The 57,671-nt window shown below is 41.4% G+C and carries 47 protein-coding genes (3 of these 47 running past the window's edge); 21 read left to right on the top strand and 26 right to left on the bottom strand.

Annotated features, from left to right (window positions below; genetic code table 11):
* A protein-coding gene (locus tag KO530_RS20985) for a LysR substrate-binding domain-containing protein (protein ID WP_216050402.1) crosses the window boundary here: on the bottom strand, window positions 1-199 show its 5' portion. The gene continues 668 nt to the left of window position 1, outside the view; only the first 199 of its 867 coding nucleotides appear in the window; it begins with the start codon at window positions 197-199; the stop codon falls past the left edge of the window.
* A 119-nt stretch (window positions 200-318) separates the two neighbouring features.
* Between KO530_RS20985 and KO530_RS20980 the strand changes: the two genes are divergently transcribed.
* Both KO530_RS20980 and fghA read left to right on the top strand, forming a co-directional pair.
* Window positions 319-1,449, top strand: coding sequence for an S-(hydroxymethyl)glutathione dehydrogenase/class III alcohol dehydrogenase (locus tag KO530_RS20980; RefSeq protein WP_252729383.1), 1,131 nt, complete (start codon window positions 319-321; stop codon window positions 1,447-1,449).
* Window positions 1,450-1,506: 57 nt separating this feature from the next.
* The gene (fghA, locus tag KO530_RS20975; protein ID WP_216050401.1) at window positions 1,507-2,346 is read left to right on the top strand and encodes an S-formylglutathione hydrolase; all 840 of its coding nucleotides are present in this window, start codon (window positions 1,507-1,509) and stop codon (window positions 2,344-2,346) included.
* Between the two features lie 263 nt (window positions 2,347-2,609).
* Here the strand turns inward: fghA and KO530_RS20970 are convergent, their stop codons facing one another.
* On the bottom strand, window positions 2,610-3,110 hold the full coding sequence (locus KO530_RS20970) for an Lrp/AsnC family transcriptional regulator (protein ID WP_216050400.1): 501 nt from the start codon (window positions 3,108-3,110) through the stop codon (window positions 2,610-2,612).
* A gap of 172 nt (window positions 3,111-3,282) precedes the next feature.
* Between KO530_RS20970 and KO530_RS20965 the strand changes: the two genes are divergently transcribed.
* From KO530_RS20965 to KO530_RS20950, 4 genes are all read left to right on the top strand, one after another.
* A complete protein-coding gene (locus KO530_RS20965; RefSeq protein ID WP_216050399.1) occupies window positions 3,283-5,460 on the top strand; it encodes a TonB-dependent receptor in 2,178 nt (725 codons plus the stop codon).
* A 72-nt stretch (window positions 5,461-5,532) separates the two neighbouring features.
* Window positions 5,533-6,819, top strand: coding sequence for a purine-cytosine permease family protein (locus KO530_RS20960; RefSeq protein ID WP_216050398.1), 1,287 nt, complete (start codon window positions 5,533-5,535; stop codon window positions 6,817-6,819).
* Between the two features lie 11 nt (window positions 6,820-6,830).
* Entirely contained in the window at window positions 6,831-8,411 is a 1,581-nt protein-coding gene (locus tag KO530_RS20955) for a hydantoinase/oxoprolinase family protein (protein ID WP_216050397.1), read from the top strand.
* Window positions 8,408-9,496 carry a DUF917 domain-containing protein gene (locus tag KO530_RS20950; RefSeq protein ID WP_216050396.1) on the top strand — a complete coding sequence of 363 codons (1,089 nt, stop codon included), beginning with the start codon at window positions 8,408-8,410 and terminating at the stop codon, window positions 9,494-9,496. Before KO530_RS20955 ends, KO530_RS20950 begins: the two co-directional genes overlap by 4 nt.
* A gap of 119 nt (window positions 9,497-9,615) precedes the next feature.
* On the opposite strand, the gene KO530_RS20945 is transcribed toward KO530_RS20950, so the two are convergent.
* The 14 genes from KO530_RS20945 to KO530_RS20880 form a co-directional block, all read right to left on the bottom strand.
* Entirely contained in the window at window positions 9,616-11,247 is a 1,632-nt protein-coding gene (locus KO530_RS20945) for a thiamine pyrophosphate-dependent enzyme (protein ID WP_216050395.1), read from the bottom strand.
* Between the two features lie 156 nt (window positions 11,248-11,403).
* Entirely contained in the window at window positions 11,404-12,657 is a 1,254-nt protein-coding gene (locus tag KO530_RS20940; protein WP_216050394.1) for an NRAMP family divalent metal transporter, read from the bottom strand.
* Between the two features lie 124 nt (window positions 12,658-12,781).
* Entirely contained in the window at window positions 12,782-13,714 is a 933-nt protein-coding gene (locus KO530_RS20935) for a flavin reductase (protein ID WP_216050393.1), read from the bottom strand.
* Between the two features lie 33 nt (window positions 13,715-13,747).
* Window positions 13,748-13,939, bottom strand: coding sequence for a 2-hydroxymuconate tautomerase (locus tag KO530_RS20930; RefSeq protein WP_216050392.1), 192 nt, complete (start codon window positions 13,937-13,939; stop codon window positions 13,748-13,750).
* A gap of 96 nt (window positions 13,940-14,035) precedes the next feature.
* On the bottom strand, window positions 14,036-14,992 hold the full coding sequence (locus tag KO530_RS22075; RefSeq protein ID WP_216050391.1) for a PDR/VanB family oxidoreductase: 957 nt from the start codon (window positions 14,990-14,992) through the stop codon (window positions 14,036-14,038).
* Between the two features lie 19 nt (window positions 14,993-15,011).
* Window positions 15,012-15,764 (bottom strand): SDR family NAD(P)-dependent oxidoreductase, encoded by a 753-nt coding sequence (locus KO530_RS20920; RefSeq protein WP_216050390.1) that lies wholly within the window; start codon window positions 15,762-15,764, stop codon window positions 15,012-15,014.
* A gap of 9 nt (window positions 15,765-15,773) precedes the next feature.
* Window positions 15,774-16,256 carry an aromatic-ring-hydroxylating dioxygenase subunit beta gene (locus KO530_RS20915; RefSeq protein WP_216050389.1) on the bottom strand — a complete coding sequence of 161 codons (483 nt, stop codon included), beginning with the start codon at window positions 16,254-16,256 and terminating at the stop codon, window positions 15,774-15,776.
* 11 nt (window positions 16,257-16,267) lie between these two features.
* Window positions 16,268-17,554 (bottom strand): aromatic ring-hydroxylating oxygenase subunit alpha, encoded by a 1,287-nt coding sequence (locus KO530_RS20910; protein WP_216050388.1) that lies wholly within the window; start codon window positions 17,552-17,554, stop codon window positions 16,268-16,270.
* Window positions 17,555-17,562: 8 nt separating this feature from the next.
* A complete protein-coding gene (locus KO530_RS20905) occupies window positions 17,563-18,084 on the bottom strand; it encodes a nuclear transport factor 2 family protein (protein ID WP_216050387.1) in 522 nt (173 codons plus the stop codon).
* An 18-nt stretch (window positions 18,085-18,102) separates the two neighbouring features.
* Window positions 18,103-18,462 (bottom strand): IacB protein, encoded by a 360-nt coding sequence (locus KO530_RS20900; RefSeq protein ID WP_216050386.1) that lies wholly within the window; start codon window positions 18,460-18,462, stop codon window positions 18,103-18,105.
* Between the two features lie 59 nt (window positions 18,463-18,521).
* On the bottom strand, window positions 18,522-19,670 hold the full coding sequence (locus tag KO530_RS20895) for an acyl-CoA dehydrogenase family protein (RefSeq protein WP_216050385.1): 1,149 nt from the start codon (window positions 19,668-19,670) through the stop codon (window positions 18,522-18,524).
* Complete coding sequence (locus KO530_RS20890) at window positions 19,663-20,808, bottom strand: amidase (RefSeq protein ID WP_216050384.1); 1,146 nt, start codon at window positions 20,806-20,808, stop codon at window positions 19,663-19,665. The genes KO530_RS20895 and KO530_RS20890 overlap by 8 nt, the downstream gene beginning before the upstream one ends.
* Before the next feature lie 207 nt (window positions 20,809-21,015).
* Entirely contained in the window at window positions 21,016-22,323 is a 1,308-nt protein-coding gene (locus KO530_RS20885; protein ID WP_216050383.1) for an MFS transporter, read from the bottom strand.
* 156 nt (window positions 22,324-22,479) lie between these two features.
* Window positions 22,480-24,783, bottom strand: coding sequence for a TonB-dependent receptor (locus tag KO530_RS20880; protein ID WP_216050382.1), 2,304 nt, complete (start codon window positions 24,781-24,783; stop codon window positions 22,480-22,482).
* A gap of 207 nt (window positions 24,784-24,990) precedes the next feature.
* Between KO530_RS20880 and KO530_RS20875 the strand changes: the two genes are divergently transcribed.
* Entirely contained in the window at window positions 24,991-25,467 is a 477-nt protein-coding gene (locus tag KO530_RS20875; RefSeq protein ID WP_216050381.1) for a MarR family winged helix-turn-helix transcriptional regulator, read from the top strand.
* 87 nt (window positions 25,468-25,554) lie between these two features.
* On the opposite strand, the gene KO530_RS20870 is transcribed toward KO530_RS20875, so the two are convergent.
* On the bottom strand, window positions 25,555-27,723 hold the full coding sequence (locus KO530_RS20870) for a PQQ-dependent dehydrogenase, methanol/ethanol family (protein ID WP_252729382.1): 2,169 nt from the start codon (window positions 27,721-27,723) through the stop codon (window positions 25,555-25,557).
* A gap of 163 nt (window positions 27,724-27,886) precedes the next feature.
* Between KO530_RS20870 and KO530_RS20865 the strand changes: the two genes are divergently transcribed.
* Window positions 27,887-28,870, top strand: coding sequence for an AraC family transcriptional regulator (locus KO530_RS20865; RefSeq protein WP_216050380.1), 984 nt, complete (start codon window positions 27,887-27,889; stop codon window positions 28,868-28,870).
* Between the two features lie 138 nt (window positions 28,871-29,008).
* On the opposite strand, the gene KO530_RS20860 is transcribed toward KO530_RS20865, so the two are convergent.
* Window positions 29,009-30,433 carry an aldehyde dehydrogenase family protein gene (locus KO530_RS20860; RefSeq protein WP_216050379.1) on the bottom strand — a complete coding sequence of 475 codons (1,425 nt, stop codon included), beginning with the start codon at window positions 30,431-30,433 and terminating at the stop codon, window positions 29,009-29,011.
* A 535-nt stretch (window positions 30,434-30,968) separates the two neighbouring features.
* Here KO530_RS20860 and KO530_RS20855 point away from each other — a divergent pair.
* Window positions 30,969-31,406, top strand: a complete 438-nt coding sequence (locus KO530_RS20855) for an OsmC family protein (protein ID WP_216050378.1) — start codon at window positions 30,969-30,971, stop codon at window positions 31,404-31,406.
* 49 nt (window positions 31,407-31,455) lie between these two features.
* Here the strand turns inward: KO530_RS20855 and KO530_RS20850 are convergent, their stop codons facing one another.
* A complete protein-coding gene (locus KO530_RS20850; RefSeq protein WP_216050377.1) occupies window positions 31,456-32,136 on the bottom strand; it encodes an SDR family oxidoreductase in 681 nt (226 codons plus the stop codon).
* A gap of 27 nt (window positions 32,137-32,163) precedes the next feature.
* Window positions 32,164-32,718 (bottom strand): DJ-1/PfpI/YhbO family deglycase/protease, encoded by a 555-nt coding sequence (locus KO530_RS20845; RefSeq protein WP_216050376.1) that lies wholly within the window; start codon window positions 32,716-32,718, stop codon window positions 32,164-32,166.
* A gap of 397 nt (window positions 32,719-33,115) precedes the next feature.
* Here KO530_RS20845 and KO530_RS20840 point away from each other — a divergent pair, with 397 nt between their 5' ends.
* Window positions 33,116-33,718, top strand: coding sequence for a TetR/AcrR family transcriptional regulator (locus tag KO530_RS20840; RefSeq protein ID WP_216050375.1), 603 nt, complete (start codon window positions 33,116-33,118; stop codon window positions 33,716-33,718).
* A gap of 1,189 nt (window positions 33,719-34,907) precedes the next feature.
* On the opposite strand, the gene KO530_RS20835 is transcribed toward KO530_RS20840, so the two are convergent.
* From KO530_RS20835 to KO530_RS20825, 3 genes are all read right to left on the bottom strand, one after another.
* Entirely contained in the window at window positions 34,908-35,444 is a 537-nt protein-coding gene (locus KO530_RS20835) for a PEP-CTERM sorting domain-containing protein (RefSeq protein WP_216050374.1), read from the bottom strand.
* 617 nt (window positions 35,445-36,061) lie between these two features.
* The gene (locus KO530_RS20830) at window positions 36,062-36,811 is read right to left on the bottom strand and encodes a hypothetical protein (protein WP_216050373.1); all 750 of its coding nucleotides are present in this window, start codon (window positions 36,809-36,811) and stop codon (window positions 36,062-36,064) included.
* Between the two features lie 489 nt (window positions 36,812-37,300).
* Complete coding sequence (locus KO530_RS20825; protein ID WP_216050372.1) at window positions 37,301-37,966, bottom strand: haloacid dehalogenase type II; 666 nt, start codon at window positions 37,964-37,966, stop codon at window positions 37,301-37,303.
* Between the two features lie 254 nt (window positions 37,967-38,220).
* On the opposite strand from KO530_RS20825, the gene KO530_RS20820 reads away from it, so the two are divergent.
* The 3 genes from KO530_RS20820 (at window position 38,221) to KO530_RS20810 (ending at window position 40,833) form a co-directional block, all read left to right on the top strand.
* Entirely contained in the window at window positions 38,221-38,775 is a 555-nt protein-coding gene (locus KO530_RS20820; RefSeq protein WP_216050371.1) for a carboxymuconolactone decarboxylase family protein, read from the top strand.
* 36 nt (window positions 38,776-38,811) lie between these two features.
* Complete coding sequence (gene yghU / locus KO530_RS20815) at window positions 38,812-39,669, top strand: glutathione-dependent disulfide-bond oxidoreductase (RefSeq protein WP_216050370.1); 858 nt, start codon at window positions 38,812-38,814, stop codon at window positions 39,667-39,669.
* A 342-nt stretch (window positions 39,670-40,011) separates the two neighbouring features.
* Window positions 40,012-40,833, top strand: coding sequence for a zinc-dependent peptidase (locus KO530_RS20810; RefSeq protein WP_216050369.1), 822 nt, complete (start codon window positions 40,012-40,014; stop codon window positions 40,831-40,833).
* A gap of 86 nt (window positions 40,834-40,919) precedes the next feature.
* Here the strand turns inward: KO530_RS20810 and KO530_RS20805 are convergent, their stop codons facing one another.
* Entirely contained in the window at window positions 40,920-41,972 is a 1,053-nt protein-coding gene (locus KO530_RS20805) for a DUF21 domain-containing protein (protein WP_216050368.1), read from the bottom strand.
* 245 nt (window positions 41,973-42,217) lie between these two features.
* Between KO530_RS20805 and KO530_RS20800 the strand changes: the two genes are divergently transcribed.
* Window positions 42,218-43,270, top strand: coding sequence for a class I SAM-dependent methyltransferase (locus tag KO530_RS20800; RefSeq protein WP_216050367.1), 1,053 nt, complete (start codon window positions 42,218-42,220; stop codon window positions 43,268-43,270).
* 9 nt (window positions 43,271-43,279) lie between these two features.
* Window positions 43,280-44,065 carry an alpha/beta fold hydrolase gene (locus tag KO530_RS20795; protein WP_216050366.1) on the top strand — a complete coding sequence of 262 codons (786 nt, stop codon included), beginning with the start codon at window positions 43,280-43,282 and terminating at the stop codon, window positions 44,063-44,065.
* A gap of 4 nt (window positions 44,066-44,069) precedes the next feature.
* On the opposite strand, the gene KO530_RS20790 is transcribed toward KO530_RS20795, so the two are convergent.
* Entirely contained in the window at window positions 44,070-45,638 is a 1,569-nt protein-coding gene (locus KO530_RS20790; RefSeq protein ID WP_216050365.1) for a winged helix-turn-helix domain-containing tetratricopeptide repeat protein, read from the bottom strand.
* A gap of 365 nt (window positions 45,639-46,003) precedes the next feature.
* On the opposite strand from KO530_RS20790, the gene KO530_RS20785 reads away from it, so the two are divergent.
* Window positions 46,004-48,487, top strand: coding sequence for a DUF7453 family protein (locus KO530_RS20785; protein ID WP_216050364.1), 2,484 nt, complete (start codon window positions 46,004-46,006; stop codon window positions 48,485-48,487).
* A gap of 539 nt (window positions 48,488-49,026) precedes the next feature.
* Complete coding sequence (locus KO530_RS20780; RefSeq protein ID WP_216050363.1) at window positions 49,027-50,838, top strand: sensor domain-containing diguanylate cyclase; 1,812 nt, start codon at window positions 49,027-49,029, stop codon at window positions 50,836-50,838.
* A gap of 459 nt (window positions 50,839-51,297) precedes the next feature.
* Here KO530_RS20780 and KO530_RS20775 read toward each other — a convergent pair whose 3' ends face one another.
* The gene (locus KO530_RS20775) at window positions 51,298-51,720 is read right to left on the bottom strand and encodes a hypothetical protein (protein ID WP_216050362.1); all 423 of its coding nucleotides are present in this window, start codon (window positions 51,718-51,720) and stop codon (window positions 51,298-51,300) included.
* 409 nt (window positions 51,721-52,129) lie between these two features.
* Between KO530_RS20775 and KO530_RS20770 the strand changes: the two genes are divergently transcribed.
* Entirely contained in the window at window positions 52,130-54,475 is a 2,346-nt protein-coding gene (locus KO530_RS20770) for a TonB-dependent receptor (RefSeq protein ID WP_216050361.1), read from the top strand.
* 7 nt (window positions 54,476-54,482) lie between these two features.
* The gene (locus KO530_RS20765) at window positions 54,483-56,624 is read left to right on the top strand and encodes an FAD-dependent oxidoreductase (protein WP_216050360.1); all 2,142 of its coding nucleotides are present in this window, start codon (window positions 54,483-54,485) and stop codon (window positions 56,622-56,624) included.
* 178 nt (window positions 56,625-56,802) lie between these two features.
* Window positions 56,803-57,671: the 5' portion of a DUF547 domain-containing protein gene (locus tag KO530_RS20760; RefSeq protein WP_216050359.1), read on the top strand. The gene runs 10 nt beyond the window's last position; only the first 869 of its 879 coding nucleotides appear in the window; it begins with the start codon at window positions 56,803-56,805; its stop codon lies beyond the right edge, outside the window.
* Window positions 57,662-57,671, top strand: the start of a protein-coding gene (locus KO530_RS20755; protein ID WP_216050358.1) for an ABC transporter substrate-binding protein. 1,223 nt of this gene lie beyond the right edge of the window; 10 of the gene's 1,233 nt are visible here — the first part of the coding sequence; it begins with the start codon at window positions 57,662-57,664; its stop codon lies beyond the right edge, outside the window. Before KO530_RS20760 ends, KO530_RS20755 begins: the two co-directional genes overlap by 20 nt.

Below are 57,671 nucleotides of genomic sequence, written 5' to 3'. Positions count from 1 at the left end.
GTTGATAAAAAACTCGCCCTTCTTCCGTTAGGGACACTTTGCGTGTCGTACGATACAACAATTTTATACTCAGTCGCTTTTCCAATGCGCTTATTTGTCGGCTTACTTGGGCAGTAGAAATAGCCATTTTTTTTGACGCTTGGGTAAAGCTCTCGCTTTCCGCAACGTAGACGAACTCGCTAATCCCTTCCCACTGCATAATTATTACCACCTAGTAAAAGTGAATTCATAAATCAGCATATTATCATCTTATAAGGAATAACTATAATAACCTCATAACCTACATACTGGGTGAACAACCACAAAGTGAGAATAAATATGTCAGATAAATTTATTAAGTCCAAAGCCGCCGTTGCTTGGGAGCCAAATCAGCCATTATCCATCGAAGAGGTGGATGTCATGCTGCCACGCAAAGGAGAAGTACTCATCAGGGTTATCGCGTCTGGCGTCTGCCATACCGATGCATTTACCTTATCAGGTGATGATCCAGAGGGTATTTTCCCCGCAATTTTAGGTCACGAAGGTGGCGGTATTGTAGAGCAAGTGGGTGAAGGGGTAACCAGTGTAGAAGTGGGAGACCATGTTATCCCCCTTTACACACCGGAGTGTGGGGAGTGTAAATTCTGTCTGTCCGGAAAAACAAACCTATGTCAAAAAATTCGTGAAACCCAAGGTAAAGGTTTGATGCCCGATGGCACCACTCGCTTTTACAAAGATGGCAATCCAATTTTCCATTACATGGGCTGCTCAACGTTTTCTGAATACACGGTATTACCCGAAATATCTTTGGCAAAAGTCAACAAAAACGCGCCCTTAGATGAAGTTTGCTTACTAGGTTGTGGGGTGACAACTGGTATCGGGGCAGTCATGAACACAGCTAAAGTTGAAGAAGGGGCAACTGTTGCCATCTTTGGTCTAGGGGGGATTGGACTGTCGGCGGTCATTGGCGCTAGTATGGCAAAAGCGGGTTGCATTATTGCCATTGATATTAACGAAAGTAAGTTTGAACTAGCGAAAAAACTAGGCGCAACAGATTGTATTAATCCAAAAAACTACGACAAACCTATTCAAGATATCATTGTAGAACTAACCGATGGTGGTGTGGATTACTCATTTGAGTGTGTTGGTAACGTGAACTTAATGCGCTCTGCTTTAGAGTGTTGCCACAAAGGTTGGGGTGAATCGGTAGTCATTGGTGTGGCCGGTGCAGGACAAGAGATATCCACTCGCCCATTCCAACTTGTGACTGGACGTGTTTGGCGAGGATCTGCTTTTGGTGGAGTTAAAGGTCGCTCTGAATTACCTGACTACGTTGAACGTTATCTAGCGGGTGAGTTTAAATTGAGTGACTTTATTACCCACACTATGCCTCTGGAGAACATCAATGACGCATTTGACTTGATGCATCAAGGCAAGAGTATTCGAACCGTCATTCTTTTCGATCAGTAAACCCCATTCTATTGCCCAAAATCACATTGATTTTGGGCCGTCCATATAGGTATTCCAATGACAATAGAAAATATAAGTGCCAATAAAAGCTTTGGTGGTTGGCACAAACAATATAGTCACCAATCGCAGGCATTAAATTGCACTATGCGATTTGCTATCTACTTACCACCACAAGTATCAACCGGACACAAAGTACCGGTATTATATTGGCTATCGGGCTTAACCTGCACCGATGAGAATTTTATGCAAAAGTCCGGTGTTCAGCGTATCGCTGCCGAATTAGGTATCGCTATTGTTGCTCCCGATACCAGTCCTCGCGGTGAAGAAGTGGCTGATGATAAACATTATGATTTGGGACAAGGCGCTGGTTTTTATGTCAATGCTACGCAAGCCCCATGGAGCCGTCATTATCAGATGTACGATTACGTGGTTAAAGAATTACCGAACCTGATTGAAGAGACCTTTCCTGTATCAGATAAGCGCGCAATTAGTGGCCATTCGATGGGTGGCCATGGCGCACTGACCATAGCCATGTTAAACCCGACACGTTACAGCTCAATGTCAGCGTTTAGCCCTATTTGTAATCCTATGGCAACGCCTTGGGGACAAAAAGCCTTTGCGGCTTACTTGGGTAAGGATAAAAACAGCTGGAAAAATCATGATGCTAGTGAATTGATGCGACAAGCAGTTCAATTTGTCCCGGCAAGAGTTGATCAAGGCCGCGCTGATGAATTTCTGAAGGAGCAGTTGAAGACTGAAATATTAGCAGCATCCGCGAAGGTTAATGATTATCCGCTGGATTTGAGACTTCATGATGGTTATGACCATAGCTATTACTTTATCTCAAGTTTCATTGAAGAGCACCTGCGCTTTCATGCAACCTATTTAAATACATAGTCTTTGTTGTGTGATTAGCCCACACTGCTATCGATTGTTAGCAGTAAGTTGTGCCTTAAAAACGACTTAGCGCTTATTATAATTGTTGATAACAAGCCTGCTGTATTGTGTTATCGAAGACAATTAACTCTTTGGATAGCGACGAAAACGTGAGGGGAAATCTATCCCCCCTCTCCTACTGAACTATCAAATTGTCATATAGAATATAGTTTTACGGGTTGGTTAAGAGCAAAAATCTTTTCACACCTAAAGTGGATTGGGGGTTATTCCAACCACTCTAACTTCTGCAATGGATAACCTAAATACCACTTTGCGCGCTCTAAAATAATACTTGTTTTGAGTTTTTGTATGCCCAATTTGGGGTTGCCATTCACCGTATCGCATATCTCATTCAATTTTTGAGTATCAGAGCAGCAAGTAAAACAGATGTAATCTATGTCCCCGGTTATTCGTAGGCAATCCATAAATTCGGGTATCTCGTTAATGGCCTCTTCAAACCTTTGTCTGGCCTTAGGATTATTAGATTCTAAGGTGAATTCAATATAAGCCAATACGTTTTTAGCAATGCGATTTAAATCCAAATCAGTATAAAAGCCATTAAAGTATCCTGCTTCCTTAAGTGCTTTGGTGCGCTGAAAACAGGCGCTGTTCGACAACCCCACACGCTCACTGAGCTCTTGATTAGAAATATCCGCCTGCGTGTGAACAATCGTTATTATTTTTCTATTGATCTGATCTAGCTTGATGCTTTTCTTACTGCTCATTGGTAGCCCATATTAAGTTAAAAAAACGATTGTTTTGTGAAAACGGCCTTATGCTAAAGATTATCCGCTTGTGTGCTGTGTCTTCAACAGAAAATTTTCATCGTTAAGTAATATACTATGAATTCAAATAAATAAGAAAATTGCCAACCGAAGCATAATGGGAATCAACAACATGTCTAAGCGCACAACTACTGAGTTTGTAAAAAATACCCCCGTCAATAATCACCGTCTAAGTAAAATTGCAGCCGCTATAATGTTGCCAAGCTCCTTGATGCTTTCAATGTCTTCCTCTGTTGTTACAGCGCAAGAACAAGAAATGCTTGAAACCGATATCGAAAAAATGGTTGTTACCGCCCGTGGGCGTGTTGAAAACATCCAAAATATCCCTGAATCCATTACCTCATTTAATGCGGAACAAATTGAGCGGGCTGGCATAAAGAACTTTCGTGATGTTGCCGATCTCACTCCAAACCTTAGCCAGCTAGACAATTTTCGTCCGGGTTTGGCACGCATTCAAATTCGAGGATTAATTACTCCCCAGGTCGGTGATGCCCCGTTAGCTTTTGTTGTTGATGGTATTACCGCCTCTGATTTAGAGTTTATGAATCAACAACTTTTTGATATTGAACGAATCGAAGTACTGCGCGGCGCCCAAGGTGCACTCTATGGACGAGGTGCGATTGGCGGTGCAGTTAACATTACCACTCGCAGACCAACCAACGATTTTGAGGCGAAAGTCACTACATCCATCGCCAGCGGTAACGATTTCCGCGTTTCTGGTGTTGCATCGGGAGCCGTAGTCGAAGATCAAGTTTACTATAGAGTCGGCGCTTACAGACGAGATTATGATGGACAACTAGACAATACTTTCTTGAACCAAAAGGTGGATTTTCATGAAGAGAACTCCGTTTTTGGTAAATTGAGCATCGATATTTCTGACGACTCCATTTTAGATTTAAATGCACGAGTGACAAATACAGAATCCGGTTTGGGTTACTATCAAGCAGTAGATGCCGACACAGTGGAAGATTTTTCAATACAGGTTGAACACAATGTGCCCGGCTTAGATACCCGTGATTTGGCTGAGTTTAGCGCGCGCTTTTCACATGAATTTGAAGCATCAACCCTTGAATTAGTTGCCGGTTATAGTGAATCGGATCAAAACGGATTTTCTGATGGCGATTATTCAAATAAAGAAAGTGATTTTGACGGCTTTTACTATGCCGGCGCCCAAGAAAATATATTGAAAGTAGAATCAACTACATTTGAAGCACGTCTAAAATCTAATGGTGACACCCGACTGCGTTGGGCTGTAGCCGCGTTTGCCCAAGAGCGCACCCGCAACAGCGAATTTAATAGCTATGACGATTTAGCCGGCAATCAACCACAAACCCGCGCAGATTTTGACGAGAGTCTAATCGTTTTTAGTATTTTAGATGATAACACCAGTAGCGCTTGGGCTTTATCTACCCAGTTAAATTACGATTTAACCGATAAGTTGGAATTAACAGCGGCAATGCGTTATGACACCGACGACAGAGAATCCTTTGATCCTCGCTACGTTGAAGATACCTTCGAGAAAAAAACCTTTTCTGAGCTGCAACCAAAATTCTCTGCAGCCTACCAAATGACCCCTGATACCCTTCTTTATGGTGGTTACTCACGGGGCTTTCGTAGTGGCGGTTTTAACGAACCCCATCCTGATATTAGCCGTACATTCGATAAAGAAATATCTGATAGTTTTGAAGTCGGCTTTAAAACGAGTGTACTAGACGGCAACGGTACCTTTAACTTTGCATTGTTTCGCATTGATCAACAAGATGCGCAAATTACCCGATTCAATGGTGAGACCTTTACCTTAGAAAACATCTCTGTTGACGATGTGACCACTCAAGGTATTGAGTTTGAGTTATCCGTTCAGGCCAGCGAAAATTTAACCTTTATGGCCAATGGCGGAATTATTGACTCTGACATAAAAACGTTTGTTGAACGCCCTGAATTAGTAGGCTCTTCACTGCCACACGTAGCTGATTACAACCTCAACTTGGTCACTGAGTATCAATATGAAATGTCGTCAGACATAGATTTAATTTTACGCGCCGAATTGAACCATAACGGTCCGAGAATATTTACTTTTGATATCCCCGATATTGAATCATCCAAACAAACCTTTATCAATTTAAGAGCGACCTTCGAAGCCGATGTGTGGTCGGTAACAGCTTATGCAGATAACCTAACCGATGAGCGTCAAATAGAAGATTTAGTCTTGTTAGACAATAGTGTTGTGTCCATGGGGCGTTTCCCCAACATAGGCTCTAGTTTTGGTGTTCAACTCGACTATAACTTCTAAATGATTCAATTTTCGTGAGCCCTTATTTAAGGGCTCGTTGTTAGATAGTCTACACAACTATGAGTTTTCACTATGAAGCCGGAGTTAAATGAATTTTCCGCGGTAAGGATTACGGATAGCCAACTTGTCCCCTGGCCCCGCGTTGCTGCCGTTGGTGCAATGGTCGCGTTCTCATTACCTACTTTTATTACAGGTCTAGAGGTCTATCAGGCCCTTGAACCAATACAAACACTGCTTGCATTGTTTATAGGCTCACTGATTATCTTCGCCATTGGTGGCGTAATGGGGGTCATTGGCGCTAAAACTCGTATGAGTTCTTATTTACTGGTGCGTATCGCGTTTGGAGACAAAGGCGCAAGCATAGTTAATATCGCTTTTGCCATATCACTGCTGGGTTGGTTTGGGGTGAATATTAATTTGTTTGGCGATGCGGTCTCGCGTCTTGCCTTAGATGTATTTGATGTCAATATCGCACCTTTAACCCTCGCGATTATTGCCAGTTTCTGTATGACGTTGACTACGGTAATTGGGTTTAGAGCGATTAATTGGCTAGCCACAATAATGGTTCCTGTGTTGGCCGGTGTGACCTTCCTACTGGCGTATTCCGCGCTGAGCGAAAAATCATTTGAACAAATTTTAGCAACCGAAAAAGCCGCCACCTTGTCACTCGGTGATGGCATTTCAGCGGTAGTAGGCGCAATCATCATTGGCGCTATTATTTTGCCGGACATCACCCGTTTTGTTAAACATTGGTCTAATGCGATTTATATCGCGTTTATCGCCTATGTTGTTGTGCAAATGGCGGTAATGGGAGCAGCGGGACTAGCCGGCGCATCTTCGGGACATGCAAACATATTGGATATTATGATTGATTTGGGCTTAGGCATTGGCGCATCCATTATTGTCATTGCTGGAAGTTGGGTGCTCAATTCTTTGAATTTGTACAGTGCAGTGCTTAGCACAACCGCGACCTTCCCTAGGTTAAACGCAACTTGGGTGACTATTGGCTTAGGCTTAGTTGGCGTTTTTGTTGCTTTGTTAAACCTGCTCGACAACTTTATTACCTTTATCTTTTACCTATCGATTATTTTTGTGCCTGTAGCTGGGATCATCATTATGGATTACTTGGTCATTCGCCCCCATGCATACCACATTGACTCTCTGAACAACAATCGAACGATAGCGCCCAAAGGATTTATTGCTTGGTTGATTAGCGCCGTTTTTGCTGTATTAAGTACCGAAAATGTAATTCCCTCACCTTCGGGAATAGCAGCCATTGATGCTATTTTTCTTGCTGGAATTGTATACACCACATTATCTTGGAATGAACGTCGTTCCAATCATCGAACACAAAGCTAGAGGCAAACACAATGAGAATTGGAATAGATGTAGGCGGCACTCATACAGATGCCGTAATTATGCAAGGTGACAATGTACTGGCATCCACCAAAGCCCTGACTTCAGCAGACGTGATTTCTGGAATTACCAATGCGCTGGATGTTATTTTAAACGACAGCGGTATTTCGCAGAATGAAATCGAAACCGTCATGATTGGCACAACCCAATTTACCAATGCCATTATTGAACGACGTGAACTAGCACAGGTAGCGGCCGTAAGAATTGGCTTACCCTCAGGTAACGGCATGCCCCCCATGTTGGACTGGCCTCAAGATCTAAAAGACGCCCTTGATAGCGAATATTACATGCTACATGGTGGTTATTTATATGATGGTTGGTCGTTGGCCGATATCGATCAACAAGAAGTCAGCAACATGATTAACAGCATGCTCAAAAGCGGCGTTAAAAATATTGCCATAGCGTCTGCATTTTCACCGATAAATTCAGCTCCAGAAGAGCAAGTTGCCAACGAAATTCGTAAAGCGATACCCGATGCGAAAATAACCCTATCCCATAGTTTTGGTCGTTTGGGTTTAATGGAAAGAGAAAATGCGGCAATTTTAAATACCACGTTATTACCTTTCGCCGACAAAGTGGTTAGCTCTTTTTTAGGAGCTCTGAAAAAACGCGACCTGCATTGTCCGGTATACATTAGCCAAAACGACGGCACCTTAATGAGCGCTGATTTCGTGCGTTCCTACCCTGCCCTAACATTTGCATCAGGGCCGACTAACTCGCTACGGGGCGCTTATAAATTAACCGGTTTAAAAGATGCCATTGTAGTTGATATTGGCGGTACCACTTCTGATATTGGTGTTTTACAGAATGGATTCCCCCGAGAATCAAACGTCATTATTAAAGTTGGCGGCGTGCGGACTAATTTTAGAATGCCCGATATTTTAGCGATTGGCTTAGGCGGCGGCAGCATAGTATCCGACGACGGCACTGCTATTGGCCCCCATTCAGTTGGTCACAAACTGGTTACCGAAGCGTTAGTTTTCGGGGGCAACACGCTCACTACCAGTGATATTTTAGTGGCTAGTGGTGGTGCAAATATTGGCGACAAAACAAAAGTAGCGCATATCTCACCGCAAACTATTCGTCAGGCCAAGAAGACCTTACATTCGATGCTTGATAACAATATCGACATGATGAAACCCGGTGGAAAATCTATGCCAGTGATACTGGTCGGTGGTGGCGCTATCTTGGTGACCGAGGGATTAGAAGCTGCGTCCGATATTCATCGACCTGAACATGCTGGTGTGGCTAATGCCATTGGAGCCGCAATTGCGCAAATTGGTGGTGAAGCAGAACAGATGGTGTCTTATCGCACCTTGCCACGTGAAGAGGCGATAAAACAAGTGACTAAAGATGCCATGCAACGTGCAATAGATGCAGGCGCGGCAGCAGATACGTTACGCACCGTTGATATCGAAGAAACCCCCGTACCTTATATGGATGAGTCTAGTACCTGTATTCGGGTTAAAGTAATAGGTGAATTAGCTGCCTTACCGACCAATACTTCTGAACGTATACAAGAGTCCACATTATGAAAATTGAACAAAAACATTTAGAAGATTTAGCCCTAGGTTCTGTTTTTTTAGCAACAGGAGGAGGCGGTGATCCCTATGTTCCCCGTTTAATCGCTGAGCAAGCAATTAAGCAATTTGGCGCAGTAGAGGTAATTCAGCCGAGCGAACTCAGCGACGATGCCTATGTGGTAGCGATAGGTGCTGTAGGCGCGCCTACGGTTAGCCTTGAGTTACTTCCTTCGGTTGAAGATGCAGCAAACACCTTAGCAGCTTTTGAAAAGCACGTTGGCAGAACCGTTGATGCGGTTGCTTCTTTTGAAATCGGTGGCGGCAATTCATTGATTCCGATTGTTGCCGCAGCTGGTAGAGGCTTAGCGGTTATCGACGGCGACGGTATGGGCCGAGCCTTACCTGAAGCGCAAATGATGAGTTATGCTATTGCTGGTGTGAAACCCACGCCATCAGTTGCTTATGACTACGCCGGGAATGTGGCGACATTCTCGACCAATAGCACCGAGGTGTATGAACGCCATATCCGCAGTCTAGCTATGGCTGCTGGCGGCATGATTACCGCAGCTGAACATCCAATGACCGGTCGTCAGTTAAAAGATTCAATTATTCCAGGGACCTTGTCTTTTTCCATTAAACTTGGTCAAACTCTACGGGAAAATCGCGGTTTAGCCACCGAGATGCTTGCTCCTTTACAGGCACTGTTTAACGATTCAATCTACGGTGAATGTCGCCTAATTTTTACTGGAAAAGTGATTGATAAAGCCACTCGAATTGTTGGCGGCTACGATATTGGTGAAGCCACCATTGAATCTTTTGATAATAACGACTTACCGCTTACAGTTAGTATTAAGAATGAATACTTATTGGCTCGCAAAGGCGAAAAAGTGGTTGCGAGCGTGCCTGATTTAATTGTCATTGTTGATTATGAAACCTCGACACCAATCAACGCAGAACGTTTACGCTACGGTCAACGAGTGGCGGTATTTGCAGTAGGCTGCCCCCAGTTCTATCGTTCTGAAAAGGCCCTTAAAGCGGTGTCGCCTCGCTGCTTCGGTTTTGATTTAGACTATGTTGCATTAGAAGATATTAAATAGCCGTAGGTAGCGTTTTTCAGCGCAGCCAATAGACAAAAAAGCCGTTAGTTGCTTAACAACTAACGGCTTAATCACCACCAGCAACCATCTAGTAGATGTTGCAATCTAAACCATATAATTTAGTTACCGTAGCCAGCAGGCATCAAAAATTCCCAAACAGAGCTTTCGCTGCCGCGTTCGCATGGTATTTCAATCACAACAGGACCTTCTTTGGAATCAATCACGGCTTGTTCAAGCAATGCTTTGAAGTGCTCTGGTGAATCGGACTTATAAGCCTTTGCACCGAAGCTTTCCACCAACTTCACAAAATCAGGGTTAGTTAACTCTGAGCCAACCACATTACCATCGAAGAAGTTGATCTGATCTCGTCTTACGTTGCCGTATGCATTGTTATTAAACAGTAGAATAATGAGTCCAATTTTAAACTGTACAGCCGTTGCTAATTCTTGCACCCCAAACATGAAACCACCATCACCGGCAATAGACATGACCACTTTATCTGGATTCGCTACCTTTACCCCCATTCCCGTTTGAATACCATGCCCAAGATTGCCTTGATACCCACAAGTGACAAGGTGACGAGGCTCATATACTGGAAATCCTAACCATGAGGTAAAACCAACCTGTGAAATCTCTTCAACAATATAACCATCTCTGGGCATAACCTCACGAATGATGTTTAGATAGGTCATTTGCGGTTGCACTTTTTGGATTTCTTGCCAACTCTGGGCTTTAACCTGTTCGAAGTGTGCTTCTTTCGATGCTCGTGGAGTGATATCTTTTTCAAGTACATTTAGCAATGCCTGGGTTGCAAGGGTCGCATCGGCAACAATCGAAACATCTCCCCGTAACCGAGTAAGTTGAGTAGGATCTATATCTATCCGTACTAATTTGCAGGTTGCTACCCCAGTTTGCCAACGAAACGCTGGTAATTCCATTCTCGATCCAATGCCAATCATCACATCAACTTCTGGATAGAGTTTATAGCCTGCCGCACAATTAAAACCATAAGGAGAATCATCACTAACGATGCCTCGCCCTCCGCGGAATGAGACCACAGGAGCTTGTAACAACTTTGCTAGTTGCAGAATTTCATCTTTTGCATCAACAGCACCACTACCTACCATAATCATAGGATTTTTTGCTTTACCTAACATTTCAGCCGCGGCTTTAATTTTACTTTCAAGGGGCTCATAAGCAGGGCTAGGTATAGCAGGAAAGTTCACATCGACAGTGGCTTTTTGTCCAAAAATATCCATAGGCACTTCAATTGCGACTGGACGTTGGCGTCCCGACGTCAGTTGTGTAAAAGCATTAGACATGGTTGCAGGTGCATCGACTGAATGATTGATGCGAGCCGCCCATTTGGTCAGTACTTTTAAGATCCCAAGTTGGTCATCAAGCTCATGTAGCATGCCGTGTCCAATGCCGACAAATTCGCTGGGAACTTCTCCGGTAATACACAACACAGGAGTGTTATGTGCAGTACATAACGCGGCGGTGGAATTGAGCACCCCTGGCCCAGGAACTACACAATAAACGCCTACACGACCAGTGGATTTGGCATAGCCATAAGCCATGTAACCAGCCCCTTGCTCGTGACGTGTAACAACAAGTTTAATTTTGTCTTGATAACGGCTTAGCGCATCAAAAAAAGCATAGGTTTGCGCGCCAGGAATACCAAAAATTGTATCCACACCGTTTTTTATCAAATATTGGATAATCGCGTCTGAGCAAGTAATCTGTGTCATAGTCAAATAAATTCCGTTGATGTTTATGGTCTAATAATGAATCTTTAAGGGATAATTGAGATGGTTTTATATCCATCTTTCATATTTTTTTGCACTTATTTCCATCAGCTTTAGCCCTGCCCTGCACAGCAGGACAAGGGATGTTAAAACTGAGCTTTATGCCGATAAGCGATGGTAAAAATAGATAAGCGTAAAGGTAGTTAATATAACTACCCCGCACAGACTCCAAATTTTCATAAAGAGGCTGGGCTGTAGCGCTTTAGGGACTTGATCACTCCACATAGCGCGGTGGTTTAAGTAAGCCAAAATAGGGCTAATAACAAAGACAATCACAGAAGTGATATCGATAAATGTTGCGAAGGACTTCAGCATCGTTGCCAATATAAGGATCGCTGCGATACAAAGCAGAATCATCGCGATGTTATAATTGCGTTTTGAATCAAGCTTTAACTCTGGACGCCCAACCCCGCTATCAAGTATTCCAACTAACACCCGCGTCATACCATCGACAACCGCAAACAGCGTTGAAAACATCACGAAAATCGCGATAGTTGCAATCAGTGGAAAACTCCACGGGCCTATTGTTTGCGTAAATAGCTCCATAAGTTGTCTAGAAAAACCTGAATTACTCACTTCAATTGCAACATCACTGTTGTGCATCAAGCCGGTACCTAACACCAAAAAGCAAAGCGCCAATAACACGCTCATCACATAACCCACATTAAAATCTAAACGGGCTTCTTTGGGGGTTGGTAATTTACCGGTATCTTCTGCTCGAGCACAGGTCCAAAGGGATTGTGTCACCGAACCATCCGTTGGTGATGGCATAAAGCCAATCAAAGCAACAACATAAAGTACAACTGAGGAATCAATCGCCGGAATGGCAAACTCTGATGGAGACCAATCGATTTTTTGTGAAACCAGTACCACGGTGATAATAATCAACAGGGTAAAACAAGAAACAACATACTTGGTTAGCTTTTCCAATAAGCTGTAATGTCCGCTACATAAAAATAAAGCGATAACCGATAAAAGTACACTTACACCCAATACTGGATTAACTGAAAAACTAAACGCGGCTTGAAATAAGCCTAAGGTGAAAAGCGCAATTGCTCCCACCACAAACACCATGCTGAAGATTTCTGCAAACGCATAAATACCAAAAATCCACCAGCCAGCGGTTCGATAGCTAGTAATCAGATTTTTGCCCGTAGATGCCGCGAATTCACCACCAAAGCGCAGGGCTGGATATTTCACCAAACAGGCTAAAATAATGATAAATGTTAGACCTAAGCCATAATCAGCTCCAGCCCGAGTGGACTGAACTAAGTGAGAGACTCCCACTGCAGCAGCCGCGTATAAAATACCCGGCCCCAACACGCTAAAAAACGAGCTTGATTTACCTTTCATATTTACTTTCTCTTTTATTATTATTAAGTGAAGCTATTAAATATATTGAAACATTTGCTCGTTAAAGCTTTATACGATTATTAACCAATCAAATGGTACCTAAAATCAACTCTCCTACTGTTTACTAGTTGTCCATTTCAATTATGCTTTTGAGAGCATTTTTAAGTACACTAGTTTGTTCTGGATTTAACTTACTTAGCATATGGTCTTCATGTTCTGCTGCTACAGCCAACAAAGACTTTTGCAGAGCCATGCCCTCATCGGTAAGAGCAAGCTTATCTTCCTCTATCGTCAGTGCACCTTTTTCAATTAGTGTATCTACTGATTCACTTAAATCATTCAATGGCTGCATTGCTAAAATAGACAGTGTTTTCAAGGTATGTACCGGGGCACTTGATAGTATGGTCATAACTCGCCATTGCTCTGGTGTCACATCACAGCCATCAATTAGTTTTGGATATAAATCTTGACGGTATTTAGAAATAGCAGAATTTAGTAAATATAACAAATAGTTATCTAAAAATTCGTTACCTGTCTCTGCTACATTCTTTTGAACATTGCCGCTGGGATGCTGGGAGGTGATTGCATAACTACCTCTAGAAAATGCTAAAGGTGTTAACGAATCATCATGATTGTATTGGATTACTTCACCAACGATGATCAGGTGATCGCCACCTTCGTAAACATTCCAGGTTTTACACTCAAACTGGGCACCACAACCGGCCAGCAGAGGTGCTCCACCTAAACCTTTGGAAAAAGATACATCTTTAAATTTATCTTCTCCTCTTCCGGCAAACCGATTCGAAGTTTCAACTTGATTTTCACTTAATACGTTAATCGCAAAATATTCGGCTTTTTCAAAAATTGTTTTACTAAACGCGCCTTTATCAATGCTCCACAATACTAATGCAGGCTCAATTGATACACTGTTAAAACTGCTTGCAGTGCAACCAATCGGAGCGCCGTTTTCATCAACCGTAGTTATCACTGTCACCCCTGTTGGGAATTGACCTAGCGCCGTTCGAAAATCTCTTTTATCAAACTTAGTATTACTCATATTTTTATCCTAGCATTTTGTTCTTATTAGGCTTTAACGGCCAGCTTTATGTGCAGGTAGAGTACCTATACCCCAGTGAGCTTTCGGATATTCACTAATTATCACACGAATATTTTCTTCAGGCGCACCGATAGAATCCATTACAGCTTCAGCCACTGCTTTGATTAATGCTTCTTTTTGCTCGACTGAGCGACCTTCCATCATATTTACATTTACAATTGGCATAGTTCTCTCCGTCCTCTATAACCTATTCCATTCTAAAACCTGTTTTCAATTGTGCCTTACTCAACACTTTTACCTGTTTTAGAAAACTAAAAGGTTTTAAATATCAATAACTAATCGCTCACACTTAGCACGAGAACAACATAAAGCAATCTGGTCGTTGTCTTCTTTCTCTTCGTCAGTTAAAAAGTGATCTCGATGATCTGGAATGCCCTCGATAACATCAGTAATGCATGTGCCGCAGACACCTTCCTCACAAGACATGTTGACCTTCACTCCAACTTTTCGAAGGGCTTTGGCGATCGTTTCTTCGCTACCTACAGTGACGGTAATATCACTTTGTTCACAGTAGACTTCGAAGCTGTCACCGGATGTATCAACATCTGCACTGAAGTACTCAAAGTGAACATGGTCGCTTGGATAATTTTGTTCTTTTGCACTATTTATCACCCAATCCATAAAGCCCGTTGGCCCACAAACATAGATGTGCGTGCCTGGCTGGAAATCGCCAAAGGTATCTTTTGGAGAAAACAATTGAGATTTATCTTGGTCATCGTAATGAAAACAAACCCGATCACCAAAAGCCGATACTAGCTCATCTTCGAATGCACCAGCCCCTTTAGTGCGCGTGCAATAATGAAGTTCAAATTCTTTGTTTGCTTTCAACAGTTCGTACGCCATCGCAATCATTGGTGTAATACCAATTCCGCCACCGGCAAGAATGCTTTTCTTAGCATCTTTATCAAGTGGAAAATGATTACGCGGTGGGCTAATTTTTATATGTTGTTGCTCGCTAAATTCAGCATGAATTTTAGCCGAACCGCCTCTAGAATTAGGGTCATTTAACACGCCAATTCGATAAGACTCGCTCGATGCTGGATCATTACATAAAGAGTATTGACGTATCAGATCATCACCACAGTGAACATCAATATGAGCGCCAGCCGAAAACGCAGGTAGCGGCTGTCCATTGGCACTTGCCAAATCCATCACTGCAATACCCGCACCTTGTTCAGTGCGTGACGTTATTACAACGTCGATTAATTCATTATCCACAAGATTCTCCTCATCATGCTTAACGCATGTATATGCCGCCGTTAATATCCCAAGTCGCGCCAGTGACTGTATTCGCTTCATCGGCTGCCAACATCACAACCACTGAACCGATAAATTCAGGGTTACTCATGGCCTTAACGGGGATCATGTTATTAATAATATGTTCAAGTTTATCTGCGGGTACTTTGTCTCTAACAGATGGCACATCTACCGGACCTGGTGCAATTGCATTTACCGTCACACCTTTGTCAGCAAATTGTCTGGCAAAGATTTTGGTTAACGTTGTAATTCCAGCCTTTGATGCGGCGTAATGGGCACCGGATGCGGTGCCCCCCATTTGTCCAGCCAAAGAGGCTAAATTGATAATTCGGCCAAAACTTTGGTCTGCAAAATATTGCCCAAACACTTGGCTACCAATAAAGTTGCCACGTAAATTAATGTCTAGCACTTGGCTAAATTCTTCTGGACTGATCTCCATCAACGGCGTAGTTGGTGTCATCGCTGCATTATTAACTAACACATCGCAATGCCCAAAAGTGTCAAGGGTAAACGCTAAACCTTCACAAAAATCTTGTTTGCTCATGACATCAAGCTTAGTCGCAACTGCCACTTCGCCTGTGGGGTCGAGTACCTTAGCAGCTTGGGCCGCCAGCGACCCATTAACGTCACTGACCACCACCGAATAACCCGCTTTGATGAGAGACTCGCAAATCACATAGCCTAACCCTTGCGCAGCACCGGTGACCAAAGCCACTTTTTTATTGGAACTCATAATGTCCCCTTAAAACAAGTAACTGACAGTCGTCAGATGCTGGCTTGATTTCATGACTTTAACGATCTTTTCAGCAATTTTGAAACTGCCGCCGTCACGGACTAATTTGAATTGCAAATTAGCCGGATAGCAACGTACGCCGTTTTTGTTATTTTCATACAAACTATAGGCACAACGCACTCTCACAAAGCCATCAATATCGTCAAGTATGCGGAAGCGTGACATAGTACGTACGGTTTTTTCACCTAATTGCGTTGAAATAGCATCACCGCTAGTTAAACGTTCAATACGCAACTTACGCATTTCATCATCGTCGTATGCTACATTGAGGGTATTCGCGTAATCTGTAGCGTTATGATCTACCGGAACAATATACAAACCGGACTCAAGCCATAAATCTAACCACTGTTGGTATTCTTTGTTATCGAGCATGTCTGCTTCAATATTCAAGAAGGCAGTTACATCGGCTAATAATTGGGTATCTAATTTCATTTTATCGATCCTTATTTTCCGCTTTCCACAGACATCATCTTCTTATATTTCTGATACGCAGCACGCATACCAGTTTCAGAACAAACAGCCCCTTTAACATTGCCATCAGCAGAGGTAGATAATTTGGACAAACCGCGATTAATCATGATCCAGCCATCTGTTCCAGCAATGGAACCAGCTTGAACACGTTCCCATGCTTCACCATCATCAGGTGTACCGAAACCCATTGGCCCTTGGAAATGCTCATGTAAACGCATGCGCTTCTGATTAAAGGCTTCAGGAGCACCCTTGCCACCTATGGCGATATGGTGAATTTCAGTTTCATTAGCACTAATTGGCACAAGATTACGGAAAAACGCCATTGAACAAGCAATATTCGGGAACAGATTCAAATTAAACCCGCTACCACCGACCGCTCTAACTAGACGACGTACTTCTTCGTCAGAATGACCTTCATCAGCTAAACTCTTAGCCAAGTCTGCGTAACGCTCGGGAATCGGCTCATCTAAATTTTCTTCTAGATCGACCAACTCAGGGATCATCACCATCACGCTATGACCATTTCCTAAATCTTCGACATAACCTTCACCGTCTAGGAAATCAAAAACTTCAGCAGCCTCTTCATCAACAGATGCTATAAATGACTTATGTACTATGGGGAAGTGATAGGCATCAGTGGTGTTTTCTAGTTGAATCTTCCAGTTTCCAGGGAATCTGAATCGATGATCACCAAGGGTTTTAAGTGGATAACCGCCGCCTTGTTTAACAAATAAGTCGATCCATTTTTTAGCGCCGCCTAAATGCTCATCTAGCGATTCCAAATCATCTTTTAAGGTTGCAAAAACCATCCCGTTATAGGATTCGGTACGTACTTTAACTAAACCAAATTCAGCTTTATCAAGGATATTTTCGTATTCTTCAGGTTTAGGCAATGCACGTAGACTACCATCTAAACCGTATCCCCAACCATGATATGGACAGGTGAAAGCTTTGGTTTTACCGGTTTTACCTTCGCACACAGTTGCGCCACGGTGACGACAACGATTCAACATCACGTGAATATTGTTTTTACGATCACGTACTACGATAACCGGTTGGCGACCTATTGAAGCTGTCTTATATGAACCCGATTCTGGTACTTCACTTTCGTGAGCAACCCAAACCCAAGTGTTATTAAATATCTTGTCTAATTCTTCATCGAAAATTTCTGGGTTAGAGTACAAAGACTTATGCACTCTATCTTCCAGTACCAAATCAGCAGTACTGTTTAGGTTTTTTACTTTAATTTCTGTATTCATGAGAAGTCCTATTCTGGCACTGGCAATGCCGCGCTGTTATCCCATGGCTGGGCCATAGGACGGCTGAATTTATTTTCAGTAACAAAGTGTGAAATTTGACAAGCCTGTTCGGATAAAACGAAAGTTGCTTTAATTTGCGCGCAACTTAATTGTGAACGACCATCAATAAAATCTGAAGGCTGCACCAACAGCCAAGTCCCAGTAGCTTTGTCACCGTCAATCGTGATGGTTTCATTACCCAAAAAATGCACGTTCAGGTTAAAATGACCTGGTGAGGTAGCATATTTTGCAAACATGTTTTCGATTGCATCAATACCTTCATAGCGCCCAAATGTTTTGGCATAGCGCTGGCCCTTACCTTCCCAAATGGCATCGTCTGTAAACAAAGCCATCAGATTTTTAAGTTCAAAACCAGGCGCTAAATCATCGCAAAGTCGCATGTATTGATTCATGCAGGCACTCACTCGTTTTTCGCTTTCTAAAACAGAGAGTCGTTGCTGCAATGCTTCTAATTGTTGTAATGAAATCATATTTTGTATTCCAAAAATTTAGCTTGGAACAACAAGTTCACGACCAATACGTGCTTCTACTTTGCAGTATTTCCACAAGCTGTAAGTGCCGTCACCCACAGGTGTTGAGCGGAAGAAATCACAACCAGCAATAACAGTTTCGAGGTCTGGAACATCTGCCATAATATAGGCAGTCCAAGGGGCGGAAGCGGAAGGACCGACTTGAATTCGATCATCATCCATAATACCAAGCACGTTGACGCCAGGCAGATCAGATATGCCCTTCATCATTGCACTAAAAGCTTGCCAAACATCACCCATGACCTCTTTTGTAGAGTCCATGAAATTTTGATTAACACCGATACAAAACAATACTCGATGGGAAGTTGATTCACTCATAACGTTTTCCTCCAATAGGGTTTAACATTTTTTAATAATTAATTTTTTAAATTCTGAATTTACAAATAACCAGGAAATGGTGGGTGTCCAAACATAATAGCCCCAGCATTTTGATAGGTAACCTCACCCATAAAGGCGTGTTGTGTTACCAAATGAGCATCTCTTAAACAACGAGATAACGGATGATCTAAATAAGCGCCCTGCATACCAGATAATTGATAAGCAATGCGTGTGGCTTCAGCACACTCTCTAGCCACATTAGTGGTTGCTAAGCGAATTAGACTGATTTGATCTTTGCTTGGTTCGTCCCCCTGCATAATCACATCCCACACTTCATCAGTTGCTTCATAAAAGAACGCGCGAGAAGAACGCACTTTGGCTTCCGCTTTAGCAATATCTATTTGTGCATAATGACGCTCCCCTAAATTAGGGGCGCCAGTAACTGATTTTCTATTTTTGGCCGAGTTAACAACCACATCAATGGCATCTCGAGCAATACCTAACGCGGTTACCGATAACACCTGCGCGGCAAATGACAATGAAGGATATTTGAAAAACGGCGTGTCGACTGTGGGTGTGCCGCCACGTACAAAGGTCCATTCCTCAGGAACAAACACGTCTTCTACAATCAGATCAAAACTACCCGTTCCAATCATGCCGTGCACATTCCAGGTTTTTTCGATTTTGACTTTATCAGCCGGCATTACCGCCATTTTTGGTAATTTACTGCCATCATCAGGCATCACACCGACGCCGAGTAGAGATGCGCCCATACAACCGCTAGCAAATTGCCAACGGCCATTTACAATGTAACCACCTTTTACTTTTTTGGCTTTTTGTGGCGGGAAGATGCCACCAGCAAAAACTATATCAGCGGAATCCTTCCACACCTCTTTGAGTGTATCCATTGGTAAAGCCGCAAGATACGCAGGGTTCATTCCAAAGCTGGCAACCCAACCTGCAGAACCATCTGCTGTTGAGATAGTTTCAATTGCTTTTAAAAACTCGCTTGGGGTTTTACCACTGCCACCAAAACTTTCTGGTACGAAGGAGCGGTAAATTCCAATATCTTTGAATTGTTCAACAACATCATTTGAAATAAAACGTTGCTCTTCGAACTCAGCTCTACGTGAGCGAATATCACTTAGCAGTGCATTTACTTTTTCTTCTCCGCCCCACTGGGTCATATCCATTGAATTTTTATACATCGTTTTTCTCCACACATTCAGTGTTAATGTTATTCGAACAGCTTAATTTTTTAGCAATTTCGCATATGAGTTCATCATTTCCCTTGGCTCCTACAAGCTGCATACCTACAGGCTTTCCCAACTCATTTTTAAGTGGGATGGTAATGGCTGGATGCCCAGATAAATTGAATGGTCTAGTTAAAAAGCTGATATTAAGATCGTTTTTACCTTCTAACCCATCCACTCGTTTGAGAGGAAATGAGGGAAGTGTTGGCAGTACAAGGGCATCAACTCCTTTTAAAGCGTCATCCACTTGTTGACTGAAATGCGCTCTGACAACTTCAGCTTCTGAGGCGATATTGGGATTTATCTGACTTGCCGCTAGTAATCTCGATTCAATATCACTACCCAGTTTTCCGGTATTGAGTAAATGACCGAAGGTTTGCCACATCTCAAAATTCATTAATTTCAATGCGGCATCAAAGGCATCATTTAAGCCCGCTAAAGTAGTCGTGCGTAATTCAATAAAACTCTGGTTTAAAGCCTTATCGACTAACTGGTTTATTAGGCTGTCAGCCGCAACATCCAACCGCGCCAATTTAATTGGTCTATCAATAGAAATTGGCGCAAAAGTTGGGTCTATGCACTGCATTCCTTTAATCAAATCTTCTGCTGAAAACGCCAAAGGACCAACACAATCTAAGGTTGACTCAGCAGGCACTACCCCCTTACGACTAACTCGACCAAAGGTAGGTTTAAAACCAAATACACCGCAACACGCGGCTGGCACTCTAATTGAACCACCGGTATCAGTGCCGATACTGAAATCCACTGTCATTTCAGCAACTGCAACGGCACATCCACTCGATGATCCGCCAGGGATATATTCTGGATACAGATAGTTAACCGGAGTCCCCAAATAAGAGTTAACACCCGTCATGCCATATGCCAACTCGTGCATATTTAGTTTTCCGACTAATTTCACACCAGATGCCAACATAGTCGCCACAACATCAGCATGTTTAGTGGCGCTAGTATTGTGACTAAATGCTTTGCTGCCGGCCTCAGTCACAAAACCAGCTACATCGATATTATCTTTGATACCCGCAACCAATTGGGTATTTGTGCCAATTTCAAATTTTTTGGTAAATACACACATCGTAAATATTGCCTTGGTTTCGAATACTAATGTTTAAAGACTAGTTTAAATTACATGATTAATCAAGTGAATATTAATGTAAATATTCTATTAATAATTAAGCAAAAATAATCATTTGTAAAACAGCTTCGTTACTTTTTTCGAGCGAATACAGAATAAAAAACAGATGACTAGCCAGTAGATATTTACTGGCTAGGATAGTTACTATCAGCGAACCTTTAATTGGAAAACGATCGCCGCTGCTATCAATAGAGGTATAGCAAAGACCGCAAAATTGAGCTCCATACTAAAACCATAGGTTATTAATAAACCACCTACGTATGGGCCAATGACAGCACCAAATCGTCCTAGACCCAAAGCCCAACCGATCCCAGTTGCTCTGACTTCAGTTGGATACATCTTTGCCGATGTGGAATAGAGGCCAACGTACGCGCCAAGCAATAAAAACCCGATAATAAACAATAAGATGAATAAATTCATAAACTCAAACAAGAACCCAAACGAGAGCATCGCTAGGCCAGATATTGAGAGAAAAATCGTAATCAATTTAGTTAAACCGAAATTAGCGGCAAACCAACCCAGAAGAAGCGAACCTATAACCCCTCCTCCATTTAACGCCACTGCCGAAAATACGCTATCAGATTCGCTTAAGCCTTCGTTAATCACCAACTTTGGTAACCAACTTAGTAAAAAATATAAGGAGATAAAAACGCACAAAAAGGTTAACCATAACTGTATGGTTTTAGTTCGAAAGGTAGGACTCAATAAACTTAAAACGCTGGCTTTGTTAATTGCATAGTTATTATCAACGACAAATTCACTTATGGTGCTGCGGTTCATTTTGGTTAATAACAGATTAACTTTGTTTAACGCACTGTCAGTCCCTTGGGTTTTTAAAAACTGTAGTGACTCAGGTACCAAACAATACACTACAACGGCCATTACTAAGGTAACCAAACCAAGACTAAAAAACACAATTTCCCAACCATAGGTAGGTAGAATTGGAACGACAATAATCCCGCCAATAGTGGCCCCCAAAGGGAAGCCAGCGGAAATAATTGCGACACTAAAACTGCGATATTTAGTAGGCGTATATTCAGATGTAAGGGCGGTAACATTGGCCAGCATGGCCCCGACCCCAAGACCTGTAATTGTGCGCAAAACAACTAATTGCCAAAATGCACTGACTAACCCTGTTAAAAACATAGATATGCCAATTGCAATAACACTGGCAATCAACATTTTTCGTCTGCCAATTTTATCCGCGTATGGCGCAATTATCATTGCGCCTAACATCATACCTGCGAGTGTCACACTAAACACCAAGCCTAAATTAGTAGGATTAATATTCAGTTGTTCACTAACACGCTGTGCGACAAAGGACATTGAGGTGATATCGAATCCGTCTAATATCATCAACAAAAATGAAATGAACACGACGAGAATTTGAGTTAAAGATAACTTTCCATCATCCAAAATGTGCTCAAATGTTTGTATAGATTGACCTTCTTTCATACGTTGCTCTTTATTGGCAATTGAGTTCACTTTTTACTAACTACGCTATTATCGGTACAGCAATTAAACTTGCATCAAGTAGAGGCGCAGTAAGCAAAGAGAAGTATTTGACAGGGTCAAATGCTTCTCTTGTTTTATTGAAGTTGCTTAATTTGCTTAGTAAAAGCTATATCTGAAAGAGGCATACCATTGACGGCCGCGATCTCTGATGATCTCAGTAGTACCTACATTAGACTCATAACCTGCGGTGATATATTTTTCATCGGTTAAGTTCTTAAGCCCAAAGTCCACACCGTAAGTTTCATCTGGTGAACGCCATAAAACTGTCAAATCAACAATGGTGACTTCTGGTGTAATGATGCCATCAGTGTTGTCTGGGTTATTGAAATATTCAGTATGGTAATTTGCACTCAGTCTCGCAGTGACAAGAGAACCATTTTCAAATTCAACATCGCGAGCCAAACTAATGTTACCTGACCATTCTGGAACATGATCAAACTTACTATCAACCGTCACAACAGCTGCCAACGGAGGCTCAACGTCAATATTTGTAAATTTAGCGTCTGTGTATCCTACCGCGGCTTCAATAAACCAGTAGTCAGCAAAAGCTAATTTAGATTCAAGTTCAAATCCTGAAATCTCAGCGCTACCCACATTCGCTTCAAAGAAACCGACAAAACCAGGGTTTTGGGTTCTTACTTGAATATCAGTGTAATCCATTTGGAAAACAGCACCATTGACTGAGAAAGGTTTGTCACTGCTGTCATATTTGAAACCAAGTTCATATGATTCTACATACTCTGGACCGAACGACGGAACCGTATCTAACGCTGGGAATATACGTTGTACAAAACCACCCGAACGGAAACCTTCAGTGTAAGATGTATACACCATTAGCTCGTCTGTTGCTTTGTACGCTAGGTTTACCATAGGCGTGGTTTCTTGCACATCGATTGAATTTAGGCCAAGAGGTAAAAGTAGAAAACCAGGCTCAAGACCAATATTGCTGCTCAATACAACTTGAGTGGGATCGAAGGTTTTTTCTTCATCGGAGTATCTGACACCCACGGTTAAGTCTAACTTTTCAGTAAAACTATAAGTTGCCTGGGCATAAATCGCGGAACTTGTTGTGGTGAAGTCATTATCACTGTCAAAGTTAGCAATCGCGAAATCGTTGATATTACGGTTATTACCTTCCTCATCAAAATAATACAAACCCGTTATCCAGTTCAATTTCTCGTCTTCAGTTGAACCCATTAATTGAATTTCTTGGGTAAACTGCGAGGCTTCAAATGAATCATAAAAATGTACCACTGTTAACGGCGATGCATCAGCATCTCTAGCAAACTCAGCATCTAAATCACGATAAGCAGTAATAGATTTTAACTGTAGGTTGTCATTGATGTCCCAGGTTACTTGTAAATTCGCTCCCCAAGAGGTGGTGTCTGAGTAGGTTGGTGCGGTGCCAAGATTCACACCTTCAGTGGCATATTGGTTGTTGTAACAAATAGGATCAGTAGAAGTAATACCCGCTGGGTAACCACAACTTTCAGCTTGTAATACATTGTTGTAAAAACCTGCGAAAGAACCATCAACTAAGGTACCTGCATCAGCAATTTCGAATGCGGGGCCATTCTCGTTTTCTGTGCTGTGGTCAAGAATCAAACTCACTTCTACATCATCCGATGCTTCCCACAGAAGCGAACCACGAAATGCCAACATGTCATCGTCACCCAGATCACCGCCGGCTGGACGACTAACGTAGCCATCTTGGGTTGCACTTAATGCCGAAAAATTACCGAACAAATTATCAGTAAGTGCACCGTTAACTGATACTTTCAGTTTCGCTAACGAATCAGTACCAATAGTGGCATCAACATAACCTTCAAAATCTTCTGTTGGCTTCTTACTGTATAAGGCAACAGCTCCACCCACACTGTTTCGACCAAAAAGAGTTCCTTGTGGGCCACGAAGCACTTCAACTCGGTCAACATCGAGTAAGTCCACGGTAGCGCCAACAGTACGAGCGATGTAAACGCCATCTACATAAAATCCAACACCGTTATCGATAGTGCCTAAAAAATCACGTTGACCAACACCACGAATATAAACCGTGGCAACAGATGATGAACCACCAGCACCAGGACTATTCTGATAAGTCAGGTTAGGAGTAACACCGCCTATTTCCGATACATTCTCAATTCCTCGAGCTTCTAGGCCGTCACCTGAAAAAGCGGTCAATGACAAAGGAGCTTCTTGCAAACTTTCTTCACGCTTTCTGGCTGTAACTTGAATCTTTTCCATCATTGCACCAATACCAGACTTATTGTCGGCAGCAGTTTCGTCTTCTTGGGCATGTACGGGGGTGATAGCAATAGCAGATACTACAGCTAAAGAAACAGGGAGGCGTGCATTAAATATCGATCGAGTTATTTTATTTAGCTTGCAATTAAGTGACATATTTGTGCTCCGTTGATTATGTTCTAGTTATTCTGCTTATAATTTGTATGAGTTATTACGTTACATGTCAAGTAAAAATTCAACGATACTTGTTTTAATTTTAAACGGATCTTTGATTTTTTAAAAAATATGATTGTATTTTACGTTTTTTATCAAGTAATATTGCGAGCATTATTGTGTTAAATTTGTTTATAACTTGTTGAAAATATGAAAAAAAATACGGATAAACTAAATAAATTCAAACCTGCTTCAGAGAGTTTTGAATTCCAGCAATACCCATTTTATTGGCTAATGAGAGTAGGCAGTGCTTATTCCATGCGAATGGAAAAATCCCTTAAAAAACAAGGTATTAACCTTACCGCTTGGCGTATACTTATGATATTGCGAGAAATGGGAACCTTGAGTGTTAGTGAAGTTGCTACCCACGCTGTAGCAAAAACACCGACGATTACCAGAGCCACTTATAATCTCCAAGAAAAAGAGCTTGTTATTATCCGCACTAGCAAAAATGACGGAAGAGTCTCTATTGTTGAGTTAACTGAAAAAGGTAAAACCGTCATTGCCAATATCATCGAAAACTCACAAAAACTGTTCGACAACATTTATGAAGGTTTTACAGCTCAACAAATCGAGACGTTTAACAGCACTCTTCAGAAACTCTTCCTCAATCTAGACGAAGCTTAGTTAAACTCGCTTTTACCATTACACTGTCGGTTAACCGCACATATCAATGTGCAGTTAACCAACGGGTTAACTGGCTCACTTCTTAGGCTAATTCACACTTTCTTCGGCCAACTTATCATGGGCTCGTTTGATGACGTACGCGCGTATCGCTTCAGCATCACTTTCTTCCAGAACTTGCTTAAATGACACCATGCCTTTCGATGATAATGCACCACCGAGCACGACACTTTTCCAAGCTTCTTTGTTCAAGTTGAAAGGGCTGTAACGTAAATCCGGCAAAACACCACCAGACACTACTGTATCTCCATGACAATTGAAACAAAATTGTTGATAGGTTGCTCTACCGTGATCCACGATATCTTTTGAAGCGGTTTGTGGCGGAGGATTAAGCTCCCGTTTTACCAAGGTTAAGGGAGGAAGTTGTTGGTCTCCTCCAAGCTTAAATACTAATACCCTATTTACTTTATTGGCAGCAGAGTCTGCCACAGCTTCACCAAGCAATAACGGCATAATACCGCCCCACCCTGCCAATATCGCAACATATTGTTCGCCATCTATTGCGTAGGTGACGGGTGCTGCAACAATCCCGGTTTGTGCATTGAACGACCATAACTGTTCACCGGTTTTGGCATTGTACGCATTAAAATTACCTATTCCGTTACCTTGAAATAGTAACCCACCCGCTGTAGACAACGCGCCCCCATTCCAAGAAACGGTATGCTCAACAGACCAAGCAGCTTGTTGTTTAACCGGATCCCATGCCAATAAATAGCCCTTTAACATGGCTTTAATGGCTTTGCGAATATTCACGTCCTCTGGCATTGCTCCGGCGACCCCATCAATACCAAGGTTCACCCCAATAGGATTATGCTGAAAATTTGGATCGCTTTGAAAATTAAACGGCAGATCCATGGCGGGAATATAAACTAATCCCGTATCAGGACTGTAGCTCATCGAATGCCAGCTATGTCCACCAAATGGACTTGGTAAGCCCATAAAGTTTTGTTGTTTATAGTGAGCACCTTCCACCACTGCCGGCCTTCCTGTTTCCTTATCGACGTGGGTTGCCCAACTGACGTTAACAAAAGGCTCTGCAGACAACAGCTCACCGGTTTGCCGATCCAATACATAGAAAAAGCCATTTTTAGGCGCTTGCATAATCACTTTACGTAATTTGCCTTCAATTTCTATATCAGCCAATACCATTTGTTGTGCTGCGGTGTAATCCCAACTGTCACCAGGTGTTGTTTGGTAGTGCCAAACATACTCACCGGTGTCTGGACGAACCGCGACTATCGACGATAGAAAAAGATTATCGCCTCCTTGTGGACTGCGAATATTTTGATTCCAAGGAGAGCCATTACCTACACCTATGTAGAGTAAATCGAGTTCAGGATCATACGACATAGAATCCCAAACTGTTCCACCACCACCTAGCTTCCACCATTCACCTGTCCAGGTTTTTGCCGCCATTTCTAAAATAGGGTTTTCAAATGGCTTCGCTGGATCACCGGGTACAGTGTAGAATCGCCAATTCTGTGCACCGGTTTGTGCGTCATAGGCCGACACAAATCCACGTACGCCAAACTCGCCACCACCATTGCCAATAATGACATTGCCTTTCACTACTCGAGGAGCTCCAGTAATGGAGTAAGGTATGTCGGTTGGCGTGGTTTGTACTTCCCAAACAAGCGTTCCGTCTTTGGCATTTACCGCCACAAGCCTGCCATCAAGTGTGCCCGCGTAAACTTTATCACCATATACTGCTACGCCACGATTAACCACGTCACAACATAAGTTTACTGCCCACTCAGGTGGCACTTTAGGGTCATATTTCCACAATAAACTACCAGTTTTAGCATCTAGAGCGTATATACGACTCCAGTTTCCGGTAATATACATAACGCCATCGACAACTATGGGGGTGGCTTCTAAACCGCGTGTTCCCTCTAGATCAAAATCCCATTGCAAACCTAGTTTCCCAATATTGTTAAGGTTTATCTCGGCTAAAGAACTGTAACGTTGTTCTTTGTAGGTGCCGCCATGGGACAACCAATTCTGTGGTTCAGATTCGGCATTGACTAATCTCTCATCTGTTAACCCAACCGTTAACTGACTTTGAGACTCTGCTTTGCGCTGGGGTGTTGGTTGAATTTCTTGTTTTGGACTATCGCAACCGTAAATGCTAATAGTGCTGATCATTAGTAAACATATTTTTATTGTTGATGAGTATTTTTTAAGTAATACGCTACTCATATAGGCCCCTTTAAATGAGATTCTTATTATTAGTAGCAAAACAGTAAATGATTAATTTACTACCCACTATCCCAATTCGCGCTCAACTATCCGATTTTGATAACAATTGACAGCAAAGAAACAATGGCGTAAAAAAAACAGGACGAATAAAAGAAGAAAACATATGAAGCCAATTTTGCCCTTGAATCAGTTTTCTCGGTTTTCGTCGAAAAATGTAGATGAAACCCTAAGAGATGTGACTAATATTTTTTGTCCTCACCAGTTTGAGCTATTAGGCAATGCTGGTTCATTTTCAGCGCAAGTTAATGAGGCTAAATTTGCACATTCAGCACTTGTCTATATTACCTATGGTACCGCAGTCACCATTAAAACTGAGCAATTAGGCAGTTGTTTTCTCATTCAAGTTCCGTGGCAAGGCCGTGCTGAGGTAGCGGTGAAAGACCAGAAAACCCTTGTTCAACCAGGTATTGCCAGTGTTGTGTCACCAAACCAAGCCATGAACATGCGTTGGTCAAATGATTGTAGCTTCTTTACTGTTCGATTAGACAAGCAAAAAGTCGAACAAACACTGACTCAATTATTAGGTCATGAACTGCAAGCGCCATTAATCTTTGATGCTAAATTTGATCTAAATACATATGAAGGTAAAAGTTGGATGAATGCCGTCAATTTTGCCAGACGTCAGTTAGAACTTCCGCTGTCCCCTATGGTTGCTGCTCCCTTATTACAGCAAATTGAAGACACCCTATGTTTAATGTTACTGCAACTGCCGCATCATAACTATCGGGATAGATTGCGCGGTGGGAGCGATAACGTGACACCAAGGTCAGTCAAACGTGCTAGAGACTACATACACGACAACATCCATCTTGATATTTCTCTTGAACAACTGGCCATGGTGACTGGGGTTGTGCCCTCTACCTTGAACAAACATTTTAGCCATTTCATTGGACAGTCACCGATGAAATATGTACGTGGACAAAAATTATTAGCGGTACATGAGGTATTACGCTCTTCGGATCAGGATGTAAATGTGACTGATGTAGCCATTAAATATGGTTTTAACCATTTAGGCAGATTCGCCCATTATTATAAATTACGATTTGGCGAACGGCCCTCAGACACTTTGAATAAGTCTAAGGGATAAGATTGTAACGACCGTTATTTCTGCGGGTAATGGAATACTGGATAAAATGCCGATAGGCAACAGAATAAGGATAGCCTAAGAAACTTAAGCTATCCTTACAACGACTATTAAATGACTGTGTTGTGCTTTAGGCGATGCCTAGAGTTTACTCACTTTTATGGTTTGCACTGATGTGTACTCTTCTAGCCCCAACTGGCCAAATTCAACTCCAAGACCCGATTGTTTGACACCACCAAAAGGAGCATCAGGTTGAACGTTGCCGTGTTCGTTAATCCATACCGAACCAGTCTCCAAGCGTGATGCAAGAGAATGGGCTAATTCAGTGTCAGATGACCAAATTGAGCCACCAAGACCAAATTGATTATCGTTGGCCATTTTGATCGCCTCATCAATATTTGAATACTTAATAACAGGGATCACTGGTCCAAATTGTTCTTCATCAACTAAACGAGAACCATTAGATATATCAGCAATAATGGTAGGTGGGAAAAAGTACCCCTCTCCTTCTCTTACCTTGCCACCAGCCAAAAGTGTGGCGCCATTGGCAATGGCATCTTCGGTAAGCTCAATCACTTTATCTAATTGTGCTTTATTTTGTACAGGACCAAATTCAATCCCTTCTTCCATGCCGTTACCAACTTTCACCTTATTAGCCAGCTCAACTAGTGCATTGCAAACATCTTCGTAAATAGATTCATGCACATATAGACGTTTTAGACAGGCACAGGTTTGACCATTATTGTGGAAACAGGACAAAAACAAGTTATGCGCAATAGCGTTAACATCCACGTCAGGTAAAACAATACCGGCGTCATTGCCCCCTAATTCCAGCGTTAAACGCTTTAGGTTGCTAGAAGCTAAACTCATTATTTTTTTACCTGTTGGTGTAGAACCAGTGAATACTATTTTATTGATGTCTGGATGAGCTGAAATGGCATTGCCAACATCTGCATCACCGGTAATAACGTTGAGCACACCCGGCGGCAAAACCGTATTGGCTAATTCCACAAATCGCATAGTAGCAACAGGCGTTAGAGGTGAGGGTTTGATTATCACGGTATTACCGGTTTTTAACGCAGGGATCACATGCCAAATAGCGATCAGTAATGGCCAGTTCCACGGTGTGATGGATGCCACTACACCTAATGGTTTTCTATGTACTTCGATTCTGGCCTCATCATTATCTTGTATCACTTGCAGCGGCGAAGAAAAACTGCAGGTAGCTTGAATCCAGGCCATAGAACCACCCACTTCCATGCCTGATCCTATCCCACCAAAACCATTAAACGGCTTGCCATTTTCCTGCGTAATCAATGCCATAATTTCCGGCATATTACTTTCAAGTAAGCCAACCAAAGCATTCATTTTTTCAATTCTGGCTTCTTCTGGTAGCTGACTCCAACTAGGAAACGCATTTTTTGCTGCAACAACAGCCTCATTAACTGTGCTTTCATCGCCTAAAGCACAAGTTGCAAACGGCACGCCTAAAGCAGGGTTAATAACATCGAAAGTCTTCCCAGATGTGTAGCTTTTCCCATTTATCGTCATGTTAAATTGTTGCATATATTTATCCTTATTATTTTTATCAAGCAAAATCAGATGTTCTCAATACGTCAAGCTACCTGATCTTGGAAAATAAATAAACATTAAATTTCACGTTATATTTCACCTTAATAGTTACGATTCTTTTCAACAATTAACAAATTACCTAGATTTTTTATTACTAAACATACCGCTAAGCGTCAGAAATGAAGGCGTAAAAAATCACTAGCAAGCCAATTTAAAAACCCTAGTCTAATCGATTATTTATTTGAAATTGCCTCATAAGAATGTAAGGACTTAGCAGCGAACTGAGACACGATAAAAGCAGACTGACAACCCAAGGCACAAACTAAACACAGTTTCTGCAACTTTTACTCTATGTCGTGAATATATTGCAGGTAATTAACAGAAAAATGCCCGTGCCCCCTTATATATCGCTATCCATTAACTGGAATAAGGCTTGCTTAGTTCTATGGGTGTCACACCAGTATAAAGATACTGAGTGCAAAAACGCTTATGAGGAAATCATAAATAAACACCAATTAAGGAGAATTAGATGGCGATTGTTAAATGGGCTACAGCAAAATATGATGGTTTAGGTAAAGACGGAAAAGGCCATGTCTCAATGCAGTCAGGCGCCTTGCAAGATCACCCTTACGGATTCAACACACGTTTTGAGGATAGGGCCGGTACCAATCCAGAAGAACAGATCGCAGCGGCCCACGCATCATGCTTCACCATGGCACTTTCTATGGGGTTATCAGAACAAGGATACAAGAAAGGTAGATTGGAAACTAAGGCCGCTATCACCTTAGTAAAAGACGATGACGGATTTTCTGTCACCAAATCAGAAATAACTTTAGATGCTCAAGTACCTGGCATGAGCGGAGCAGATTTTGAAAAGGCGGCGGTTGAGGCAAAGTTAAACTGCCCGATATCAAAATTATTAGCCTGTGATGTAACCTTGGATATTACTTCGTTTCAGGGCAATTAATTCGTCTCATTTGATCATAAAAAAGGTAGCCCCTTGGGCTACCTTTTTTTTACTTGGTTGGCATCAAGCAAACTTCTCTTATGTCACAACGGGGATTTGCTGAAATAGCATAAAGTACTGCATCTGCAACATCACTAGGAGCTAATTTATCAGGCTTGGCTTCATCAAAGAATGGCGTATTAACCATACCTGGGCAAATAGTCGTACAGCGCCCGTTCCATTCAGCCATTTCCGCCGCTAGATTTTGCCCAAATCCGTAAGCAAACCATTTAGAAGCACCGTATACTGAGCCTTTGAGGGTGATTTTACCTGCAATCGAACTAGTAATGATAAAGTGTCCTTGAGTTTTTCGTAAATAAGGTAAACTTGTTTTGGCTGTAAATAATAAGGCATTAATATTTACATCCAACATTGTTTTCCAGTCCTGTGGATCGCCTTTTTCAATGCCCGCGGCTTTAGAGCCAGTGCCTGCATTGGCAAAAACCACATCTAAGCGACCAAATTTTTCAATTGCTTGGGAAACCACAGCTTCAATTTCTGAAAGATTAGTGACATCGGCTTTAACAGGCAAAACTCGTTCTTTTCCCAAGTTTTCAGCAATATCATTTAATTTATCGATACTTCGCGCGGTTATCACTGCCTTATGACCAGCTTTAACCACTTTTTCAGTGGTTGCAGCACCGATGCCACTAGACGCTCCGGTAATCAATACCACTTTTTCTTCGCTCATACAGTTACTCCTTAATTTCAGTCAACCTTAACTTACTAATTGTTCAGTAATCGCTTCGATGAAAGCAGGGATATCATTCGGGTTTCGACTGGTGATTAGTTTACCATCCACCACAACCTTGCCATCTTGCCAGTTTGCTTGTGCATTTTTTAGATCGGTTTTAATGCTGGGATAAGAAGTGACTTTTTTGCCTTTAATAATATCAGCCTCAGCCAGTAGCCAAGGTCCGTGGCAAATAGCAGCAATTGCCTTAATTTGAATTTCATCATTGGCTGATTTAATGAAATCAACGACTTTAGCATCGGTACGAAGAATATCTGGATTGATTTGCCCGCCCGGAATAATAACTGCGTCATAGTCTTCAAGATTGGCTTGCTCAATTTGTTTGTCGACTTTAATCGTTTCGCCCCAATCTTTTTCGTTCCACCCGCGTATTGTCTGATTACCGTTAATTGAAATGACGTGGGTTATTGCTCCCCTTGCTTCGAGCTCGTTTTTGGGGTCTAGCAATTCACTTTGTTCAAAACCATCAGTTGCAATAATGGCAAGTGTTTTGGTGTTTAACATTGTATTGTTTGACATATTTCCTCCAATTACTTTGTCTAATTATCAAACAAAGATTCCGCCGTTAACACAGAAGCTCTGCCGAATAAAAGCATGAAGGTGCAACAGCCATACCAAAACAAAACGTTCTGCCTATCCTAGTAAAAACAATGGGTTGGAGAAACAATAACAGCTAGCAGAGAATCACAAGCAGGTTATTTCTGTCGATTAGTAGACAACCTTTGTAAGATTTTCACGATCTTAGGTTAATCGACAAGTTCAGCAAAAAGTCTATTAGACTTGATAACTGAGGGAGCAATTTATTCTTATAGATTAGGCTAATAATCCCCTTAATAATCACTAATGTTGTTTAACTCTTCAATTTTCCGTACCGAGTGGTATAATAAGCCTCCAATAATTTTCCTAGGTGGTTATCATGACAAGCGGTCGTAAACGAGAATTTGACGCTGACAAAGCGCTAGATGCCGCCATGCATGTTTTTTGGCAAAAAGGTTACGTTGGTGCATCACTAATGGACTTAATTGATAGTATGGGCATCAGCAAACCAAGCATGTATCGTGCATTTGGCAATAAGGAATCATTGTTCGTCAAAACCACTCAACGTTATATTGAAACGAAGATGAAAACACACCTCAAACTATTATTTGAGGAAGGTATTCCGCTGAAACAACGACTTAAAAACCACATGATGTCTATTGTGGATATGCAGTGCAGTTCCGAACAGGCCAAGGGTTGCTATTTAGTGTTATGCCAATCTGAATTGGCCAGTGGCGCTATACCCAAAGAAGCAGAGCAATTACTGGTTAAAGCTGAGGCAATGCCAAGGCAGCTATATACTGATTTATTCGAAAGTGATGCTGAAGCGATTCAATTGGGCTTAAATATTAACGCCCACGCCAACAGCCTTAGTTTATACACTATGCTAAAAGGCACAGCTAGTATGGCCCGTTCTGGGGTAACTAAATCAGAACTTGAACAATCGATCGATAGCATTATTAACGGTATAGGTCTGCACTAAGGTGCAATAGTATCATTACCAAGGAAAACTGTCGGTCTAAGATGCGACGAAATATCATGGGGTTACTCCCGTTCGAGGTTTGTCAGACTGCACCTTGTCATAAGGCAGAGGCTAATCACGAGTGAAGAGTATAAGACGAATTAACATCAAATACTACGAACCGTATTTAAGTTCGTCAACCATTATAAACTTGCGACGAGCTGCTGATTTATTCAGCAGTATCTCCTATTCCTCTGGATAACCAGAGGAATAGGAGATTGCTAATTCCGTGACATTAGCTATTGATTATCTAAGATATACACCAGCATTTTTATCACTCAATATCGATTGTTTAATACAGCCATGTTTAGGCCCTAATAGACGACTGTCCACTAACTACCTCTTGCAATAAAGAAGATACAAATTTTTAAAAAGTAGCTAAAAAAAAGCTTACGATTGGGCGCTTCACAATTTTGGTGTTTTTGTTTTATTATTAACATTTTTTACATGATATGTTTTGTTAGGAACGGAAGATTTTTAGTTTGAATATCCTTTTTTGAAAGAAAAATATATGCTCGGTATTAAAATAGTGATTAAGCAAACCCAGAATATCATGGCACCCTTACTAGGATAATTCGAATATATTTCGACAATTAAAGCTACAATACCGATCAAAAGTATTATTGATAATCTCGTGGCTAAAACCACATACCTGTTGGAGTGAAGACTGACTGTTTGTGTCTTCCTTCCAAGTATTTCGCGGAAGATAAAAGCTAAAGAATTTACTATCATTGCTTGCATTATTAATTCCCTTTATCTGAAAGCTAGACCGGTAGTATAGGCTTAAAGTGAAATTATGCTCAAGTGGGATACTTACCTAGACATCCATTTTTAAAAAGTAGTAAAAATGCTGCTTGGAGATTTACCAAGATTTGAACTATCGGGGTCAGAACAAAGTTAAATTATTCGTGATGTAATTGGGAATAGCTCAATCGTATTAATGTCAGCAATGTCGGATGCAGCACTAAATAGTTTAAACCCAAGCTCTGCTTTGGGCGTGATGCAGTGGTGAATCTAGGCCCGTTATTGGCCGAAGTCAGGCTTAAGCTTGAAGGACAAGTTTGTGCTGTGAGTTCAATCGGTGAGGGTTATCGACAGGGATAGTTTGAACAAAGCAGCAATCATTACATGCTGCTGTGTTCATCGTTATTTAAGCTTGTTTTTTGTATCTACGAAAAGCCAAGCTCATTAATGCCAGCGAGAATATTGCCAATGTTGATGGCTCGGGAACTGAATTTGGCTGGGTATGACTCAAAACAATAGAAACACATCCATTACATGCATTGCTTGTATTTGAACTTGAATCTGTAACACTTAAGGTATTGTTATTTGAAATAATTAAATAGTTTGAACCGTCACCAAAGCCCAATGAAAAGTATGTTAAGTCGCCTAATAGGTTGAATGACAACGTGGGAGAGAATACTGAGTTATTTAACTCTGCTTCAGTCCAAAGTTTAGTACCAGTTAAAAGGTCAAAGGATACCAGTCCGTCAATGTTACTATATGCATTATCAACGGTTATTGAACCAAGTAAGGTGGGGGACAAAGTCATACTAAAAGGAGTCCCGTTGTGATCAAACCAGTCAGTAGAGCTTACTTGAATATCGTAATTAATCAGAGTGGCATTAGCCGACTGCAAACCTAAAACGAAAAAGGAAAAAATCATAAAAAAGGCGCGTAATTTCATTGATGTTCCTAATAATTGTCAACATTTAATTCATTGATGCACAGGCAAGAAATGCACCATGGTTAATATTTCATTGTAATTCAACGGAGTAGGTTGTTATTTGATATTCTGTTTGATAGGTTTTGTAAAAATTACGGACACTCTGAAATTCATAAAGTATTAATTGTAATCTGTCAGGCACTTCAGGCGGATCGATATAAGGTATATTTAAATTTTTCCGGAAATGATTCAATGTTGAGTATAAGTAAAACAAAAAGTTATTTTTCATAAAATGAAAATATATGATGCCTCATATTTTCCATATTTACCTCTCTTCTATATTGTTAATAGAGTGAAAGTCAGCGCGTACTCGGTATTTGAAAAATTGTAAAGCTAATCGCCCCATTGACTTCTTATCGCTCATTGCCGCCATTGCAATCTCAATATACCAATGACTGCTTTACGCTGTGAATTCAAATTTCAAAACTTGAACAGCAGTCAATGGCACAAAGCTCGCACACGAATTTGAACGGCGAACGGCAGGTTTTGCCGTTGACCCGCCAAAGACAAGCTTTAGCCAAGCCGAACTAACAGTTCTTCGTTCTGACCTTAGAAATGGGCTCTGATACGAACTAGGTTCATGGGGGTGACCCTACCTCAAGCTGATTTGATCGCGCTTGGTTGAGAACGCCAAGAAGTGTTGCAAGACTATCGCTTATGCGGGCGTTGTCCCTGACATGAAACCCAAAATGCGAATACGCTAACTCGAGATCGTTCTTAAACGCATCATCATTCTGCATGGCCTCCAGATCACAGGTAAATGACCCTTGTGTGATGTTGTCGAGCGAAGATTCAGTAGCGCTCTTAACCGTGATAAGTTGAGGATAGGCTCGCAGCAGAGGCTCGACCACCAAGCTGATCTGACGCTGCGAGTCCCGCGATCTAGCCCTGGCGAGCAAGTAATCTTGTAAGCCTGTCCTAACTTTCACATTCTCTAGGATGGATAACCGACCCGATGATTGCAATTCGTTAAGCGTTCCTATGTCGTCGGTCGGATTTGATACGGACTGATTGAAGGCGAGCGCTAGGCACTGCGGATCCGTCAATACATCGCCGTCACCACCAATTATCAAGGCAACCGCCTCGCGAAGCCTCTCGAGTTGCTCCCCACGATTTTCTACCAACCAACGCCGTGTTTCTATGAGGTTTACTACATCATCATGGAGGCGAGACATGTATTCCGACGCGTCCTGTCTATCTGATCGCATATCGTTCCAGTTCGCGACCTGAATACCTATGAAAACACCCACAACGACAATCACGAAATCGATGCCGACCGCGAACCAGTTTTCCTTTTCGACATGGGCTTTGATGCGGCTAAATATCATGGGGTTACTCCCGTTCGAGGTTTGTCAGACTGCACCTTGTCATCAGGCAGAGGCTAATCACGAGTGAAGAGTATAAGACGAATTAACATCAAATACTACGAACCGTATTTAAGTTCGTCAACCTATTATAAACTTGCGACGAGCTGCTGATTTATTCAGCAGTATCTCCTATTCCTCTGGATAACCAGAGGAATAGGAGATTGCTAATTCCGTGACATTAGCTATTGATTATCTAAGATATACACCAGCATTTTTATCACTCAATATCGATTGTTTAATACAGCCATGTTTAGGCCCTAATAGACGACTGTCCACTAACTACCTCACAGGAGCTAGTCAAGGCTTTAGATTATCATCGAAAAAATGAGTCGTAGAGTTTCGTTAAATTTAGAACGCGAATGGCAGCAATTGGCACTTAAGACGGCCAGCTTTAATCAAGCTCGAATCTCAAAAGCGCTAATTAGAGTTGAGATTAATTCAACTAAAGCACTACTCTAGGTTATGCAGTAATTCTTCTAATTGACCTATTTCAATATCAGGTTCTATTCCCCATGGATCAAAGACAGCAGCTGGGCTGCGTTTTAACCAAGCAGCATGTAACCCGAAGGACTTAGCTCCGATTACATCAAATGGATTGCTTGAAATCAGCCAGGTATCTTTTGCTTGTGAGTCAATTCTATTTAACAAATGTTGATAGATTTGTGGATCTGGCTTGAATGTATTGATTTCATCGGCAGTTACCACCTCACTGAAATAATCGGAAATATTGGCATTGTTAAGCAGCCCATGAACCGAATTTGACTCACCATTGGAAAATGCAATTAATCGATATTTTTGGGCCAATTTGGGTAATGCAGTTTCAACATCACTGAACGCCGGTAAAAAACTATAACTATCTAAAAGTTGCTGTTTTTGGGTTTCTGTCAAACTGACTTTCAATGAATCACAAGTGAAATTCAATGCATCTTTGGTACAAACAGAAAAGTGCACATAACGCTGCATCAGTCCTCGTCTAAATGAATACTCTAATTGCTTCGATCGCCAAGTATCAGAAAATATCTGAGCTTGATTTCCAACCAAATCAGTTAGTAAATCCAGCACACCTTGGGTGTCTATCAAAGTACCGTAAACATCAAATGCGATATTAATTTTCATTCTTTCCTGCCAGTTTTTTAGTGAATGATTTAGCCACTTAAATCTATTTAGGACTACAAGGTAAAACCCATAAATAAACAATCTACGAATCTGTGTTGACTTTATCGTACCGGTCGGTACAATGCAAACCAATCGAATCGTACCAATCGGTACATAAAGTACTAATAGGTAGAAACATTCTAGATTAGCATTCATTTAATCACTAAAGCTGAGATGAATGAGCACTAAAATTAACCATAATTGAAGGAAATAACATGACTACATTAACTATCCATACAATTGAATCCGCGCCAGCAGACAGTAAACCATTATTGAAAAATTCGGTAAAAGGATTTGGCATGTTGCCTAACCTGCACGCTGTATTAGCAAGTTCTCCGCAAACACTAGAGGCGTACCAAAGACTGCACCAATTATTTATGGATACCTCTTTTGACGCAGAAGAGCTGACCGTGGTTTGGCAAGCGATTAATGTAGAGCACGGATGTAGCTATTGCGTACCTGCCCACACCTTTATTGCAAACTCAATGAAAGTATCATCTGTTTTAACTGAAGCTTTGCGTAATCAAGAACCTATGCCTACTGCTAAGTTACAAGCGTTGTTTGATACAACCATCACCATTGTGCGTAATCGTGGAATTGTATCTCAAGCAGATTTAGACAAATTCTACGCCGCGGGTTACGGTGAACAGCAAGTGTTAGAAATTATATTGGCTTTGTCTCAAAAAGTGATTAGTAATTACACTAACCATATCGCAAGCACGCCAGTAGACAAACCTTTTGAAAAATTTGCTTGGTCTAAAAAAGCGTAATTTAAAATAGTAGATTTCACGATAGGAGTGATGACAATGGACAAACAATACACACCACCGGACATTTGGACTCATGATGCTGAAAGTGGCGGTAAATGGGCAAGTATCAATCGCCCAGTGTCAGGCGCGACACACGAAAAAGCACTGCCCCTTGGTAAACATCCATTACAGCTATACTCAATGGGTACACCCAATGGTCAAAAAATCACTATCATGTTGGAAGAGTTGTTAGCATTAGGCAAAGATGCCGAATACGATGCGCATATGATCAAGATCGGTGAGGGTGATCAATTTTCATCTGGTTTTGTGGCACTCAACCCTAACTCCAAAATACCAGTGTTGGTAGATCACTCCTATGATGAAGCCTTGCCAATTTTTGAATCAGCTTCCATTTTAGTGTACTTAGCAGAAAAATTTGACGTTTTACTGCCTAAAGAAATTGTAAAACGTACCCATGTGATGAATTGGTTATTATGGTTGCATGGCTCTGCGCCCTATTTAGGTGGCGGTTTTGGACATTTCTATAGCTATGCTCCAGAGAGATACGAATATCCGATCAATCGTTTTACGATGGAAATCAAACGACAATTAGATGTGTTAGATAAACAACTCGCAGACAATGAGTTTCTCGCTGGAGATGAATTAAGTATTGCCGATATAGCGACTTGGCCTTGGTATGGCAATCTTGTATTAGGCAACCTCTACGATGCCAAAGATTTCCTACAAGTCGACGATTATAAGCACGTACAACGTTGGGCAAAGGCTATGTTAACGCGTCCTTCCGTTCAGCGTGGCCGTATTGTAAATCGTAACTGGGGGGAAGCTTGGGAACAGCTTGAAAACCGTCACAATGCTGAAGATATAGATAACGTCTTAAAGTTACAACCCGCGTAATAGTCCACCTAATAAACGCGAACTGCTCTAAGGCCAAACAAGGTGAAAATTGTTTGGCCTTTTTAATGCTGTTTGTTTTAAGCAATGATAATGGCACCATTAGGTTTTATTAAAATACCTTGGAACTCACTGACACCGCGAAGAACCACATTGCAAAAATAGATTTAAAATTTATGTCTAAATGAATTAAGCGCGAGCCTGTCAGTCAAAAAAACTATTCAATAAAAAGTCTCACAATATACCGTCACCTCAGGTTTTGAAAAGAATAGAAGTTTAGTCAATGCTTGAAAAGCGCTTAGCTAATACCTATTTAACAATCAATACGATTTTTAAAAGATACTCATGCTGCCTATTTTATTACCGTTGTTAGTCGGTGCTGTAATCATTGCCTTCATCATAGGCAAACCCTATTGGCGTGAATTCAAACGAAAAAGAATGAATCGTGTGCCATTCCCAAAGGCATGGCGAAAAGTCCTGCAGCAACGAATGCCCTATTTCAGAAAAATGCCTGCGGACTTACAATTGCAGCTAAAACAGCACATCCAAGTGTTTTTATCGGAAAAAAACTTTGTCGGTTGCAATGGTGTTGTTATTACCGATGAAATTAGAGTTACTATTGCTGCCCAAGCCTGTTTACTTTTACTCAACCGGAAAACTGACTATTATCCGAAACTGCGAACTATTTTAGTCTATCCAAGTGCTTTCGCTAAACAACAGCAAAGTAGAAGTTCAGACGGCGTGCACTTCACTCAAAATGTCGCTATGTCCGGAGAATCTTGGGGATTTGGGAAAATTGTATTGTCGTGGCAAGATACCCTTGATGGAGCATATTTACCTGATGATGGCCACAATGTGGTGATTCATGAATTTGCACATCAACTAGACCAAGAGGACGGTTTAGCCGACGGCGCGCCAATTTTAGGTAAAGATCAAAATTATGCAAGTTGGGCCGATGTTTTTTCTGATCAATTTGAACAATTGAAACAGCATGCTAAAACTGGAACCCATTCAATTTTTGATTACTATGGGGCCACCAATCCCGCCGAATTTTTTGCAGTGGCAAGCGAAGTGTTTTTTGAAAAATCCAAGCAACTTAAGCATGAACATCCAAAGCTTTATCAACAATTAAGATTGTTCTATCGTGTTGATCCTAGCCTTTGGTAAACAATATGGTTCTAGCTTCTTTATAATTGTTATTTGATCATTAAAAAACACAAAATGAGTCAAATAAACAGGCCGACGAGTGACAATCACATTGCTTTTTGCTGTTGTAAATCGAGAGAGTCGTAAAGTCCGATACCTTTGAGCAGTCGTCCTAAAATGTCAGCACCTGTCACTATTCTCTTTTGATCTGCCCAAAGAAGTATAAGATCTTGCTTAAGGGGCGCATCTGAGTGTAGATCTTCTTCGGCTTTCATTAATGTTAGTACCGCACCAAGCCGTGTTTTAGGATCTTTTAGAATCACCGGTTTATAACAATACAAAAATGGGTCAATTACCTTGCCATCCGCACAAAATACACTGCGTAAATAGGCATCGGAATCAAGTACAAAAACAGGATAGTTATCACTATTGGTGACCACAATCCACTGATGTGCAATGGATGACAATTTATGGGCAAACTGTTTTTGCATCAGTTCAGGAGCGAGGTCACCTGCGAAAAAAACAGGCTTATGCTCGACAATATCAGCACAAATAATACTTTGTTCAGATAGCACTTCCCCTTCTTCAGATACCGGCACATCATCAAGGGCAAGAAAATTAAGTGCGCCAATTCCTTCGATAACATCAACGTCTGAATCCTCTGCATCAATATGTTTATGCAATAATTGACGCAGTTCACGTTCACGAAAGTACTGAACACTTTCTTTACCGAGCCATAAATCAAGAATCAACGCGCTTGGCTTAGCAATAATATATAAAACGAACTGGTAAACACGTAAAACGGGCGTCAACATCGATGCCATTCGTAATGCATTTCTGGAAAAATACGCCTGCGGTGCTATTTCTCCCCCAATTGTAATGACAACAGTGCTAAACAGAAAGGCGACAAGACCTGCCATCACAGAATTAGACAGAAGTGTTAGCAATACGTTGATACCAACATTCCCCCACAGAATCGTTGTTAGCAAAAAATTGGAATCTTTACGTAAGCACAAAATTGTTGCCGCAGCGGTATTACCGTTAGCTACCTCAATCTCAAGACGCAAACGACTGATGCTAAAGTAGGCAAGGTTTAAACCTGAAAAAATAGCCGATTGTACCAAGCAAAAAATAATTCCGAACCAGATTAGATAGTCCATTGTTTGGCACCTTAATATCTACATAGCGGATAATTTCAGTATAACCTCTTAGTACTAAAGCTGAAGCTGTGTTCAACAGTATTTATACTGTTTATCAACCCCAAAACACTGTTAACTGCCCTTTCCATCGATTCTTCATAAAATGATCAGCTGATCTTCAAGTTTGCCAATTGCCATTAACCTAATCTAGTTAGGTGATTTCAACACAATAAAATTTTTAACTTAACCAAATAAGGAAAGCAAAAATGCAAACTACTGAAGAATTTGCAGGTCAAGTGGTTACCGATGTGAGCGCCACTTTGTCGGGTGTAATGACAAGTTTAGGTCATAAATTGGGATTATATGAAGCTATGGCTTACTCAGGGCCATATACTTCCATAAGCCTTTCAGAAAAACTTGGATTGGCAGAACGTTATGTTCGGGAGTGGCTTAATAACCAAGTGGCTGGACAATATATTGTTTATGACAAGACGAATAAAACCTATCAACTTCCCGATGCACATGTACCAGTTCTCGCAGACCCTGAGAGTCCTGTTTTTTTAGTACCTGCCCTTGAAGTTGCAGCGTCTCTTTGGCATGACGAAGACTTACTTAAAAATGTATTTAAAACAGGTGAGGGCATTTCATGGGGTGCTCATCATCATCGTTTATTCTGTGGCAGCGAATCACTTTTCCGACCAGGTTATAAGTCTTTTTTAATAAATGATTGGTTGTCGGCAATGGATGGCGTCATTACCAAGTTGCAAGAAGGTGCTTTGGTTGCTGATGTTGGCTGTGGCCATGGTGCATCAACAATAGTCATGGCGAATGCATTTCGTCAATCGAAGTTCTATGGCTTTGATAATCATTTGGAATCTATCAAAACAGCAACGGATAGAGCTTCATCTGAGCCTGCTCAGTCCAATACGTTTTTTGAAACTATTGATGCACAGTCGTATCCATCAATCGGGTTTGATTTGATTTGTTTCATGGATTGTTTACATGATATGGGTGACCCTGTTGGCGCGGCTCAACACGCATTAAAATCACTAAAACCTGGGTCCAGTTTGTTGTTAGTTGAACCGGCTGCAGGTGATGCTGTAGAAGAAAATATTAATCCAGTCAGTCGCTTGTACTACGCCGCATCAACGGCAGTGTGCACTCCCTGTTCACTTTCTCAAGATGTGGGGCTGGCTTTAGGTGCGCAAGCTGGCCAAAAACGTTTGTCAGAAGTCCTTGAAGAAGCCGGTTTTGTGAATGTGAAAAAAATCGCTGACACGCCATTTAATATTGTTATTCAAGCAAATCGTCCGGATTAAACAGTAAAAATGGCGAACACTAAAATTCCCAAAAACCTTAACTCCCGTCCCATTATTGCGCTGCATGGGACGGCGAGCACAGGACAGCAGTGGCAGTCCTTGCGAAAAGCGTATTCTGGCTATCGTGAGGTTATCTCGCCTAATCTACCGGGTTACGGCTGTCAGTTCAGCCCACCTAGTGTGGGGTTGACGGCCCGTTTGCAACCTATGTTGAACGACTTTATTCAGTTAAATCACCCTGTCCATTTAGTAGGGCATTCGTTTGGTGGTGCACTCGCGTTGCGACTAGCTGAAATCTTCCCCAATAAGTGTTTGAGTGTCACAGTCTATGAACCAACATCACTTGACGTATTTCGCCAAGCAACAGATCAAAAGGGGGTTCAATTGTTAAATGAAATACAGACTCTGGCAACCAAGGTTACCAATGCCTCACCTTTGCAGGCCATGGCATTATTCATTAACTTTTGGATGGGTAAGGGACATTGGCAAAGGTTACGAAGTGACGCTCAACAACAGCTTGCTCAATATGCAACAATTACCGCCCAAGACTTTAAAGATGGCTTATTTGAAGTTGAATATCCATCTGAATATCAACCTTACTCAGGTCCTGTAAGGCTGATATTTGGTGATAAAACAGTGGAGATAGCAAAACACATGAGTCATCTACTGGCGGGGAAACTGCCAAATGCTTCTCTGCTTCAGTTAAATGGTTTAGGGCATATGGGGCCTATCCAAAATCCGGCTGCAGTCAACCAAGCAATTATGCAGCATGTTGAGGGAATTCATCGCAATTAACATTTTATAGGTTATGCTTGTTCAGTGCCTGATTTATCCGTTCGCGAGTGACTCCTTGGGTAAATGGAAGTACCCTAAAAAAATAATCATGGGCCAGATCTGGCCTTTTCTTTTTGGCTCTAGCTGCCCAGAAAGCGGCTTCTTTTTCATGTCCAGCTAACGAGTTAGCTACAGTTGCTAAAATATCCATCAAAAATAAAGCGCCGGGTTGCCTAACCGCATGATTAGCCCAGATTCGCGCATTTTCATAATCTCCAGAAGAAATATATGAGAATGCCCTAACACCATAAAATCCATATAAAAACGGATCTAATGGGCTGAGCTCTATAGCTTGGGAAGCATCTTGCTTTGCATCGTTAGCATTATTAGACATCACAGAAGCTAAGCCATGGGAATAATACGCTTGCGCAAAATTGGGGTTAATTGAAAGCGAACGTTCTAGCCAAGGCAAACTATCTTCAGGCCCCTCACTCAACCAAAAACAACGGCCCATGGCAAAATTAGCAAATGCATCTAGAGGATCAAGTTCAATGCTTCGCTGCGCACTTCTTTTCGCCTCAACGGCTTCAAGAACTGGATCGCATCCAGAATATCGATTAAATACATTTTGATACTGACAACTCGACAAACCTGCGTAAGCCCTAGAGAACATAGGTTCTAATTTAATTGCCCGAGTAAACAAGCTAATGGCTTTCTCATTATCTAGCTGGGTAAAACGATAGAGGTGAGCCATGCCTAAATGATACGCCGCCCAAGCATCCAAATTTTCAATCGGTGAAAGTTGTGCAATTTGCGCTTCATTAGTCGATATTTGTACCTCTAATGTTGCCACGGCTTTATTGACAATATCTGTACGCATTTGATGAATATCATCTAGCTTGCCTTCTATTCGCTCAATCCAAATCACGTCTTGGCTTAGCAAATTACTCAGCTCTATGGTCAACGTCAGTTTTTTGTTCACCCTTTCTATGCAACCTGAAAGACAATATTTTGCCCCCGTATGTGAAACTATGGTGTCACATTGAACATCGGAACTAAATTGAAATGAACTTGCTCTGGAGATAACTTTCAACCAACGCAAACGTGATAAACCTAAAATGATGTCGATTACAAATCCTTCAGGCAATATGGCGAATTCATTTGAAGATTGAATACAGGTAAAGGGCAACACTATAATCGATGGTTTACGGTCTTGAATGGAGGCAGTGTCTATTTCTTGCTGATGTGGCTTTACAGAATCAGTCGCTAGTTCAGTTTGAAAATCTAAGGTGGAAATATCCCCGACAAAACGAAATCCGCGACCGTGTATTGTTTTTATCAGTTTTTGGGCGGAACCATCATCACCGATGGCCTTTCTGGTAGATTTAATGCGGCTTGATACCACCGAGTCTGACAGTGGTTTACCTTGCCAAATTAAGTCAATAAGTTGATCTTTACTTAAAACTCTATGGCGATTTTCGATTAACACTTGCAGTAAACAGAATACCTGTGGCTCAACGGCAATCACAACGTCTCTGCACCTGAGTTCTACTTTTTCAGTATCTAATTGATAGTCATTAAATTGATAGATCATCCCCCTCTCCTTAGGTTCGCCGATTTACTAATTATAATCCATAAATATTAGCTAATGGTTTTAATCTAATGGGGTAGAAAAAGAATGCCCAATGAATCCTAATCGCGCTGAAATTTAACATTGATTTAGGATAAATAAAGCCTGTTCAATAGACAAATAAAAGCAGCTAGCGTATCTGATTCGTAACTCTATTGCTCACATAATCAATATCCAGTCACTTTGATTAGATTCAACTTACCCTAAACTGCGTAGTGAAAATTGAAAATTGAGTGTTGGGAATACTAAAAATCCGTGGATACATTCAATCAATACACGCAGCTATCTATTACACTTTTAAGTAAGCCAATATCACGTTAGATAAAATTATGCAGAAATGGAATTTTAAACATCAAGTTTGTTCGATATTCAGTATAGCCAGCCTTTTGAGCATCATGCTAAGCCAGTCTAGTTTAGCAAGTTCCACACAGACAATTGCGCAAACCGAACAGACTGTGCCAGGGGATAATGGCCAATTTAATATCTTTTTAGGTGCGACAATTAATTCTTTCAACGAGGTGGTATTTACTAGTCGTTTAATTAATACCAGCGAAGGTGAAAACGATGATACTGGAATTTATCGAATGTTTGTGCCCCGAACCCTTGGTCCAGTGGTGCTGACGCTTGAAGAGGTTGTAAGAGAAAATCAATTTCTGACCGTTGGTGATCGCTCGTTTCATCTCAACGATCTGTATATTTCGAGCGCTTTTAAAATTACCAATACGCCAGCTCCAAGTTACTCAGCAGCTGGCGATTTTACGAATTTGGCCTTGATGTTACCTTTGGTGCCGGGTTCTAACGACCTGGGTAACTCAATCATTGCTGTTGAATCAGTAAACGCCTTTGTTCTTGTTGCCGAGGCAGGCGCTACTGTCCCATCATCTAATGGAGAATACCGTGAATTTAATATCGCTAGTTTAGCTGGGATTAGCAGCAACAATAACGTCATATTTTTTTCCGCATTAAACAATACTGAAAATGACACACTAGACAATACAGCGTACTTTAAACGTTTTAACGACAACTCAATTTTCGAACTTGTCCGTAAAGGTGATCCCGCAAATGGTGGGGTTTTAACCCACCCTGCCGGGCTACAAACTAACGATTATGGCGACGGAGTATTTTCCGGTTTAAATGACTCAGAAGACGACTATAACAATTCAGGTTTATATAAAGTTTCCGGCACCAGCTACTCCCTTGTTGTCCATGAAGGTGACATAGCTCCCACCGGTGAAATAGAAAATCGCTATTTTTCTGAATTATATGATGCTCGCATTAATAATCATCAGCAAATAGGCTTTAAGGCGTTGTTACGAGATGAAAACGGTTTAGCCAACGGCTCAGGATTGTTCTTAGCTGACACCTTATCAACCAAAATGATTTTACTAAAAGGGCAAACAACCCCCGATGGCACTGCCACATACGGCGACTTACTCAGCCGCTTTTCAGCTAAACCACGTGCCGCTTTGAACGATTTAGGGCAATTTGCGCTAATCGTCGATTTATTAACAGAAACTTCGCAAATTGACGGAGTGTTTAGAGCATCAGAAACAGAGGTGATCGAAATAGCGAGAAAACACATGAGCTATGAAGACGGCACTTTGCGAAACTTTAAAGATCCGGCAATAAACAATAATGGCTTAGTGGTATTTCAGGCCGATTTGGCTTTAGAAGAAGTGTTCGATGATGAAGGTACTTATTTACGCACCGAAGATATTTTGATTATCACTGATGGTATTCATTATGAAACCATAGAACGTGAAGGACGAGAACATAACGGTAAAGTTATCAGTGAGATTTTTTTTAATAATAATCCTGTTGGTCCAGCGAATGGTTTAAGCGATACAGGTACAGTGGCATACAAAGTAAGATATGAGGATGGTCATCAAGGGATTCTTGCTTGGACACCGGATTTTGGTTGGCGAACCGATGTTGAAGAAGGAGACTGGGATGATGTGTCACGTTGGCATTTTGGAGGCTTACCTGACCAATTTACCGATGTGATTATCAATCCTGAACAGAATATCGACATACTAGGTCCCATTGCCGACACAACAATCAAATCACTTACTTTAGGTGGCAGTGCCGGCAGTGTTCATCTTACTCTGCAAGATAGTATTTTGAGCGTGACTGAAGGTTTGACAGTGCATATTGGTTCAAGCATTTTTGGACAAGGTAGCTTAGATTCAGTGGTGTTAAATGAAGGTCTAATAGAGGTATTAGCAAATCAATCGTTGACGATATCCGCTGAGACGACCAACGAAGGCATGATTACCGTTAATGGGGCAAGTAATTTACATTTTCTCTCGAGGTTTATAGGTAAAGAAACGATTCAAGGTGATGGCACCGTCACTTTTAATGGCGATATACAGTTAACTGATGAGCCAAGCCTATTGACCATTCAAGGCAACATGAATTTAACTGAAAATAGTTCACTTCACATAGAAATTGAAGGTGCCGAACGAGGAGTAAGTTATACATCAATAGATGTTGGTGCAATTGCCACGTTGGCAGGAACACTGCAAGTAAGCTTGTCGGATAACCTCAGTTTAAATAGTGGCGACACCTTCGAATTGCTGTTGGCAGAACAGATTTCAGGTGAGTTTGATAACCTAGTCGTTGCTGATTTAAGCGAACAAGGCTTACAAATTTCCATCAACCAAACGGCCTCTAAGCTAGAATTAGTGGTAACTCAGGATGCCGATGATGTCGAAACAGATACAAGCTCTGGAAGTGGTGCGATAAATATAGGCTTGCTTATATTATTGCTGCTCCCCTTAATAAGAAATGCTGTTAGCAGCAAAAAAACTTGAGCAGGCTTAAACTAAATTTATTGATTAATTTAGTGATTGAAACCCAACAACATCATCAATCAACTCAAAACCCGTCATACGTATTATCGATCCTCAAATATATGTATTGTCGATAACAAACGATTTATTTAATAGCGAATGTACTGTTGCAAAGCAACGCTATTCAACTAATGTATAATATTCTTTGTCTGGAATTTCGCTATTCTATCTGAATTAAAAACAAGTACCTAACGTTGAAAGTTAACGTGTATGGAGTTCTTATCAGCCGCAAACGCTTTTTTACTGTGTTCATGTTTCCGTTGTTGTTAATTTAATAAAAAGCCTGTTGTGCTGTCCATTCTTATTTATGTAGTGATAAAATCGCCGCATTCATACTTACACTTAATACCCCATAACATATTTGCCCTTAAGTAATAGTATAATTATTGAGCACAAAATTAATGCTGTCGAGAATCCCCATACTTATTCGTAAATACAGGGAATTCATATCATAGCCAACCTTTTAGATTTACCTTAGTTGCACAAAGATAAAAATTTTTATGAAAATACCGCGCTCATTACCGTTACGCATTTTAATCATAGTGCCCTTTACATGTTTGCTTATCATTGCAACTGTTGTTTTCGCTGCGGTGTCATACAACAATAATCGCGCAGTTGCGTTGGAAATGGCCCATACCTTCAATGAATTAATTACTCAACATGTCGAAAATTATATTAATAATATGACAGAAATGATGCCTGCTTTGGTATTAAATAATGCACAAGCATTAAAAAAGGGGGTTCTTTCCAGCGATAAACCAATTCACAATTCTCCTTGGCTACTTAGTCAATTACGCCAGTCTGATCAGCTTAACTTTGTTACCTTAGCTTTTAATGATGGACGTTACATCGCGGCCTCCAGACCACCTCTAAATAGCAACTCCTTAGAAATTGCCACAAACATATTGAATAGTGATGGCCACCTGCAAGGCTTTTCAATAAATGATCAAGACTTGCCAAATAAACAGACTAAAGACATTGGTCCCTACGACCCGCGACTACGGCCGTTTATGCGTTGTGCGGTAACCCAAACCAAAATACCTTGTTGGGGCAATGTTTATCAGTATCTCGAAGGGGAAAAATACGCGATTAGTTTCTCGCAAGCAGTTACCAATAAACAAGGCGAGGTAATTGCCGTTGCCGCCGTTGACTTTAGCTTAGAGCGCCTAAATGAATATATAAATAAACTCAAATTAAATAACGACAGTATCGCCATCTTGTTTGAACAAGACGGCACTCTACTTGCCTCTTCTAGCCAGCATTATTTGCTAGCCGATCCGCAAAAAAATACACGTTTTACGCTGAGTAACCACCCTAGCACTGTTTTAAAAAAGTTGGCGACATATCAGCATTACCAATCTTCAGAACAACTTATCGAGATACAAGGTCGCGATTACCTTTTAACGCTGAAAGATATTCAACTAGGTTATGGAAAAGTATGGCAATTAGCTGTTTTACAACCTCTTGATGTGACCATTTCAGTGATTCAAGGTAAGACCTCAAACACGATTATTCTGATGATAGTGACCTTATTGTCCATGGTTGCGCTAGGAGCAGCACTCACTAAACTGATTGCCAAACCAATAGAAAATATCAGTAATATGGCGCTAGACGGAGCCTTGAGTGAGTTACAAAAAGCGCCTTTTCAACATAGTTTTATACCGGAAGTTCGAGGCTTGTCGGCAAGCTTAGCTCGTTTGGCAGGAGCTCAACTCCAATCGATAGCTGAGCTTGAACAACGGGTGGCTGAACGCACCATAGAACTAGAAAACGCAAATGCAAGATTACTCGCGCTTTCTCAGCGAGATCCCCTGACCGGCATTGCTAATCGAAGAGTTTTCGATGAAACCTATGCACTTCAATGGGCCTTGGCGTTGCGTCAACAAACCCCTTTGGCAATTATTTTATGTGATGTTGATCAGTTTAAAGCGTTCAACGATAACTATGGTCATCAACAGGGTGATGCCGCTCTGATTCGAGTGGCAACTTGTATTCTAAAGCAAATTCAACGTCCTACCGACTTACTTGCCCGTTACGGTGGCGAAGAATTTATATTGGTATTGCCGCAAACTGATGAAAAAGGCGCGTGGGAAATAGCAGAAAAAATTCGCCAAGCAGTAATTACAGAAAACATTCCGCGCGATGATCTACAGGTCCATCCGTATATTACTTTAAGTGTGGGCTACGCATCTATGGTTCCAGCAGCTGAGGACAATTTGGAAATGTTAATTAGTCGAGCTGATAAACAACTCTATCTTGCCAAACAAAACGGCCGTAATCAAAGTCAGCCAGAGCCTCAACTTTCTAAGTAGATGTGAATGGGATTCTTTGAAACTCACATTAGCCAACGCCATCAACTTATCACAATCAAGACAATAGCCGCGATCAATTGTTTTTTGGTTCATTCTAATATGTGTAAATATTGAATAAGATAATTCGTTATTATCCAGCATATGATATTGGCCACTTCAATATCAACAAGGGAAGTTCATGAAACACTTTACACAAACACCTCTGCTCTGCATGTTAGTTTTATTGAGCTTTGTCCCACCTCACTTATGCAAAGTCACTTAGTAATGATGCAGCGAGCTGTAAAGAATTAATCTTTGAATCTGACGGCAAAAAAATGTCAGGTTTAATTTATCAAGCTGCCGGCAAAGGGCCTCATCCAAGCGAACTTTTATTACATAGCTGTTTTGGCAACGACACAACTAAATTAAAATAAAGTCGCTGGAGTAGCGACTTTACTTGAATCAAAAAATATTGCGTTATTATGATAATTTGGCGAAGGTAAACTTAGTATCTTCTGAGCGCAGTAAATAAAGGGCGAAACACGCTGCCCACATAGGCCATGCAGCAAAAAACAATAAGTTATTGAAGGCATCAAAATACTGACCCATTGCAGATAAAGTTGAGCCGCCATGGAGTAAGAAAATAAGTCCGTACGTCAAACGTTTTTTCACACCGGCTAAAAAAGCGAACACTAAAATAAGCTGTAATGCGCCTAGCACATAAGCCATAGTTTCTCCCATCCCCGGTATAGAATAAAAATGCTCAAAAATTTTGATACTGTGTCCTGGATTGACAAATTTATCTAATGTCCAAACAAACATGACGAGGAAAACCCCTAGTCTTAGTGATAAAAGAGACCACTGTAAGCGGCTCCGAATTTCGTTAGGAAGTACTTCACTCATTTAAATTCCTTAGTAGCACAGTTGATTTTGATATTGTTAAACGTCTTTTATCGACGCAGTTATTGGCGTAGGTAAGATTTAAGCCCCCTCTACTGCCATCGACCTGAGAACAGGAATAACATCAGACCGAGATTTCTAATTTTTCTTTCAGGTTTTTTAAATTCAATATAGCTTTCACGCTAAGTAGTGGATTTTTAGAGACCAATAACGGCAATTGGATTTTGTATAACGCCAATTTATAAATGGGTATTTGCCAATGGGATTAGGAAATTAGTCTCTTATAGGGCAACCTAAGGCATAATTATTTTTCATATATATGACTAAATTTCCAATTATTTGGAATAAGTGTGCAATAAAAATCGGCGGCGCTAGGTCTCTAGGCTCAGAGTGATTAATTATAGGAACAGCAATGGTAACCAAATCACAGCAGTTGTTAGTCGGTGTTAGTTTGATTATGACCTATCCCGTTGCAGCTCAAGAAAATAATATTGAACATGTAATAGTGACAGGCGAAGTGCAGCCCGCCCTTGTTTTATCGCCTAAAAATGCAGTCATCGATGGCCCATTTGGGAAAGATAAAAACTTAACGGAAATCGCTCGCTCAGTGTCTTCAATTTCTGCTGATATGCTAGAGCAACTGTCTATTGATGATTTGCAAGACGTGCTGACGTTAGTGCCAAACACCTACTCAGCAAGTGGCTTTGGCGCACCGAGTCTACCCACAATTCGTGGTCAATTAGGGGAATTATTCCAACAAGGAATGCGACGTCAAGCAGGTAACAACGGCTTTGGTATTCCACTGTCTTTTAACAGCGTGGGACAAATTGATGTAGTAAAAGGAGCTCCCTCTGTCATTTTAGGGACAAGTCAACGAAACGGTGGTTTTGTTAACCTAAACAACAAAGTCGCTTCTTTATCAGGGACGGATATCAAATTTCAGGCCAATGCAGGCAGTTGGCAACACTATCGCGCTCAGTTAGATATAAATACAGCCATTGAAGAAGGCAAAAGTGGGATTCGCGTGAGTGCCGAGTATATCGATAACGATAGCTACTTCGACTATAGCGGATTTCAGAGTGAAGATTTATTCGTGACATTACGCCTGCTCCCCGATGACAAATCGAGCTGGGATATCAGTTTCGAATATTATGACGTGGATTTCACTGATAATGCAGGAATTAACCGGCCTACTCAGAACTTAATCGACAATGGCCTTTATATTACCGGTCAAGGGGTGCAACCAAACGGCTCACTAATTCCCGGTGCATTTGCGATTGTATCGCCAACCGGCGAAGTGGAGATTCCCCGCAGCACAGTACTAACCGATCCAGATAATATCAATACGGCACAAACCTATGTTTTTCATAGTACTTACCAGCGAGAGTTAAATTCAATTCATAGCTTAACTAACCGTAGTTATTTTCAATATTTAGAGCGCGAAGAAATCGCACAAAACAGTTTTGTCGAAATTATCGATGGTGCCAAAACAGCTCAAAACCGACTTGAAATAAATTCAATTTGGCAGGCTGAACAACAAACAACTTGGGGCATTGATATTCGTTACAACGATGTTTTGGGATACAGTCAATTTACCACAGAAGCTGACTTGCCGATTGATTTGTTGGGCACGATTGAACAGCGTCGAATTCCGCTGACAGATGCGCAAAAATCTCGATTAGTTGAGTTACGACCAGGGGTATTTGTGTCTCCCGGCGCCAACTACGATGTAGATGGAGATGGCGTAAATGACTTTTCATTATCTGACACCACAGACTCCACAACTTGGCAAACAGGGTTGTTTGCTGAACAGGAAAGTGACTGGAACGACCGCTTTAGCACTACCCTTGGTATTCGCGCAGATCATTACAATGTTGAGGCCAGAGATGCTTTGCCGCCACAAGGACAAATTGCAGCTCAAGATACATTCTCTAAATGGTTATACTCAGGTTCAGCTTCTGCGCGTTTCAAATTAACCGATTCTGTGGTGACCTATGCGACATACAGTTATAACGAAGCAACCTCAAACAGCATGGGCGGCGGCACAGTATTAGGTGCAGATAACAAAATCAGTCCACTGAACTTTGCAACCGAAAACACGTTGTACGAATTGGGTATGAAATACTCTCCTGCCGACACACCTTGGTATGCAGATGCGTCAATCTTCGAACAAACTCGCAGTTTACGCAATCGCGACGGCAGCAACACCGGCATTATCGCTGACGGCTTCGAAGCCCAAGTATTTTATCAAGGACGTGCGTTATGGGCCAACCTAGGATATAGCTATTTAGATGCTCGATATGATAATTCTGCCAGTGCACAAGATTCTCAGCAAGTGGCTGATGCATTTGACAACTCTCGTCCTGACATCATTCAAGGCACGGGTATAGGTGCACCTAACTTTGCCGGTTTTGCAGCTTCAAACCAACGAGTACAAGGTATTCCACAGCAGACAATTTCGGCCAGTGCAGGCTATCAGATATTGGATAATTGGGATGTCTCAGGTTCGGCGATTTACACTAAAAGTTACCCTCTGGATTACCTTGCTAGCGTACTTATACGGGATCAAATAACCATTAACATTAACACTAATATTGCTCTTTCTGAGCAATCGAATTTGCGCTTCGAAGTGCGTAATTTAACCAACGAAAAGAATTGGCGTCCGGTATTTGAGGGCGGCTATTTTGGATCAACTCTAGTTTTCCCTGAACTTCCGAGAAATGTTCAGTTAACCTACACATACAATTTTAAGGCTTAAACCCAACATGAACAGTAAACGTTTAATATTGGTCATAGTAATTGCAGCATTAATCGCCAGCTTTTTTATCTTTGATCTTAACCAATACCTAACCCTAGAAAGCTTAAAGAGCAATCAACAATCATTGGCTGGATACATTGAAGCTAACTGGTTAGTGGCATTTTTTGGCTACTTAATTATATACGCTGTAGCAACGGCCTTGAGTGTACCAGGCGCAGCCATTCTGACGCTAGGTGCAGGCGCATTATTTGGGTTTGGTTGGGGTTTGTTACTTGCCTCATTCGCGTCAAGTATTGGCGCAACCTTAGCATTTTTAGCATCTCGCTTTTTATTGCGTGATTGGGTTAAAAGTACCTTTTCGAAAAAGCTTGAGTCAATCGACAAAGGGATCGAAAAAGACGGTGCGTTTTACCTACTTAGTTTGCGCTTAGTTCCCATATTTCCTTTCTTTATCATTAATTTAGTAATGGGTGTTACCAGTATCAAAACCTGGACTTATTATTGGGTTAGCCAAATAGGCATGTTGATTGGAACCGCGGTCTACGTTAACGCAGGTACCCAGTTAGTCGAAATTAATCAATTGTCTGACATCATTTCTGGTGATTTGATTTTATCCTTCGTGCTATTGGGTATCTTCCCTATTCTCGCTAAATTCATGCTCAGTGCATTGCAACAACGTCGTGTCTATAAGGGCTGGAAAAAACCCAAAAAATTCGATCGCAACCTAGTTGTTATTGGAGCAGGTTCAGCCGGTTTGGTTACCGCTTATATTGCTGCAGCAATCAAAGCAAAAGTAACCTTAGTTGAGCGTCATAAAATGGGTGGTGACTGTCTGAATACCGGTTGTGTGCCATCTAAAAGTTTATTACATGCTAGTAAATTAGCCCACATTCACCACACCTCGCAAAATGCAGGCGTAACCTATGATGCGCCAAAAGTAGATTTTAAAGCGGTGATGAACAAAGTACATAGCGTGATTAAATCTATTGAGCCTCATGATTCTGTTGAACGCTACGAATCCTTGGGCGTGAATGTGGCCATTGGTAATGCCACCATTGTTTCTCCGTGGCAGGTTGATATTCAAACCGAAGATGGCGTGCAATCCCTGACCACCCGCAATATTGTTATTGCTACCGGAGCTCGTGCATTTGTGCCTGATATCCCAGGTTTAAAAGATATTGACTACTTAACTGCAGATAATCTTTGGGAGATTCAAGAACAGCCTAAACGCATGATAGTGCTTGGTGGAGGTCCAATTGGTTGTGAATTATCACAAGCGTTTGGTCGCTTAGGCACCCATGTGACACAAATAGAACGTGGCGAGCAGGTATTAAGTAAAGAAGATCCAGATGCAGCCAAGCATTTACAAATTCAGCTTGAAAAAGACGGTATCGATTTACGCCTCAACACGAGCGCAATGGCGGTGGAAACCACCAGCGAAGGCAATGTGTTAGTTGTTGAGTACGAAGGTAAAGAAGAACGTATTCCGTTTGATAAAATTTTAGTCGCTGTTGGTCGCCAAGCGAACTTAACCGGTTTTGGTTTAGAGAAACTTGGTATCGAAACAGACCGTACTATTATCACCAATGACTTTTTACAAACCAAGTACCCTAATATTCTGGCCGCTGGAGATGTTGCAGGTCCTTATCAATTCACTCACACTGCGAGCCATCAAGCTTGGTATGCAGCAGTGAATGCGTTGTTCAGACCTTTTAAAATCTTTAAAGTGGATTACAGCGTTATCCCTTGGGCGACCTTCGCTGAGCCAGAAATTGCCACAGTAGGTCTAAATGAAGTAGCCGCTAAGCAAAAAGGTATTGAAGTAGAAGTGACTCGGTATGACATTGGTGGGCTAGATCGGGCACTGGCTGATGATCACGCCCGCGGTTTTGTTAAAGTGTTAACCAAACCTGGGAAAGACAAAATACTCGGTGCAACCATAGTAGGGGCAAATGCAGGCGAACTATTAGCCGAATTCGTTTTAGCCATGAAACATGGTTTAGGATTGAATAAACTATTAGGTACGATCCATATTTACCCAACGATGGCTGAAGCCAATAAAAACGTGGCCGGCAACTGGAAGAAAAATAACGCACCGCAAAAACTATTGGCATTTGTTGAGCGTTTTCACGCTTGGCGACGTAAATAAATGGGTATCCGGCGTTTTTGAATTGTAGCAAAGCAAATATCTAACTTGCTAGTTAGCATGCCTGCGCCCTACCAATGTTTTAAGGTAATAATAACGTTGCGATTAACCTAGTGGGTAATCGCTGCGAATTTGTTCTTTTTAACGCATTTTTATGAATGATAGTTTAACGGAAAATAATATGTTCACGTCTTTAAGTAAAATTAAAAGCATCGTTATCAACAGTGTTATGGCAAGTGTATTATTTGCTGTTTTAGTGTGTGCAAAATCCTACGCTGCTGACTTCGATCATGGTTTTGACAACTACAACCAATTATTAGCGCACGTTGTGCAAGTCTCCGATGACAAAAAGCAAACCCGAGTAAAATACCAACAATTGGTTCTCAAAAAAGATGCGTTAGAACGAGCTTTAAGTGCGTTTTCAAGTGTAACTAAGAGCCAATATGATGGTTGGAATGAGCAACAACAACTGAGTTTTTTAATCAACGCTTACAACGGTTACACTTTAAAGTTAATTGTTGATAACTGGGAGCAATTTAAACAAGGCGACGCTCAATCCATTCGTGACTTAGGTTCATTTTTTAGCTCCCCCTGGAGTAAGAAATTTTTTAATCTGTTGGATAAAAAGCACAATTTAGACGACATTGAGCATGAAATGATTCGTCAGTGGTTTAAAGAGCCCCGTATTCATGCGGCATTAGTTTGTGCTGCAGTATCATGCCCTCCCCTTCGCAATGAAGCTTTTACAGCAGATAATCTCAACGCTCAACTTGATAGTCAAATGCACTTATTTTTAGCGGATAATAGTCGTAACGAAATCATCGTAAAAGGACAACAAGGTGAAGCATCGCTTTCTTCAATTTTCCAATGGTACTGTGAAGATTTTGAAAAAGGACAGCAAGGATTTAGCTCATTATACGACGTCCTTAATATGTATAGTGACGCATTAGTGGACAGTGATAGCAACGCACAAATCCAGCGTGATATCATTAAAAAAGGAAACTATCCCATCACATTTAAAGATTATGACTGGCGATTGAATGATGTGGC

Source organism: Aliiglaciecola lipolytica (assembly GCF_018860635.1).
In the GTDB taxonomy this organism is placed as follows: domain Bacteria; phylum Pseudomonadota; class Gammaproteobacteria; order Enterobacterales; family Alteromonadaceae; genus Aliiglaciecola; species Aliiglaciecola lipolytica_A.
This window is presented reverse-complemented; position numbering and strand designations above follow the sequence as displayed.

Bases quoted from the DNA above. Each gene is read 5' to 3' on its own strand.
- KO530_RS20865 (WP_216050380.1), top strand. From the start codon at position 27,887: ATGAAGCCAATTTTGCCCTTGAATCAGTTTTCTCGGTTTTCGTCGAAA.
- KO530_RS20790 (WP_216050365.1), bottom strand. From the start codon at position 45,638: ATGATCTATCAATTTAATGACTATCAATTAGATACTGAAAAAGTAGAA.
- KO530_RS20820 (WP_216050371.1), top strand. From the start codon at position 38,221: ATGACTACATTAACTATCCATACAATTGAATCCGCGCCAGCAGACAGT.
- KO530_RS20955 (WP_216050397.1), top strand. From the start codon at position 6,831: ATGAGAATTGGAATAGATGTAGGCGGCACTCATACAGATGCCGTAATT.
- KO530_RS20805 (WP_216050368.1), bottom strand. From the start codon at position 41,972: ATGGACTATCTAATCTGGTTCGGAATTATTTTTTGCTTGGTACAATCG.
- KO530_RS20965 (WP_216050399.1), top strand. From the start codon at position 3,283: ATGTCTAAGCGCACAACTACTGAGTTTGTAAAAAATACCCCCGTCAAT.
- KO530_RS20810 (WP_216050369.1), top strand. From the start codon at position 40,012: ATGCTGCCTATTTTATTACCGTTGTTAGTCGGTGCTGTAATCATTGCC.
- KO530_RS20940 (WP_216050394.1), bottom strand. From the start codon at position 12,657: ATGAAAGGTAAATCAAGCTCGTTTTTTAGCGTGTTGGGGCCGGGTATT.
- fghA (WP_216050401.1), top strand. From the start codon at position 1,507: ATGACAATAGAAAATATAAGTGCCAATAAAAGCTTTGGTGGTTGGCAC.
- KO530_RS20840 (WP_216050375.1), top strand. From the start codon at position 33,116: ATGACAAGCGGTCGTAAACGAGAATTTGACGCTGACAAAGCGCTAGAT.
- KO530_RS20855 (WP_216050378.1), top strand. From the start codon at position 30,969: ATGGCGATTGTTAAATGGGCTACAGCAAAATATGATGGTTTAGGTAAA.
- KO530_RS20945 (WP_216050395.1), bottom strand. From the start codon at position 11,247: ATGACACAGATTACTTGCTCAGACGCGATTATCCAATATTTGATAAAA.
- KO530_RS20890 (WP_216050384.1), bottom strand. From the start codon at position 20,808: ATGTGTGTATTTACCAAAAAATTTGAAATTGGCACAAATACCCAATTG.
- KO530_RS20770 (WP_216050361.1), top strand. From the start codon at position 52,130: ATGGTAACCAAATCACAGCAGTTGTTAGTCGGTGTTAGTTTGATTATG.
- KO530_RS20895 (WP_216050385.1), bottom strand. From the start codon at position 19,670: ATGTATAAAAATTCAATGGATATGACCCAGTGGGGCGGAGAAGAAAAA.
- KO530_RS20885 (WP_216050383.1), bottom strand. From the start codon at position 22,323: ATGAAAGAAGGTCAATCTATACAAACATTTGAGCACATTTTGGATGAT.
- KO530_RS20905 (WP_216050387.1), bottom strand. From the start codon at position 18,084: ATGATTTCATTACAACAATTAGAAGCATTGCAGCAACGACTCTCTGTT.
- KO530_RS20785 (WP_216050364.1), top strand. From the start codon at position 46,004: ATGCAGAAATGGAATTTTAAACATCAAGTTTGTTCGATATTCAGTATA.
- KO530_RS20830 (WP_216050373.1), bottom strand. From the start codon at position 36,811: ATGATATTTAGCCGCATCAAAGCCCATGTCGAAAAGGAAAACTGGTTC.
- KO530_RS20920 (WP_216050390.1), bottom strand. From the start codon at position 15,764: ATGAGTTCCAATAAAAAAGTGGCTTTGGTCACCGGTGCTGCGCAAGGG.
- KO530_RS20910 (WP_216050388.1), bottom strand. From the start codon at position 17,554: ATGAATACAGAAATTAAAGTAAAAAACCTAAACAGTACTGCTGATTTG.
- KO530_RS20860 (WP_216050379.1), bottom strand. From the start codon at position 30,433: ATGCAACAATTTAACATGACGATAAATGGGAAAAGCTACACATCTGGG.
- KO530_RS20950 (WP_216050396.1), top strand. From the start codon at position 8,408: ATGAAAATTGAACAAAAACATTTAGAAGATTTAGCCCTAGGTTCTGTT.
- KO530_RS20775 (WP_216050362.1), bottom strand. From the start codon at position 51,720: ATGAGTGAAGTACTTCCTAACGAAATTCGGAGCCGCTTACAGTGGTCT.
- KO530_RS20800 (WP_216050367.1), top strand. From the start codon at position 42,218: ATGCAAACTACTGAAGAATTTGCAGGTCAAGTGGTTACCGATGTGAGC.
- KO530_RS20845 (WP_216050376.1), bottom strand. From the start codon at position 32,718: ATGTCAAACAATACAATGTTAAACACCAAAACACTTGCCATTATTGCA.
- KO530_RS20780 (WP_216050363.1), top strand. From the start codon at position 49,027: ATGAAAATACCGCGCTCATTACCGTTACGCATTTTAATCATAGTGCCC.
- KO530_RS20870 (WP_252729382.1), bottom strand. From the start codon at position 27,723: ATGAGTAGCGTATTACTTAAAAAATACTCATCAACAATAAAAATATGT.
- KO530_RS20835 (WP_216050374.1), bottom strand. From the start codon at position 35,444: ATGAAATTACGCGCCTTTTTTATGATTTTTTCCTTTTTCGTTTTAGGT.
- KO530_RS20915 (WP_216050389.1), bottom strand. From the start codon at position 16,256: ATGAAATTAGATACCCAATTATTAGCCGATGTAACTGCCTTCTTGAAT.
- KO530_RS20825 (WP_216050372.1), bottom strand. From the start codon at position 37,966: ATGAAAATTAATATCGCATTTGATGTTTACGGTACTTTGATAGACACC.
- KO530_RS20850 (WP_216050377.1), bottom strand. From the start codon at position 32,136: ATGAGCGAAGAAAAAGTGGTATTGATTACCGGAGCGTCTAGTGGCATC.
- KO530_RS20795 (WP_216050366.1), top strand. From the start codon at position 43,280: ATGGCGAACACTAAAATTCCCAAAAACCTTAACTCCCGTCCCATTATT.
- KO530_RS20935 (WP_216050393.1), bottom strand. From the start codon at position 13,714: ATGAGTAATACTAAGTTTGATAAAAGAGATTTTCGAACGGCGCTAGGT.
- KO530_RS20875 (WP_216050381.1), top strand. From the start codon at position 24,991: ATGAAAAAAAATACGGATAAACTAAATAAATTCAAACCTGCTTCAGAG.
- KO530_RS20970 (WP_216050400.1), bottom strand. From the start codon at position 3,110: ATGAGCAGTAAGAAAAGCATCAAGCTAGATCAGATCAATAGAAAAATA.
- yghU (WP_216050370.1), top strand. From the start codon at position 38,812: ATGGACAAACAATACACACCACCGGACATTTGGACTCATGATGCTGAA.
- KO530_RS20900 (WP_216050386.1), bottom strand. From the start codon at position 18,462: ATGAGTGAATCAACTTCCCATCGAGTATTGTTTTGTATCGGTGTTAAT.
- KO530_RS20880 (WP_216050382.1), bottom strand. From the start codon at position 24,783: ATGTCACTTAATTGCAAGCTAAATAAAATAACTCGATCGATATTTAAT.
- KO530_RS20960 (WP_216050398.1), top strand. From the start codon at position 5,533: ATGAAGCCGGAGTTAAATGAATTTTCCGCGGTAAGGATTACGGATAGC.
- KO530_RS20980 (WP_252729383.1), top strand. From the start codon at position 319: ATGTCAGATAAATTTATTAAGTCCAAAGCCGCCGTTGCTTGGGAGCCA.
- KO530_RS20765 (WP_216050360.1), top strand. From the start codon at position 54,483: ATGAACAGTAAACGTTTAATATTGGTCATAGTAATTGCAGCATTAATC.
- KO530_RS20930 (WP_216050392.1), bottom strand. From the start codon at position 13,939: ATGCCAATTGTAAATGTAAATATGATGGAAGGTCGCTCAGTCGAGCAA.